Source organism: Pseudomonas sp. L5B5 (assembly GCF_020520285.1).
Lineage (GTDB): Bacteria > Pseudomonadota > Gammaproteobacteria > Pseudomonadales > Pseudomonadaceae > Aquipseudomonas.
In genome coordinates this window covers 1305207-1362877 of the sequence record NZ_CP084742.1, presented here as the reverse complement: position 1 = coordinate 1362877, position 57671 = coordinate 1305207, and the positions used below count along the sequence as shown (strand labels likewise).

At 64.9% G+C, this 57671-nt stretch carries 43 protein-coding genes and 1 tRNA gene (1 of these 44 only partly in view); 27 read left to right on the top strand and 17 right to left on the bottom strand.

Annotated features, from left to right (window positions below):
* Positions 1–62: 62 nt before the first annotated feature.
* The 3 genes from LGQ10_RS06135 to LGQ10_RS06125 are packed head-to-tail and all read left to right on the top strand — an operon-like array spanning position 63 to position 2253.
* Entirely contained in the window at positions 63–722 is a 660-nt protein-coding gene (locus LGQ10_RS06135) for an STN domain-containing protein (protein WP_413247609.1), read from the top strand.
* A complete protein-coding gene (locus LGQ10_RS06130) occupies positions 719–1264 on the top strand; it encodes a sigma-70 family RNA polymerase sigma factor (protein ID WP_058438665.1) in 546 nt (181 codons plus the stop codon). The genes LGQ10_RS06135 and LGQ10_RS06130 overlap by 4 nt, the downstream gene beginning before the upstream one ends.
* Before the next feature lie 38 nt (positions 1265–1302).
* Positions 1303–2253, top strand: a complete 951-nt coding sequence (locus LGQ10_RS06125) for a FecR family protein (protein ID WP_058438663.1) — start codon at positions 1303–1305, stop codon at positions 2251–2253.
* A 203-nt stretch (positions 2254–2456) separates the two neighbouring features.
* Here LGQ10_RS06125 and LGQ10_RS06120 read toward each other — a convergent pair whose 3' ends face one another.
* Together LGQ10_RS06120 and gspH are read right to left on the bottom strand one after the other, a co-directional pair.
* The gene (locus LGQ10_RS06120) at positions 2457–3068 is read right to left on the bottom strand and encodes a type II secretion system protein GspJ (protein WP_226524966.1); all 612 of its coding nucleotides are present in this window, start codon (positions 3066–3068) and stop codon (positions 2457–2459) included.
* Entirely contained in the window at positions 3065–3526 is a 462-nt protein-coding gene (gspH, locus tag LGQ10_RS06115; RefSeq protein ID WP_058437716.1) for a type II secretion system minor pseudopilin GspH, read from the bottom strand. Before gspH ends, LGQ10_RS06120 begins: the two co-directional genes overlap by 4 nt.
* 130 nt (positions 3527–3656) lie before the next feature.
* On the opposite strand from gspH, the gene LGQ10_RS06110 reads away from it, so the two are divergent.
* Positions 3657–4085 (top strand): type II secretion system protein N, encoded by a 429-nt coding sequence (locus tag LGQ10_RS06110; protein ID WP_413247608.1) that lies wholly within the window; start codon positions 3657–3659, stop codon positions 4083–4085.
* A 3-nt stretch (positions 4086–4088) separates the two neighbouring features.
* Here LGQ10_RS06110 and gspI read toward each other — a convergent pair whose 3' ends face one another.
* Entirely contained in the window at positions 4089–4475 is a 387-nt protein-coding gene (gspI, locus tag LGQ10_RS06105) for a type II secretion system minor pseudopilin GspI (protein ID WP_058437714.1), read from the bottom strand.
* Between the two features lie 298 nt (positions 4476–4773).
* Here gspI and gspG point away from each other — a divergent pair, with 298 nt between their 5' ends.
* The 10 genes from gspG to LGQ10_RS06055 all read left to right on the top strand — a co-directional run bounded on the left by gspG (position 4774) and on the right by LGQ10_RS06055 (position 28864).
* Entirely contained in the window at positions 4774–5214 is a 441-nt protein-coding gene (gspG, locus tag LGQ10_RS06100) for a type II secretion system major pseudopilin GspG (protein WP_058437721.1), read from the top strand.
* An 8-nt stretch (positions 5215–5222) separates the two neighbouring features.
* Complete coding sequence (gene gspK, locus LGQ10_RS06095) at positions 5223–6206, top strand: type II secretion system minor pseudopilin GspK (protein WP_226524964.1); 984 nt, start codon at positions 5223–5225, stop codon at positions 6204–6206.
* Positions 6203–7426 carry a type II secretion system protein GspL gene (gene gspL / locus LGQ10_RS06090; protein WP_226524963.1) on the top strand — a complete coding sequence of 408 codons (1224 nt, stop codon included), beginning with the start codon at positions 6203–6205 and terminating at the stop codon, positions 7424–7426. Before gspK ends, gspL begins: the two co-directional genes overlap by 4 nt.
* A complete protein-coding gene (gspM, locus tag LGQ10_RS06085; protein WP_058434284.1) occupies positions 7419–7985 on the top strand; it encodes a type II secretion system protein GspM in 567 nt (188 codons plus the stop codon). The genes gspL and gspM overlap by 8 nt, the downstream gene beginning before the upstream one ends.
* Positions 7982–10372, top strand: a complete 2391-nt coding sequence (gene gspD, locus LGQ10_RS06080; RefSeq protein WP_226524962.1) for a type II secretion system secretin GspD — start codon at positions 7982–7984, stop codon at positions 10370–10372. The genes gspM and gspD overlap by 4 nt, the downstream gene beginning before the upstream one ends.
* Positions 10373–10559: 187 nt before the next feature.
* On the top strand, positions 10560–11981 hold the full coding sequence (gene gspE / locus LGQ10_RS06075) for a type II secretion system ATPase GspE (protein WP_058434283.1): 1422 nt from the start codon (positions 10560–10562) through the stop codon (positions 11979–11981).
* The gene (gspF, locus tag LGQ10_RS06070) at positions 11981–13192 is read left to right on the top strand and encodes a type II secretion system inner membrane protein GspF (protein ID WP_226524961.1); all 1212 of its coding nucleotides are present in this window, start codon (positions 11981–11983) and stop codon (positions 13190–13192) included. Before gspE ends, gspF begins: the two co-directional genes overlap by 1 nt.
* Before the next feature lie 418 nt (positions 13193–13610).
* Entirely contained in the window at positions 13611–14789 is a 1179-nt protein-coding gene (locus LGQ10_RS06065) for a substrate-binding domain-containing protein (protein WP_226524960.1), read from the top strand.
* A 161-nt stretch (positions 14790–14950) separates the two neighbouring features.
* Positions 14951–16129: a substrate-binding domain-containing protein gene (locus LGQ10_RS06060; protein WP_226524959.1), complete on the top strand. Its 1179-nt coding sequence runs from the start codon at positions 14951–14953 to the stop codon at positions 16127–16129.
* 201 nt (positions 16130–16330) lie between these two features.
* Complete coding sequence (locus LGQ10_RS06055; protein ID WP_226524958.1) at positions 16331–28864, top strand: filamentous haemagglutinin family protein; 12534 nt, start codon at positions 16331–16333, stop codon at positions 28862–28864.
* 240 nt (positions 28865–29104) lie between these two features.
* Here the strand turns inward: LGQ10_RS06055 and LGQ10_RS06050 are convergent, their stop codons facing one another.
* Both LGQ10_RS06050 and LGQ10_RS06045 read right to left on the bottom strand, forming a co-directional pair.
* The gene (locus tag LGQ10_RS06050; protein WP_226524957.1) at positions 29105–29563 is read right to left on the bottom strand and encodes a hypothetical protein; all 459 of its coding nucleotides are present in this window, start codon (positions 29561–29563) and stop codon (positions 29105–29107) included.
* A gap of 200 nt (positions 29564–29763) precedes the next feature.
* A complete protein-coding gene (locus LGQ10_RS06045; protein WP_226524956.1) occupies positions 29764–30969 on the bottom strand; it encodes an MFS transporter in 1206 nt (401 codons plus the stop codon).
* A 120-nt stretch (positions 30970–31089) separates the two neighbouring features.
* Here LGQ10_RS06045 and LGQ10_RS06040 point away from each other — a divergent pair, with 120 nt between their 5' ends.
* On the top strand, positions 31090–31998 hold the full coding sequence (locus LGQ10_RS06040; RefSeq protein ID WP_058436749.1) for a LysR family transcriptional regulator: 909 nt from the start codon (positions 31090–31092) through the stop codon (positions 31996–31998).
* Positions 31999–32010: 12 nt separating this feature from the next.
* Here LGQ10_RS06040 and LGQ10_RS06035 read toward each other — a convergent pair.
* Together LGQ10_RS06035 and LGQ10_RS06030 are read right to left on the bottom strand one after the other, a co-directional pair.
* A tRNA-Gln gene (locus tag LGQ10_RS06035) sits at positions 32011–32085 on the bottom strand.
* 169 nt (positions 32086–32254) lie between these two features.
* Positions 32255–32959 carry a hypothetical protein gene (locus LGQ10_RS06030; RefSeq protein ID WP_226524955.1) on the bottom strand — a complete coding sequence of 235 codons (705 nt, stop codon included), beginning with the start codon at positions 32957–32959 and terminating at the stop codon, positions 32255–32257.
* Positions 32960–33150: 191 nt separating this feature from the next.
* Between LGQ10_RS06030 and LGQ10_RS06025 the strand changes: the two genes are divergently transcribed.
* The 5 genes from LGQ10_RS06025 (at position 33151) to LGQ10_RS06005 (ending at position 40685) form a co-directional block, all read left to right on the top strand.
* Positions 33151–34746 (top strand): FAD-binding oxidoreductase, encoded by a 1596-nt coding sequence (locus tag LGQ10_RS06025; protein ID WP_226524954.1) that lies wholly within the window; start codon positions 33151–33153, stop codon positions 34744–34746.
* A 4-nt stretch (positions 34747–34750) separates the two neighbouring features.
* The gene (locus tag LGQ10_RS06020; RefSeq protein ID WP_226524953.1) at positions 34751–36343 is read left to right on the top strand and encodes a glycerol-3-phosphate dehydrogenase/oxidase; all 1593 of its coding nucleotides are present in this window, start codon (positions 34751–34753) and stop codon (positions 36341–36343) included.
* A 20-nt stretch (positions 36344–36363) separates the two neighbouring features.
* Positions 36364–37938, top strand: coding sequence for an FGGY-family carbohydrate kinase (locus tag LGQ10_RS06015; protein ID WP_226524952.1), 1575 nt, complete (start codon positions 36364–36366; stop codon positions 37936–37938).
* 102 nt (positions 37939–38040) lie between these two features.
* Positions 38041–38391, top strand: coding sequence for a VOC family protein (locus tag LGQ10_RS06010; protein WP_058436197.1), 351 nt, complete (start codon positions 38041–38043; stop codon positions 38389–38391).
* A 167-nt stretch (positions 38392–38558) separates the two neighbouring features.
* Positions 38559–40685 (top strand): TonB-dependent receptor family protein, encoded by a 2127-nt coding sequence (locus tag LGQ10_RS06005; RefSeq protein ID WP_226524951.1) that lies wholly within the window; start codon positions 38559–38561, stop codon positions 40683–40685.
* A gap of 36 nt (positions 40686–40721) precedes the next feature.
* Here LGQ10_RS06005 and LGQ10_RS06000 read toward each other — a convergent pair whose 3' ends face one another.
* From LGQ10_RS06000 to LGQ10_RS05990, 3 genes are all read right to left on the bottom strand, one after another.
* A complete protein-coding gene (locus LGQ10_RS06000) occupies positions 40722–41219 on the bottom strand; it encodes a hypothetical protein (RefSeq protein WP_226524950.1) in 498 nt (165 codons plus the stop codon).
* A 238-nt stretch (positions 41220–41457) separates the two neighbouring features.
* Entirely contained in the window at positions 41458–41772 is a 315-nt protein-coding gene (locus LGQ10_RS05995) for a hypothetical protein (RefSeq protein ID WP_226524949.1), read from the bottom strand.
* A gap of 221 nt (positions 41773–41993) precedes the next feature.
* Positions 41994–42956 carry a serine hydrolase domain-containing protein gene (locus tag LGQ10_RS05990; protein WP_226524948.1) on the bottom strand — a complete coding sequence of 321 codons (963 nt, stop codon included), beginning with the start codon at positions 42954–42956 and terminating at the stop codon, positions 41994–41996.
* Between the two features lie 54 nt (positions 42957–43010).
* Here LGQ10_RS05990 and LGQ10_RS05985 point away from each other — a divergent pair, with 54 nt between their 5' ends.
* A complete protein-coding gene (locus LGQ10_RS05985) occupies positions 43011–43559 on the top strand; it encodes a hypothetical protein (protein ID WP_226524947.1) in 549 nt (182 codons plus the stop codon).
* 60 nt (positions 43560–43619) lie between these two features.
* Here LGQ10_RS05985 and LGQ10_RS05980 read toward each other — a convergent pair whose 3' ends face one another.
* The 4 genes from LGQ10_RS05980 to LGQ10_RS05965 form a co-directional block, all read right to left on the bottom strand.
* Complete coding sequence (locus LGQ10_RS05980; RefSeq protein WP_226524946.1) at positions 43620–45329, bottom strand: amidase; 1710 nt, start codon at positions 45327–45329, stop codon at positions 43620–43622.
* 296 nt (positions 45330–45625) lie between these two features.
* Positions 45626–46483, bottom strand: coding sequence for a tetratricopeptide repeat protein (locus tag LGQ10_RS05975; protein ID WP_226524945.1), 858 nt, complete (start codon positions 46481–46483; stop codon positions 45626–45628).
* Entirely contained in the window at positions 46480–46893 is a 414-nt protein-coding gene (locus LGQ10_RS05970) for a hypothetical protein (RefSeq protein WP_226524944.1), read from the bottom strand. The genes LGQ10_RS05975 and LGQ10_RS05970 overlap by 4 nt, the downstream gene beginning before the upstream one ends.
* A gap of 19 nt (positions 46894–46912) precedes the next feature.
* The gene (locus LGQ10_RS05965) at positions 46913–47761 is read right to left on the bottom strand and encodes a suppressor of fused domain protein (RefSeq protein ID WP_226524943.1); all 849 of its coding nucleotides are present in this window, start codon (positions 47759–47761) and stop codon (positions 46913–46915) included.
* A gap of 167 nt (positions 47762–47928) precedes the next feature.
* Here LGQ10_RS05965 and LGQ10_RS05960 point away from each other — a divergent pair, with 167 nt between their 5' ends.
* Positions 47929–48288 (top strand): hypothetical protein, encoded by a 360-nt coding sequence (locus LGQ10_RS05960; protein WP_226524942.1) that lies wholly within the window; start codon positions 47929–47931, stop codon positions 48286–48288.
* Between the two features lie 78 nt (positions 48289–48366).
* Here the strand turns inward: LGQ10_RS05960 and LGQ10_RS05955 are convergent, their stop codons facing one another.
* A complete protein-coding gene (locus LGQ10_RS05955) occupies positions 48367–49158 on the bottom strand; it encodes a LuxR C-terminal-related transcriptional regulator (protein ID WP_226524941.1) in 792 nt (263 codons plus the stop codon).
* 138 nt (positions 49159–49296) lie between these two features.
* On the opposite strand from LGQ10_RS05955, the gene LGQ10_RS05950 reads away from it, so the two are divergent.
* Together LGQ10_RS05950 and LGQ10_RS05945 are read left to right on the top strand one after the other, a co-directional pair.
* On the top strand, positions 49297–50400 hold the full coding sequence (locus LGQ10_RS05950; RefSeq protein ID WP_058438879.1) for a polyamine ABC transporter substrate-binding protein: 1104 nt from the start codon (positions 49297–49299) through the stop codon (positions 50398–50400).
* Between the two features lie 220 nt (positions 50401–50620).
* Positions 50621–51841 (top strand): contractile injection system protein, VgrG/Pvc8 family, encoded by a 1221-nt coding sequence (locus LGQ10_RS05945; protein ID WP_226524940.1) that lies wholly within the window; start codon positions 50621–50623, stop codon positions 51839–51841.
* 118 nt (positions 51842–51959) lie between these two features.
* Here LGQ10_RS05945 and LGQ10_RS05940 read toward each other — a convergent pair whose 3' ends face one another.
* Together LGQ10_RS05940 and LGQ10_RS05935 are read right to left on the bottom strand one after the other, a co-directional pair.
* Positions 51960–53486: an NAD(P)/FAD-dependent oxidoreductase gene (locus LGQ10_RS05940; RefSeq protein WP_226524939.1), complete on the bottom strand. Its 1527-nt coding sequence runs from the start codon at positions 53484–53486 to the stop codon at positions 51960–51962.
* Positions 53483–54511, bottom strand: coding sequence for a LysR family transcriptional regulator (locus tag LGQ10_RS05935; protein ID WP_226524938.1), 1029 nt, complete (start codon positions 54509–54511; stop codon positions 53483–53485). The genes LGQ10_RS05940 and LGQ10_RS05935 overlap by 4 nt, the downstream gene beginning before the upstream one ends.
* Before the next feature lie 483 nt (positions 54512–54994).
* Between LGQ10_RS05935 and LGQ10_RS05930 the strand changes: the two genes are divergently transcribed.
* The 3 genes in view from LGQ10_RS05930 to LGQ10_RS05920 are tightly spaced (at most 39 nt apart) and all read left to right on the top strand, a layout consistent with a single transcriptional unit that may run on beyond the window.
* Positions 54995–55261: a phosphopantetheine-binding protein gene (locus tag LGQ10_RS05930; protein ID WP_058434949.1), complete on the top strand. Its 267-nt coding sequence runs from the start codon at positions 54995–54997 to the stop codon at positions 55259–55261.
* A 13-nt stretch (positions 55262–55274) separates the two neighbouring features.
* Positions 55275–56624 (top strand): NAD(P)/FAD-dependent oxidoreductase, encoded by a 1350-nt coding sequence (locus LGQ10_RS05925; RefSeq protein ID WP_226524937.1) that lies wholly within the window; start codon positions 55275–55277, stop codon positions 56622–56624.
* Between the two features lie 39 nt (positions 56625–56663).
* Positions 56664–57671, top strand: partial view of a type I polyketide synthase gene (locus LGQ10_RS05920; protein ID WP_226524936.1) — the beginning only. The gene runs 6360 nt beyond the window's last position; only the first 1008 of its 7368 coding nucleotides appear in the window; its start codon is at positions 56664–56666; its stop codon lies off the right edge, out of view.

The following is a 57671-nucleotide window of genomic DNA, read 5'->3' as shown; positions in this document are numbered from 1 at the left end:
GGCGATGGACTGCATTGCACGGGGGCTTGGCGACCTGTGTGCTGGGGTTCGCGTTGTGGCTGGTGGCGCCCGAAGGCTGGGGGCAGAACGCTGCGCAGGGTCCGCCACGAGTCGATTCCCAGGCGTTGCTGGAGCTGGATATACCGGCCCAGGACCTGGCCCAGGCGCTGGAGTTGTTCAGTCGGGCGACGGGCATGGCGGTGCTGGTGGACCGGGAGCTGGCCCGGGGCCGGCGCTCGGTGGGGGTCAAGGGCCACTACAGCGCCCGCGAGGGGCTGGGGCGCTTGCTCGCCGGCAGTGGCCTGATGGCCCGATATGCCCGCAGCGACGCCTTTACCTTGCAAGTGCCGCCGGCCAGCCAGCCGGCGCCGGAGCAGGGGGCCGGCGGGCGGCGGGGCGCACGACTCAACAGCAGCTACGCCACGGCCTTGCAGCGGGCAGTGGAGCGCAGTTTGTGCGCCTCGCAGCTGACCCGGCCCGGAAGCTTCCGGGCCCTGTTGCAACTGTGGGTGGGGGCTGACGGCAGGGTACAGCACAGTCGCCTGGTGAGTTCCACCGGTGACTGGCAGCGTGACGAGGCGCTGGTGCAGCGCCTGGCAGACATTCGCGTCGAGCGTCAGGCGCCCAGCTCGCTGAGCCAGCCGCTGACCTTGCTCTTGATACCGGACACAACAGGGAAACGCATGGATTGCAAGGAATGGGAAGGAGTTTCCGGGGTATGAAAGACACCGGGCACAGTACGATGGTCAGGCTGTTCCTGACGTCCTACGAGGACTTCCGGGTGCGCTTGCGCAAGCGCCTGGGCTCGGAGGACCTGGCCAACGATGTCCTGCACGAAACCTACCTGCGGGTCGACCGCATGGAAGAGCCGCCCAACCTTGCCCAGCCCAATGCCTACCTGTATCGCATGGCATTGAACATCGCTGCCGACCGCCGCCAGTCCGACGCCCGCCTGCTCACCGGCGAGGAAGTCGAAGAGTTGCTGCAGGTCGCCGACGAGGCCCTGGACCCGTCCCGGGTGGTGGGCGGCCAGAAGGAAATCCAGACCCTGCTCAAGGCCCTCTATGAATTGCCGGCGCGCCGCCGGCGGATCTTCATTGCCGCGCGCCTGGAAGAGGCGCCGCACCTGGAAATTTCCCAGCGCTTCGGCATTTCCACACGGATGGTGGAGAAGGAAATCAAGGCTGCCCTGGGGCATTGCGCCCTGCGTCTTGAAAGAAAAGTCATTCAGCGGTTCGGTCCCGGGGCCGGAAAACCGTCCTAGACAAAGAGTCCCTGATCAATCCGTGAGTATCTGCGCGCTTGAACATTTTTAGCATTTCCACTCCCCGGGCCTCGGCGGACCAGCAGTTGCTGAGTGAAGCCCGGGACTGGCTGGTCCTCTTGACGTCGGGCCGGGCCACTGCGGCCGACGCCCGGGCGTTGCGCCAGTGGTGCGCGCAAAGCACGCGGCACGCGGCTGCCTTCGAGCAGACCAAGGCCCTGTGGCACTGCCTGCAACCGGCGGCCGAGCGCCTCGAGCAACAGGCACGGCCTCGGACCCTGGGGCGCCGGGCCTTTCTCGGCGGCGCGCTGGCGGCTTCGGCGGCGCTGTTCATGGTGCGGGTCACGGTGCCGGGTGGCTTTGCCGGGCTGACGGCCGATTTCGCCACGCAGGTCGGCGAGCAGCGGCGAGTGGACCTGGCCGATGGGGTGAGCCTGGAACTCAATACCCAGACCCGTATCAGCCGCCGGGACCTGGGAGCGGGGGAGCAGGGCATCGAATTGCTGGAGGGCGAGGTAGAGGTCTTCAGCCAGGGTGTGCTGCCGCTCAAGGTCCAGGCCGGCGAAGGCTGGCTGAGTGCGGGCCAGGCCCGCTTCAACCTGCGCAATACCGAACACCAGGTGTGCGTGACCTGCATCGAGGGCAGCCTGCAGGTGGCAGTGGCCGGGCGCAGCATCCGCCTGGACAGCGGCCGCCAGCTGACCTACGACGCAACCAGCGTGGGCCAGCCGGTGGCAGTGGACCCGCGTGGGGTGATTGCCTGGCGTGAGCAGATCCTGGTGTTCGACAACGCGACGCTCGATACCGTGATCAGCGAGATCAACCGCTACCGTCCCGGGATGCTGGTGCTGCTCAATACCGAGCTGGGCAAGCGCAAGGTCCAGGCGCGCTTCAGCCTCGACCAGCTGGCCGGCGTGGCCCTGCTGATCCGCGACGCCTACGGCGCCAAGTGCACCGAACTGCCCGGCGGGGTGGTGCTGCTCAGTTGATTGTGGCAGCGGCCCTGTGAACCGATCCGCCTGACCCACCATCGCTGCCCGCTGCCCGCTGCCCGCTGCGCGGTCATGCGCAGCCTGCGGCAGCGGCTACACGAAGCCTGCCGCTGCCGAGCGGGCGAGGCTGCGACCGGTTGCGCAGCAGCCGCAAATCCCGATCCGCCTGACCCACCGTCGGTGCCCGCTGCGCGACCGATTCATTCCAGCGGGCCCAGCACCTGGCGGTAGCGTTCTTCGCCCTGGGGCGTCTGGCGCACCAGGCGGATCTCCAGGCCGACGGGGTTGTCCTGGCGGTTGCCACTGAGCTGGCGCCAGCCCTTGTCCGGGTTCCAGACGCGCACTTGCAGGTCGCTGACCCGCTCCAGCACCGCCACGCCGTTGCGCGGCGCCGGCAGCGGATAGCGGTCGCGGGCGTCGGCCACCGCGCGATACAAGGTGTCGCCCTTGAGCCACCAGCGCACCCGTTGCAGGCCCTCGCCGGGAGCGGCGGCGCTGCGGATCACTTCCAGGCGAAAGCCCTTGCTGTCGGAGCTGCGCACGCTCACCGGAGGCGGGGTTTCGGGTTCGGCGGTGTCGCTGTCAGTGAAATTGGGTTCGCGTAACTCGATGACCGCTCGCAGGGCGACGTCGCGTTCCAGCTGGTTGAGGGTCCTGAGCAGTTCCTCGCTCTGCTCGGTGCCGGCCTTCAGATGGCCGTCGGCCCGGGTCACGCTGTCCAGGCCGCGCCAGGCGATCAGGCTGACCACGGCCATGAGCATGATCGCCACCATCACTTCGATCAGGGTGAAGCCTGCCTGGCGACTGTTCATGGTCGTTCCACCACCCGCAACTGGCCGGCCGCCGTGCGCTCCACCTGCAGGCTGTGCTGACCATCGGACAGCACGACGCGCATCGGTGGATTGATCCACTCGGCGTTGAGGACCAGGCGTTGCCTGGGTTCGATGCGCACGTCCATGTCAGGGGTGTCCCAGCGGCGCGGGCGCAGCTGGTTGTCCTGGCGAAAGTCGTCGACGCCCGTGCCAGCGTCGGCGGGGCGCTCGAAGACGAACCCCTTGGCATTGGTCCGCCAGGTGATGGAGCGACCATCGGCACGGGCCTCGGCCTGGGCCACTTGCAGCAGTTGCGCCAGGCGCTCGGCGTCCTTGCGCAGTTGCTGCAGTGGATCGGGCTTGATACTCAAGCCCACGGCTGCGCTGGCAATGCCGATGATCACCAGCACCACCATCAGTTCGATCAAGGTGAAGCCCTGTTGCTTGCCGCTCTGCATCACGTTGCACTCCTTGGCGAGGGTTCCAGACTGCCCGAAGCAGATGATGGTCCAGTGAAATAAAACCGTGAGAATTGACCTGTAGGCTGTGGCGATGGACAAACAGGAGGTCCTGCCCATGCTACGCGCGATGTTGCACGCTCCACGTTCTTCAGCTCCCCAACTGTTGCAGTTCGCGGCGCTGGCGGTGGCCCTGGCCGGTGTCGCCACCTGGTCGTCGCTGTTGCTGACCCCCGCCGAATCGCAGACCCCGACGGCCGCGCCCCAGATGCTCGCCGCGCGCTCCGACAGCCCGGCCTTGCAGTGGTTTGCCAACCAGCCGGCGCAGGTGGATATCAAGGTGTCCGGGGTCATGGCCGGTGCCCATGGCGCGGTGGCGATCCTCAGCCTGAACGACGGGCCGCCACGCAGCTTCCTGGCCGGCGAGCGCTTGACCCAGGGTGTGCACCTGGCTGCCATCGAGGCCGATGGCGTGCTCATCGAGCGCGCTGGCGAGCAGTCGCGGATCAAGGTCAGCAAGTTGCCGGACTCACCGGCCCTGCCACGGCTGACCCGCTGAAACTCACTGGCGCGGCACCTGTGGGCGGCCGACCAGGGTCTCCAGTCGCGCCAGGGGGGGCGCCTCGCGACTGCGGTCGCGCACTTGCACGCTGACCCGCAGCAGGCCGGGTGTCACGCCGGCCACGATCGCCTGCTCGCACCTGAGCTTGAGCCGGCCCTGATCGCACTCGAACTGCTTCACGCCCGGATTCCAGCGCCCTTCAAGACGCAACTCGGCCAGGCGGCTCTGGGCCGCCAGCATGGCCAGGGACTTGTCGCGCAACAGGCCGTTGCCCTGGGTCATCAGGCCGGCCACACGCACGGCCGCCGACATCGCCACGGCAATGATGGCCAACGCCACCAAGACTTCGATCAGGGTGAATCCAGCTTGCTTGGGCACCGCTTGCATGGGCTGCTCGACACCGGAAAACAGCCTCGCACACTAGCGTGCGGGCTTGACCGAATGGCGACCGAAACTCCCGAGGTTTTTCAATACCACTGACATATCTTCTTGCAACACTGCGCGACGAATCGAACTCAAGCCAAGGAATGTCGAGATGGATATCGCACATGTAACCTCCCCACCCGGAGCCTGCCGCCAGGTGCCGGCAGGCCACGATGCCCACTGGCGGTACCCGGAGCAGGAGGCTCCGGACGCGGTGTGCATGGCCGTGGGCCAGGCGTTTGGCAAGACCGGACCGGCGCAGATGGCTCGCTGCTGGCCAGTGATGGGCAAGCGTGCCCAGCGCGGCTTCACCCTGATCGAGATCATGGTGGTGGTGGTGATCCTCGGCGTGCTGGCCGTCATGGTGGTGCCCAAGGTCCTGGATCGTCCCGACCAGGCGCGAGCCACCGCCGCCAAGCAGGACATTGCCGGGCTGATGCAGGCACTCAAGCTGTATCGCCTCGACCATGGGTCCTATCCCAGCATGAACCAGGGCTTGAAGGTCCTGGTGGAACGCCCCGCCAATGCCAAGGACAGCAACTGGCGTTCCTACCTGGAACGCCTGCCCAACGATCCCTGGGGGCACCCTTATCACTACCTCAATCCGGGGGCCAACGGTGAGGTGGACGTATTCTCCCTCGGCGCCGATGGCCAGCCCGAAGGCGAAGGCGTGAATGCCGATATCGGCTCCTGGCAGTTGTAAGGCCGGTCATGAACAGCCGTTCGCCCAGTGTGGCGAAGCAGCATGGCATGGCCATCATCAGCGCCCTGTTGATCGCCGCGGTGGTGGCGGTGATCGCAGGTTCGATGCTCACTCGCCAGACCTCCTTCATGCGTGCGGTGGAAGCCGAGCAGGGTCGGGTCGTCGGTAGTGCAGTGTTGCAGGGCGGGCTGGAGTACAGCCGGCAACTGCTCTGGGATGCCCGCCAGCGCGATGTCCTGACCCGCCTCGACCAGCCCTGGGCGCGACCCATCGGCGACCAGGCCCTGGGCGGCTTTGGTGGCGCCTTCCTGGGGGGGCTGCAAGATCAGCAAGGCAAGTTCAACCTGCGCAACCTGGTGTTCGAGGGGCAGGTGGATACGGTGCAACTGCACAGCTTCGAGCAGCTGTGCCAGTCGCTCGGCATCGACCCGGCCCTGGGCCGGCGTATCAGCCAGCGGGTGATCGCCTCCTACCCGCAGCGCCTGGACACTCCGCAAACCGCCGCCAGTACCCGCGGCACCTTCAACAGCGGGCGTCTGACTTCACCCGACAGCGAAGCGCGGATCGTGCCTGCCCGCCAGCCGATGTTGCGCAGCGTGGAGCAACTGCGCGGCCTGCAGGGCATGAACGAGGCCCTGCTGGCACGCCTGGCGCAGCATGTCAGCATCCTGCCGGGCAACACCTGGGTCAACGGCAATACCGCCTCCGCCGAGGTACTGGCCGCGGTGGTGCCGGGGCTGGCGCTGTCGCGGGCCAAGGCACTGGTGGCCGAACGCGATGGCGGGCACTGGTTCATCAACCGGGGGGATTTCGTCAACCGCCTGCGCATGCCCGAAGTGGCGGTGGAGCAGGTGCGGGTCGGTATCACCAGCGAATGGTTCCTGCTCCAGGGCCAGGCTCGCCACGACCAGCGCCGGGTCAGCCTGCAAGCCTTGCTGCACCGTCCCGAGGATCGCATGCCCCAGGTGATCTGGTCGCGGGTGGGGGCATGAGCCGCTTGCGTATTGCCTTGCCACCCCTGGGCGAACTGTGCCGGGCCGATGTCCCTCGACAGTACCCGGTGGACTTTGCCCGCCTGGATCGCCAAGGCCGGGTCAGCGAACTCGGGCGCTGCCCCCTGAGCCAGCTGGGCGCTACCGGCAAGGGGGCCAAGCCGCTGCCGGTGGAGTGCTTCCTGCATCCCCAGGACAGCCTGTTGACCAGCATCGAGCTGCCGCAACTGGCGGCGGCACGAATCAAGGCCGCGGTGACGTGCGCCGCCCAGGCGCTGATTCTCGGACCCATCGAGCAGATGCACGTGGCCCATGGCCCCCGGGAGGCCGATGGCCAGGTCGTGCTGGGCTGGTTGCCGCTGGAGGATCTGCAGGTCCTGGGCCGCTGCCTGGACCAGGCCGGCCTGAAGCTCCTGGGCCTGTACCCAGCGCCCTACGCGCTGGCGGCGCCGGTGCCCGGGCAACTGAACCTTGCGCTCGTGGACGGTTTGCTGGTGCTGCGCCACAGCCCCGGGCTGGGCAGCGTGCAGCCGTTGTTGCCGGAGCTTGCGGGCAATCCCCTGCAGGACACCCTGGAGCCGTTGCGCGCCACGGGCGCCGAGCTGTGCTGGATCGGCGGCGAGGCGCCGGCGGACATTGCCCAGCAGTTGCCCGCCGAACAGCGCTGGAGCGGGGCGACCCCGGCCTGGAGCCTGCATGCCGGCGCCGGTGCTGGTCGGGTGGCGGCCAAGGGCTGGGGGCGGGCCCTGGGTTGTTGTGCCCTGGCGGTGGCCGTCTGGGTGCTGGGCCTGAACTTGTATGCGGCCCGCGAGGTGGACCAGGGCCAACGGCTCAAGGCTCAGCTGAGCCAACGGGTACGGCAGGCGTTTCCCGAACTGCCGGTGGTGCTCAACCCCTTGCAGCAGGCCCGCCAGCAACTGGCCGCACGCCAGAGCGGCGCGGCAGGCGACTCGCCCCCGGGGTTTGCCAGCCTGTTGCAGCAGGCCGCCAGCGCCATGCCGTTCATGGTGGGCAGCGTCCAGAGCCTGGTGTTCGCCCAGGAGCGCCTGCAGTTGGAACTGGTGCCCGATACGCCGAAGGTCGCCGACGACAGCTGGCAGGGGGCACTGACCCAGGCCGGCTACAGCGTCCAGCGCGAGGCCAATGGCTGGACCCTGGCACCGGGTGCCCAGCCGCCGGCCGCAGCGGTCGACACCCCGGGGGAAGACCAAGATGAATAAAACCCTGCTGACGCAGTACCAGGCTCGCTGGACGCGCCTGCGCACCCAGGCCCTGGCCCACTGGAATGGCCTGGCGCTGCGGGAGAAACGCTTGCTGGCCGGCACCGCAGCGGGCCTTGTGGCCTTGCTGCTGTGGTGGCTGCTGATCCAGCCGGCGCTGCACAAGATCGACTACTGGCAGGCCGAGACGCCCAAGCTGCGGTCCCAGGCCGAGGCCCTGGAAGTGCTGTTGCACGATGTGGCGGCCGGCCCCGGCAAGGTGACGGGGGCCGAGCTTGAACAGGCCCTGCGCCAGACCCTGGACGGGGCCGGGCTCAAGGACCGCTACCAGTTGCAGCAGCCTGATGCAGCCGGCCCCCAGGGCTGGCGATTGACCTTTGAGCAGGCTCCGGCGGATGCCGTGGTCGGCTGGCTGCTGGGGGCACCCGGGCAGCTTTCGCTACAGGTGGTGGAGGCTCGCCTGCAACGTGCAGGCGCGGCCGCCGCCGATGACTCGGCAGGCACACTGTCCGGGACCGTTCGCATGGATCAGGCGCAGGGCGCTAAGGAAGCTTCATGAAGTGGTCAGGTTCCAAATACGTGCGCCAATATCGCAAGGCCGCACCTTTCCTGCTGCTGGCGCTGGGGGCTTGCAGCAACACCCAATCCACCGTGCCGCCGCCGATGCTGGTGGACAGCGAGCTGGGCCAGCCCCTGGCCGATACCCGGCGCAGCGGCGATGCCCTGGCCGATCGCGAGCGTTTGCAAGCGCAGCAGGCCCCGCGGCCCAAGGTGCTGCACCCCGTGACCAGCAGTCGCGCCCAGGCTGCGCCGCGCAGTACCAGCGTGCCGCGCAATCCCCTGGGCGACCAGCCGGTGCAGCTGAACTTCGTCGAGGCCGATATCCAGGCGGTGGTGCGCGCCTTGTCCCGCTCCACTGGCCAGCAGTTTCTCGTCGATCCGCGGGTCAAGGGCAACCTGACCCTGGTCAGCGAAGGCCAGGTACCGGCGCACCAGGCCTATGACATGCTGCTGGCGGCGCTGCGCATGCAGGGCTTCAGCGTGGTCGACGTCGGCGGAGTGGCCCAGGTGGTGCCCGAGGCTGATGCCAAGCTGCTGGGCGGGCCGATCTACAGCGCCGACAAGCCGGCGGGCAACGGCATGCTGACCCGGACTTTTCGCTTGCAGTACGAAAACGCGGTGAACCTGATTCCGGTACTGCGACCGATCGTTTCACCCAACAACCCGATCAACGCCTACCCGGGCAACAACACCATCGTGGTCACCGACTACGCCGAGAACCTGCAGCGGGTGGCGCAGATCATCAATGGCATCGACACCCCCAGCGCCATCGATACCGACGTGGTGGCGGTGCAGAACGGCATTGCCGTGGACATCGCCACCATGGTCGCCGAGCTCCTGGAAACCCAGGGCAGCGACCAGACCCAGAAGATCAGCGTGATCGGCGATCCGCGTTCCAACTCCATCATCATCCGTGCCGGCAGCCCCGAGCGTACCGAGCTGGCGCGCAACCTGATCTACAAGCTGGACAACGCCCAGAGCAACCCGAGCAACCTGCATGTGGTCTACCTGCGCAACGCCCAGGCCGGCAAGCTGGCCCAGGCCCTGCGGGGCTTGCTCACCGGGGAGAGCGACAGCGGCAGCAGCGATGGTGCACGGGCCATGCTCAGCAGCATGGGCGGCGGTAGCGGCAGTGGCCAGGGCGCCAGCCAGGCCGGCAGCAGTACCAGTACCTCCGGCAGCACCGGCCAGGGCACCGGCAGCAGTGGCACCGCCAAGGGCTACGGCCAGGGTGGCAGCACCAGCGGCCTGGGCAGCAATGGCCAGCAGAGCGACCAGAACACGGCCTTCAGCGCCGGTGGCGTGACCATCCAGGCCGATGCCACCACCAACACCCTGCTGATCTCCGCGCCGGACCCCTTGTACCGCAACCTGCGGGAGGTCATCGACCAGCTGGACCAGCGTCGGGCCCAGGTGGTGATCGAAAGCCTGATCGTCGAAGTCAACGAGGATGATGCCAACGAATTCGGTGTGCAGTGGCAGGCCGGCAACCTGGGTGGCAAGGGCGGTTTTGGCGGGGTCAACCTGGGCGGCAGTGGCGTGGGCGGCACCCCTGGCAGCAAGACCAGCATCGACGTATTGCCCAAGGGCCTGAACATCGGCCTGGTCAACGGCACCGTGGACATCCCGGGAGTGGGCAAGGTGCTGGACCTCAAGGTCCTGGCTCGGGCGCTCAAGAGCAAGGGCGGCTCCAACGTGCTGTCCACGCCCAACCTGCTGACCCTGGACAACGAGGCGGCGAGCATTTTCGTCGGCCAGACCATTCCCTTCGTCACCGGCAGCTATGTCACCGGTGGCGGCGGCACCAGCAACAACCCGTTCCAGACGGTGCAGCGCGAGGAAGTGGGGCTCAAGCTCAACGTGCGGCCGCAGATTTCCGAAGGCGGCACGGTCAAGCTGGATATCTACCAGGAGGTCAGCAGCATCGATGCCCGGGCTTCGGTGGACGCGGGCACTGTCACCCAGAAGCGGGCGATCGACACCAGTATCTTGCTCGACGACGGGCAGATCATGGTGCTCGGTGGCCTGTTGCAGGATGGCTACAGCCAGAGCAACGACGCCGTGCCATGGCTGTCGAGCATTCCCGGGCTGGGCGCGCTGTTTCGCAACGAAAAGCGCAGCGTCAACAAGACCAACCTGATGGTGTTCCTACGGCCCTACATCATTCGTGACAGCGGGGCAGGGCGCAGCATCACCCTCAACCGCTATGACTTCATGCGTCGGGCCCAGGGGCAGTTGCAGCCCGAGCACAGCTGGGCGATGCCGGACATGCAAGTACCGCAGCTGCCGCCTGCTGCCAAGGCCATTCCCGGGGCGCAGCCGGTGTCGTTGCAGGATGCGCCGCAAGGCATTCGCGCGACCATCCGCGCGGTGCCGGTGCAATGAACCAGACGACAGGCGCATGCCACCGCTTGCTTCATGTAGCCGCTGCCGCAGGCTGCGCACGGCTGCGCAGCAGTCGCCATCGCGGTGTATCTGACGCCCCGCGGCGCCAGGCGTTGCGGGCGCGGGGCGCCCGGTCGCAGCCTGCGGCAGCGGCTACAGGGATTCTTGGACGGATGGAGGTTTCGCGATGACATCCCAGCTCCCCTATGCCTGGGCCAAATCCAACCGCATCCTGCTGCGCCATGGCGAGGAGGGCGCGGTCCTGCTGGTCTGCCCCTCGACTCCTGGCTGGTCCATCAGCGAGGCCCGTCGCCAGTTCGGCCCGGCGCGCCTGGAACGAATCCGCGATGACGAACTCGACGGTCTTCTGGCCACCGCCTATGCCGACACCGGCAGCGCGGCGGCAGTGGTCGGCGCGGCGGAGAACGAGGTGGACCTGGACCGGCTGATGCAGGACATGCCGGAGGTCACCGACCTGCTGGACACCCAGGACGGCGCCCCGGTGATCCGCATGATCAACGCCTTGCTCACCCAGGCGGCACGGGACGAGGCCAGCGATATCCATATCGAGCCCTATGAAACCCATTCCGTGGTGCGCTACCGGGTCGACGGCACGCTGCGCGACGTGGTGTCGCCGCGCAAGGCGTTGCACGGAGCCCTGGTGTCGCGGATCAAGATCATGGCCCAGCTGGACATCGCCGAGAAACGCCTGCCCCAGGACGGTCGGATTGCCTTGCGAGTCGCCGGGCGACCCATCGATATCCGCGTGTCCACGGTGCCCACCGGCCATGGCGAGCGGGTGGTGATGCGCCTTCTGGACAAGCAGGCCGGGCGCCTGCAGCTGGAGACCCTGGGCATGGACGCGGCGCTGCTGGCCCGGCTCGACGGCCTGATCCGCCAGCCCCACGGCATCGTCCTGGTTACCGGCCCCACCGGCAGCGGCAAGACCACCAGCCTCTATGCGGCCCTGGCCCGGCTGGATGCCAGCACCAGCAATATCCTCACCGTGGAGGACCCGGTGGAGTACGACCTGCCGGGCATCAGCCAGATCCAGGTCAACGCCAAGATCGACATGACCTTCGCCCTGGCCCTGCGGGCGATCCTGCGCCAGGACCCGGACATCATCATGATTGGCGAGATCCGCGACCTGGAGACCGCGCAGATCGCGGTCCAGGCTTCGCTCACCGGGCACCTGGTGCTGGCCACCCTGCATACCAACGATGCGGTGTCGGCGGTCAACCGGCTGATCGACATGGGGGTCGAGCCGTTCCTCCTGGCCTCGTCGATGCTCGGGGTCCTGGCCCAGCGCCTGGTGCGACGCCTGTGCAACCAGTGCAAGGAGCCTGATCCGGCCAACCCCGGCACCTGGCGCCCGGTCGGTTGCCCGGCCTGCAACCAGATCGGCTACAGCGGTCGGACCGGAATTCACGAGCTGTTCTGCATCGACGACGATATCCGCAGCCTGATCCACCAGGGCGCCGATGAGCAGGCCCTGCGTGCCTCGGCGCGACGGGCCGGGATGTTCAGCATGCGCGAGGATGGCGAACGCTGGGTGCGCAGTGGCGCCACCGCACCGGAAGAAATCCTTCGCGTGACACGGGACGCCTGATGAATCGCTATCGCTACGAAGCCGCCGACAGCCTCGGCAAGATCGAGTCCGGGTATCTGGAGGCCGACAGCCAGAGCGCGGCCTTCGCCAGCTTGCGCAGCCGGGGCCTGACCGCCCTGGATGTGCGATTGGACGGCAGCCAGGCTGCGGCCGGGGCAGGGGGGCTGTTCAGTCCCCGGCTCTCGGACAACGACCTGGCCTGGGCCACTCGCCAACTGGCCAGCCTGCTGGGCGCCAGCCTGCCCCTGGAAGCCGCGCTCAGCGCCACGGTGGAGCAGGCCGAGCGCAAGCACATTGCCCAGACCCTGAGCGCGGTGCGTGCCGATGTACGCAGCGGCATGCGCCTGGCCGAGGCCCTGGCGGCCAGGCCCCGGGACTTTCCGGAAATCTACCGGGCGCTGATCGCCGCAGGCGAGGAGTCCGGCGACCTGGCCCAGGTCATGGAGCGGCTGGCGGACTACATCGAGGAACGCAACGGCCTGCGGGGCAAGATCCTCACGGCCTTCATCTACCCCGGGGTGGTGGGCCTGGTGTCCATTGGCATCGTGATCTTTCTCTTGAGCTACGTCGTGCCGCAGGTGGTCAGCGCCTTTTCCCAGGCACGCCAGGATTTGCCGGGGCTGACCCTGGCGATGCTCAACGCCAGCGACTTCATCCGCGCCTGGGGCGGGCTGTGCCTGGCGGCGCTGGTGGCGGGGTTCTGGGGTTGGCGGGTCTACCTGCGCAACCCCCAGGCGCGCTTGAGCTGGCACAGCCGGATCCTGCGCCTGCCCCTGGTCGGCCGTTTTGTGCTGGGCCTGAACACGGCGCGGTTCGCTTCTACCCTGGCGATCCTCGGCGGTGCCGGCGTGCCGCTGCTGCGGGCCCTGGAGGCGGCGCGCCAGACCCTGTCCAATGACCGGCTGAGCCAGAGCGTCAGCGACGCCACCGCCAAGGTTCGCGAAGGCGTCAACCTGGCGGCGGCGCTGCGGGTGGAGAAGGTCTTCCCGCCACTACTGATCCACCTGATCGCCAGCGGCGAGAAAACCGGTGCCTTGCCACCGATGCTCGAGCGGGCGGCGCAGAGTCTGTCCAGTGACCTGGAGCGCCGGGCCATGGGCATGACCGCACTGCTGGAGCCCTTGATGATCGTGCTCATGGGCGGGGTGGTGCTGGTGATCGTCATGGCAATACTGCTGCCGATCATCGAGATCAACCAGTTGGTGACCTGAGGCGTGGCAGGCGGGCTGGCTCGCTCGCAGCTGGGCAAGCCAGGGATTTTTTTCCAGCCGCCACGCGCGCTCCCGACCCTGCTGGCAAGCATCCTCGGGTTCCTCGTTCTGTCATGTTCCTGCCTGGCCTCCAGGGCCCACGGTGCCTGCAGGGCGGTGCCGGCCCCGACCCCGGAAACCTTGCTGTCACCTGGTGTGCAAAACCCCGGGAAACCTGGCCGAACACCCGAGAATCCTTGAACGAAAACAGCCGGCTTCTCCCGAGGTTTTTTCCTTTTACTGTCACCGGAAGCTGCGAACTTCTCCTCCCATGGCCTCACCCAACAAGCCCTCTGGATCAAGGCTTCTGGCCGGAGCGCCATGGCGTCATGCAAGAGCTATTCACCCAACGTACGAACACGACGAAAGGAGATTCTTCATGTTTAAGCGCAATGTTCTCGCGGCATCCCTGACCCTGGCTGCCCTGTGCTCGGCACAGGCTGCAATGGCTGACATCAACGGCGGTGGCGCTACCCTGCCACAACCGCTGTACCAGACCGCTGGCGTACTGACCGCCGGTTTCGCTCCCTACATCGGCGTGGGCAGCGGCAACGGCAAGGCTGCCTTCCTGAACAACGACTACACCAAGTTCGTGGCTGGCACCACCGGCAAGAACGTGCACTGGGCTGGTAGCGACTCCAAACTCAGCACCACCGAGCTGGGCAACTATGTCACCGCCCACCAGGCTGCCTGGGGCAAGCTGATCCAGGTTCCTTCGGTCGCCACTTCGGTTGCCGTTCCGTTCAACAAGGCCGGCACCGCTGCCGTTGACCTGAGCGTCAACGACCTGTGCGGCGTGTTCTCGGGTCGTGTCAACAACTGGAGCCAGATCGCTGGCGCCGGTCGTACGGGTCCGATCACCGTGGTCTACCGCAACGAAAGCAGCGGCACCTCCGAGCTGTTCACCCGCTTCCTGAACGCCAAGTGCGCTGAAACCGGCACCTTCGCCGTGACCACCAACTTCGCTTCCAGCTACTCGGGCGGCCTGCCTGCCGGTGCTGTAGCCGCTGTAACCAGCCAAGGCGTGATGGATGCGCTGAACGCTGCCGATGGTCGCATCACCTACATGAGCCCTGACTACGCCGCGCCAACCCTGGCTGGCCTGGATGACGCCACCAAGGTGGCCAAGGTTGCCGGCGTTTCGCCTGCTCCGGCCAACGTATCGGCGGCCATCGGCGCCGTCCCAGTGCCTGCAGTGGCTGACCGTGGCGATCAGAACCTGTGGGTTCCGGTCTTCACTTCCCAGGCCAACATCGATAACAACCCCACCGATAAGAGCCTGCGCCTGTACCCAACCAGCGGTTACCCAATCCTGGGCTTCACCAACCTGATCTTCAGCCAGTGCTACGCCGATGCCAACCAGACTTCGCAAGTACGGACGTTCTTCAGCCGTCACTACGGTGCTCTGGCGAACAACGACACCGCTATCAACAACAACCGCTTCGTACCACTGCCAGCTGCCTGGAAAACCGCCGTGCGTGACTCGTTCGTCACGGCTTCCAGCGGTCTGAGCATCGGTAACGCCAGCGTTTGCAACACCATCGGCCGTCCGCTGTAACTGACGCCTGCGATACCCGCAACACCCGGATCAGCAACGGTTTCGACCGTTGCTGATTTTTTTCATGCTCGGCCCAACGGTTCAGTCCGAGCGCTCTCTGGTCCTGGTGCACAGTTCGCCGGGTCGATTTGAGCAGAGCCTGAGACGACAGGAGTCATGTCATGTTCAAAACGCATTGGTTAGTCACGTCACTGGTCGGCAGCGCCTTATGTGCCCCGTTGGCCCTGGCGGATATCAACGGTGGCGGGTCGACGCTGCCGCAGCCGTACTACCTGACGCCCGGGGTACTGGCGGCGGGGTTCGCGCCCTATATCGGTTCGGATCTGGGGGACAAGGAAGCCTTTCTGCACAACGACTACAACCGGCTGGTTCCGGGCGCCCCGACCAGGAACGTGCACTGGGTGGCCACTGAATCGAAGTTGAGAGCCAACGAACTCAGCGAGTACTCCTTGGCCCATGGGGCGAGCTGGGGGCCGTTGATCCAGGTACCTGTTGCCGCGACTACGGTGGCGATCCGCTTCAACAAACCGGGTGCAGGCAACGTGAGCCTGAGCGTCAATGAGGTATGCGGGATCTTCTCGGGCCGGCTGGACCGATGGGAGTACCTGTCGAGCAGCGGAGGTCGTTCCGGCCCCCTGACGGTGGTCTACCCGCAAGCACCCAGCGGTATCACCGAGCTGTTCACCCGCTTTCTCAACGTCAAGTGCGCTGAACCCGCCGGGCCTTTTTCGGTCACCCGGTTCTTCCCCTTCGCCTATCCAAATTCGGTACCGAGCACTGCCAAGAGTGCCCAGGGCAGCGCACAGATCATGGAACTGCTGAACGCGACCCCGGGAAGCGTGACTTTCATCGGTCCGAGTCATGCGTCCAGCACCCTTGCCGGGCTGGAAGATGGCAGCAAGGTAGCGCGGGTAGAGGGGGTGGCCCCGACACCGGCGAACATCGCCAACGCCATCAACACGATCAACCCGCCGACGGGGAACCCATCGACCAGTCCGTTCGGCGACCCCATGAGGTGGGTGCCTGTGTTCGCCGCTTCGTTCGATGCCAATGACCCCTCGGTGGTGCCATTTCCCAGCGTCGGTTATCCGATCCTGGGCTTTACCACCGCGATTGTCAGCCAGTGCTACGCCGATGCGGCGCAAACCGCCCAGGTGCGGGCGTTCTTTATCCGCCAGTACGGTGCGCTGGTCACTAACGATGCGGCAATCATCAACAACAACCTGCAACCCTTGCCGGCGATCTGGAAGGCGGCGGTACGCAACGCCTTCGTGACACCAGCCAGCCCGCGCAGCATCGGCAACCCCAATGTCTGCAACGCTATTGGTCGACCGTTCTAGCTGGCCAGCGCCGCTTGCCCCTGTCTGCCGCCGTGGCGCGCAGGGGCAGGGGGCAACACCCTGCACCCCAAAGATGAATTTTCCGTGACATCCGTTCGGTCGCGCCTCGCGCCAACAGCCTATCCCCTAAAGCAGTGACGCGCGCCCTGGGCCCTACAAGCGTCGCGCTCCCGTGGGCGTCATAACAAAGGATGAGTAGTAATGGTTCGCTGCACACCACCGGTTGCAACCCCTGGCCTGGATGCTCAGGCGCCGATCCTGCGGCTCAAGCCCCTGGCCCAGGCCATTGCCCTGTTGCTCATGGCTGGCAGCGCCCAGGCTGCCCCGGCGTTCAGTTCCGGCTGGTTTGCCGACAAGGGCGCTTCCCAGGCAGCCACTGCCGCGCGCACTGGCGGCCAGGTGCCGGGCATGCCGCCACCGCTGTCCCAGCAGGTGCGGGTCAACCAGCAGCTGCAGCGTTCGCTCGGCAACCTCAATTCCACGGTGGCGGCCATTGCCGCCCAGCAGGCGGCCCAGGCCGCCGCTCGCCAGGCCGCGTTCGGCTCGGTCAGCAGCATCCCCGACGGCCTCGGCCAGGGTGGGCTGAAGGTCGACAACAGCCTGGCCCAGGGCTGGATCAACGCCAAGGGGCCGGTGCAGAACCAGTCTGGTGGCAAGACCACGGTGACCATCGAGCAGACCGCCGACAAGGCCATCCTCAACTGGGAGACGTTCAACGTCGGGCGCAATACCACGGTGGATTTCCAGCAGCAGTCCAACTGGGCGCTGATGAACCGGGTCAATGATCCCAACGGCCGGCCCAGCGAGATCCAGGGCCAGATCAAGGGCGCCGGCACGGTGATGATCATCAACCGCAACGGCGTGGTGTTCAGCGGTACCAGCCAGGTCAACGTGCGCAACCTGGTGGCGGCTGCAGCCACCATCAGCGACGAGCAGTTCAGCAAGCGTGGCCTGTATGTCGACGCCAATGGCACCCAGCCGACCTTCACCGATGCCGCAGGCAAGGTCCTGGTCCAGGGCGGTGCGCTGATCCAGACCCATGCTCCGGCCACCTCCACCGACGCCGGTGGCTACGCCTTGCTGCTGGGCAGCGAAGTGGAGAACGCCGGGACCATCGTCACCGCCAAGGGCCAGACCACCCTGGCCGCCGGCGACAGCTTCTACATCCGCCGCGGGGTTGGCACCGAGGGCAACCAGCGCTCCACCACCCGTGGCAATGAAGTGGCCACGGCGCTCAAGCCCGGCAGCAGTGCCGGCACGGTCAGCAACAACGGCCTGATCATGGCCTCCACTGGCGATATCACCCTGACCGGGCACCAGGTGCAGCAGAATGGCGTGGCCCTGGCCAGTACCTCGGTGGATACCCGGGGCACCATCCACTTGCTCAACTCCGCCAGCGACGGCACCGGCAGCGTGACCCTGGGGCAGGGCAGCACCACGGCGATTGTGTTGGACAGCAGTGGTAGCAGCGCCCTGGATAGCCAGCGCAACAATGGCCTGGGCAACCTCGACGGCACCCCGAGCAACCTGATCACCGGCCCGTTCAACAACCTCAGCAGTGTCGCCGATCGCACCGACCAGTCGCGGGTGGAGATCGTCAGTGGCGGCACCGTGGACTTCCAGAAGGGCTCCATCACCCTCGCTACCGGCGGCCAGGTGGCCGTCAGCGCCGGTCAGCGCAGCCTGGTGCGCGATGGCGCGGTGATCGATGTCGCCGGCGCTGTCGGGGTCAAGCTGGCGATGGAAGCCAACAACATCAAGATCAACATCCAGGGCAACGAGCAGCGCGACTCGGCGGGCAACCGTGATGGCGGCAAGCTGATCAACAACGACGTGTGGGTCGACCTGCGCGAGTTGATCTTCGTCCCGGCGGGCACCAACGGGTATGCCAGCGATCGCTGGTACACCGCCGGTGGCTTGCTGGAAGTGGGCGGTTACCTGGGCACCCAGGGCCACAGCATCGGTGAGTGGATGGCCCAGGGCGGAACCCTGACCTTCACCGGCAAGGATGTGGTGACCCAGTCCGGCGCGCAGTTGAACTTGTCCGGCGGCACCGTGGACGTTCAGGGCGGGGTGATCCAGCAGACCTGGCTCAAGGGCGTGGACGGGCGTCTTTACGAATTGTCCCGGGCGCCGGGTGACCTGCTCTACACCGGGATCTACAAGGGGTATGTGGACACCAGCCCGCGCTGGGGTCGTACCGACTATTACTACAACCCGCTGATCGCCCAGCAGCAGCGCTACGAAGCCGGCTACACCGTCGGCCGGGATGCCGGCAAGCTGGTGATCGGCACCGGCAACGCGGTGCTGGAAGGGCAACTGGTCAGCGATGTGTTCAAGGGCGACCGCCAGACCCAGGCACCCAAGCTCAACCTCGACGGCTACCAGCAATCCCACAAGGCCGCCGCCCAGCGCGCGCAGTTGATCATCGGCAACTACACGCCGATCTACAACAAGGCCAGCGGCACCCTGCGTTACGCCCTGAACCCCACCGTGGACCAGGTGCTGATCGACGGCAACCAGCAGAAGATCGCCGACGGCCTGGACCTGGACAGCGCCTTGCCGGCCAACCGCCAGGGGCGGCTGGTACTCGACAGCGACCAGCTCAACGACTATCAGTTGGGGGCGATCAAGGTCGGTGCCCGGCAGCAGATCCAGGTCAATGGCGCGTTGACAGTGGCCGACGGCGGCGATATCACCCTGTTCGGCCCGCAGGTCAAGGTCAACGCCAACCTCACGGCCCATGGCGGCAGCATCAATGCCGGCAACGTGTTGAACCAGGTGGATGTAAACCGCAATTTTGTGGTCAGTGACGTGATCCTCGCACCGGTCGGTGGAGCCCAGGCCCGGGTCGATGTGGCCAGCGCGGTCAAGCTGGATGTGGCGGGGCGCTGGAACAACCTGGCTCTCGATCCGCTGAACAACGGCGGCGTGCCCTTCATCAATGGCGGCAAGGTCTCGCTGCGCAGCAGCGGCGATCTCAACCTGGCCAACGGCAGCCTGGTGGATGCCAGCTCCGGCGCGACCATCGGCATGGAGGGCAAGGTCAGCGGTGGCAAGGGCGGCGACGTGACCCTGGCGGCCGATGGCAAGCTGGATGTGTCCGGGGAGCTACGCGGCTACGGGGTCAATGGCGGTGGAACCCTGGCCCTGCAGGCGCACAAGGTGCTGATCGGCGCCCGGGACGTGGCGCCGCAGGCCGGCACACTGCAGTTGGCGGGGGACTTCTTCGACAAGGGTTTCTCGGCCTACGACATCACCGGCAATGAAGGGCTGAAGGTGGCCGACGGGGCCAAGGTCGATGTCAATGTTCCGGTCTATCGCTTGGGCGCCCAGGCGAGCAACGCAGCCACCGGCAGCGACCCGGCCAGCGTGCTGGAACGCTGGCTGCCGGACCTGTACCAGGAGGATGCGACCAGGAGCGTGCTGACCCAGCGCCGTGGCGCCGGATTGACCCTGACCGCCGGCAACCAGTATTCCACCGGAGCGCAGTTGGCGACCACCGAGCTGAGCGTGGGCCAGGGCGCGGTGGTCAATGTCGACCCGGGGCAGGCCATCAACTTGCGCAGCGTCGGCCAGTTGACCATGAACGGCACCCTCAATGCCTGGGGCGGCAGCGTCAGCCTCGGCGGCCTCACCGTGGCCAGTTCCGAAGCGGCCAATGCTGCCGGTCACGGGCGTTCGATCTGGGTCGGCGAGCACGCGCTGATCGATGTCGCGACGCGGGCGGCGAGCGCCGTGGACAACCGTGGCCGCAGCTATGGCCAGGTGCGCAACGGCGGCAGTATCAGCATCGGTGGCGAGATCGACCTGGCCACCGGCATCGCCAAGGCCAGCGACCTGTTCGTGGTGGTGCGTGACGGTGCGCGGCTGGACGCGTCCGGCTCCCAGGCCGCCCTGGATGTTCCCGGCCAGGGCCGGGTGCAGGTGGCCAGCAATGGCGGCAGCATCAGCTTCGCCTCCAACAACGGCCTGTACCTGGATGGCAGCTTCGTGGCCAGGGCCGGAGGCGCCGGTGCGGCGGGCGGCAGTCTTTCGGTGGCCCTGGAGAGTCCGTACTACACCAAGAACGCGGTGACCGACCGGGTGCTCAAGGCCCGGGAGCTGGTGCTCAGCCAGACTCACCAGAGCGGCACCTTGGCCGACTCGCCAGAGGCAGCGGCTGCGGGCCTGGAATATGGCCATGGCCGGCTTGGGGTGGACCAGGTCAGCGCGGGCGGTTTCGATAACCTGGCGTTGCTGAGCAACGGCTTGCTGAGCTTCGACAATGACGTCGCGCTGCACATGGGCCAGAGCCTGCGCCTGTACAGCGGTGCCCTGAGCCTGACGGAAAAGGCCGCGGCCACGAGCCGGGTCGACCTGTCGGCACCTTACCTGCTGCTGGCGGGCATCCTCGCCCCGCTGGAAGCCAAGGACCAGTATGTCCGTCCGGTGGTGTCCATCGGCAGGCCGTCGGAACGCGCCACCCAGGCACTGTTCAACGCCAGCGGCAACCTGATCGATGTGCGTGGCAATGTGATGTTTGGCAGCAAGGGCGACTTGCGCCTGGCCGACAGCAGCCTGGTGAACATCGAGCGCCGTGGCTTCGATCACGTCCAGCTCGACAGCCAGGGCGACCTGCGCTTCCTCGCCGGTGTCGGCGTCGATGTGATCGCCAAGGGTATCAGCACCCAGTTGCTGACCCAGGGCGACATGACCCTGCGCGCTGCTCAGCTGTATCCGGGCACCGAGGTCGGGGCTCGGGTGATCGCCGGTTACAAGTACGATTTCGCAGGCCTCGCATTCGATCCGACACGGACCCTGACCATCGCGCGCAATGGCAGCGCTGACCTGGCGGTGCCGTACTCGGCCTTCGGCCGCCTGCAACTGGGCGCCGCCAATATCAAGCAGGGTGGAGTGGTGCGCGCGCCCCTGGGCCTGATCGAGATCGGCAACCTGGGCAGCAGCAAGGTCGAACTGTTGCCGGGCAGCCTGACCTCGGTCAGCGGCAAGGGCCTGGTGTTGCCCTATGGCGGCACCGTCGATGGCCAGGTCTACAAGTACAACGGCAAGACCGTGAGCTTCGTGGGCCAGGGTGGTTTGGTCAATGAAAACAGCGAGCTGAGTGTCGGCGTGATCCTGGGTGGCAAGTCGGTGAAGGTACAGCAAGGGGCGACCCTGGACCTGTCCGGCGGTGGCGAGCTGTTGGGCGCGGGATTCATCTCGGGGCGCGGCGGCTCAACTGACGCCCGCTACAGCCCCCTGGTGCAGATCGGCGCCAACGGCGGCCTGGTCCTGCCGGGCCTGGCCAGCAACCCGATCTATGCCATCGTCCCCGGTGCACAGCCAGGCTATGCGCCGGTGGCACCGGAAGGTGGCGCGGTGGACCCGCTGGTCGGCCAGCAGGTGACCATTGGTGCCGGGGTGCCGGGCCTGGCGGCGGGCACCTATACCCTGATGCCATCCACCTATGCCCTGATGCCGGGGGCGTTCCGTGTGGAGATCAACGGCCTGGCCGGCCTGGGCAGCGAGGGCTCGGCCCAGCAGATGCGCAATGGCTCCTGGTCCACCGCCGGGCGCTTGTCCATCGCCAACACCGGGATTGGCAACAGTGTCGCCAGCCAGTTGATCCTGACCTCGGCCGATACCCTGCGCCGTTACTCGCAGTACAACGAGACCAGCTACGCCCAGTTCGCCGTGGCCGATGCCGCCAGGCTCGGAGTGCCACGGCCAACCCTGCCCGTGGATGCCAAGACCTTGAAATTGGCCCTTGAGGCCGGCGCCGGAGCCGAGGCGTTCTCCTTCCAGGGCACCGGCCGCTTCGAAGCCGCCACGGGGGGCTTTGGTGGCACGGTGTCGGTGCTGAACCGCAGCAGCGGGGGTGGCATCGAAGTGGTGAAGTCCGGGCAGCCGGCCACCGACGGTTTCAGCGGGATCACCCTGGATGCCGACAGCCTCAATGCGCTGGGGGCCTCGCGCCTGATGCTCGGCGGCCTGACCCTGGTCAAGTATGGCCAGAGCGGCAACTTCATTACCCTGGCTGAAGGCACCAACACCAGCAATGGTTCGATCATCCTGCGCCAGGGCGCGACCCTGGCGGCGCCGGAGGTGTTCCTGGTCGCCAACTCCGGCGAGATCGTGGTGGAGCAAGGTGCCTCGATCAACACCATCGGTCGTGGCAAGGCCAGCTACGACGCACGGGACGGTTTTACCTATCAAGTGGGCAACATGCTGGCGGTGTCCAACGGCTTGCTCAATGTGATCAGTGCGCCCGCGAGGCAGGGGACGAGCAGCGGCATCAAGGTCGGAAGCTGCAGCTCGACTGCCTGCGCCGGACAGACGGCCCTGTATTCCGAGGGCAGCATCGTGGCCCTGACCGACAAGACCTTCGAGCTGGGCGAGCAGGTGCGTTATGGCACCCGGCACCTGAACCTGGGCTTGAGCAGTATCAACGTCGGCAGCCCCGAAGCCCTGGCCGCCGCGGCCGCAGGCAATCGCCTGCCCGCCGGCATGACCCTGACCCAGCAGGTACTGGACCGCCTGCTGCGTGGTGACACCCAGTTCGGCGCCCCGGCCCTGGAGACCCTGCAACTCTCGGCCCGGGACAGCTTCAACTTCTACGGCAGTGCGGGCCTGGATACCTACGATCCGGCCACCGGCAAGTCACTGCTGAGCAACCTCATGCTCTCGACCCCGGCCATCTACGGTTCTGGTGGCGCCAATGATGTGGCCAGCATCCATACCGCCAACCTGATCTGGCTGGGCGCCCAGGCGCCGGCCGGGGCGGTGGTGGCTGGTGGCGCCGGTACTGGCAGCGGGCGCCTGGATATCAATGCCGAGCGCATCGAGTTCGGTTACGGCGCCTTTGCCCAGCCCAGCAGCACCAAGACCTTCGATCGGCTGGCCCTGGGTTTTGCCAACGTCAATCTCAACGCCAGCCAGCGCATCACCGCCAACCACAAGGGCAGCCTCGCGGTCTACCAGAGCCAGGGTGGCTACGATCCGCTCAAGGGGTTTGCCTACAGCGGCGGCAACCTGAGCATCCGCACTCCATTGATGACCGGCGAAGCCGGTTCGGTAAACCGCATCAGCGCCGGTGGCACCATCGATATCGGCGCAGGCAGTGGCACCCGTGGCCAGGCCAACGGCCAGGGCGCCGAGTTGTCCTTGAGTGGCGACAGCATCCGCCTGGACAGCGCCGTGGTCCTGCCCAGCGGCAAGGTGACCCTGGAGGCTCGTGGCGATGTGCAACTGACCGACGCCGCGCTGATCGACGTGGCCGGGCGCGCCATTGCCTTCAACGACGTGACCCAGTACGGCGCCGGTGGCGAGGTGCTGCTGCAGAGTCGCGCCGGCAACGTGCTGCAGGCGGCGGGTGCGAGCATCGATCTGTCGGCGCAGAACAACCAGGCCGGCAAGTTGCGGGCCGTGGCCCTGGACGGTGGCGCCGGGCTGGTGGACCTTGCAGGCAAGATCCTCGGTGCCAGCAGCGGTTATTACGATGCTGGCGGCACCCGAGTGCCCTACCTGGGCGGCGCGGTGGAAATCCAGGCCCAGCGCCTGGGCGGCAGTGGCACCCTGGACGAGCAGTTCGCCGCCCTCAACCAGCGCCTGAACCAGGGGCAGGTGTATGGCGCCCGCAGTTTCCAGCTCAAGCAGGGTGACCTGACCATCGGCAATGGCCTGAAGGCCAACAGCATCAGCGTCTCCCTGGACAACGGCAGCCTGCGGGTCAACGGCCTGGTGGACGCCAGTGGCGAGCGGGTCGGCAGCATCAACCTGGCAGCCGGCAATGGCCTGGCCCTGGACGCTAATGCCGTGCTCGATGCCCACGGCAGCGCGCTGCGGGTGGACAGCTACGGCAAGATCATCGATTCGCCCAACCGCGCCACGGTGGTCCTGGGCTCTGGCAAGGGCCAGCTGACCCTGGCCGAGGGCGCGCGCATCGACCTGCGCCACGGCACCGACGTGACGGTCGGAGGTGCGGCGGGACAGAACGACGGCCGCAGCCGTGGCACCCTGGAACTCAATGCCCCACGCCTGTTCAAGCTCGACGGCAGCAGCGACGACATCGCCATCGACGCCCGGGGCCGCCTGGACATCCAGGGCGCGCGCTCGATTGCGGTCAACGGCATGGTCAGCTACGATGACGCGCCGCAGAAGAACGACGCTGCCAGCGGTCGTCCCTACCAGGAGATCACCCAGGACTACCTGGACCAAAAGCATGTACTGAGCACGGCCTTCATCAAGGCGGCCCTGCAGAACGACGACCTGATGCACAACAAGCTGGCCGGGTTGAACAATGCCGGTTATGCCGACGCTTTCCACTTGCGTCCCGGCGTCCAGATCGTCAGCAAGACCCCTGGCGGCGACCTGGTGGTGCAGGGCGACCTGGATCTGTCCGGTTATCGTTATGCCAGCGTCAATCCCCACAGCCAGCAGACGTCGGTGTATGGCTCCGGCGAGGTCGGTACCCTGGTACTGCGCGCGGGCGGCGAGTTGAGCATCTACGGCAGTATCAACGACGGTTTTGCTCCACCACCGCAGACCGTGGATGACAAGGGCTGGGTGCTGTTGCCAGGGGTGGATTTCACTGGCGGCAACATCATCGTGCCGGGCACCGGGGTGACCCTGGCCGATGGCACCAGTTTCCCGACCGGTGCCAGCCTCAACTACGACCTGCCGATCAAGGGCCTGACCCTGGCGGCGGGCACTCGCCTGCCGGTTGCCGCGACGCTGGACCAGAGCTTGACCCTGCCGGCCGGCACCATACTGGCGGCGGCCGTGCGCGATGCCGCAGGCAACCTGCTGTTCGCTGCCGGGACCCTGCTCGGCGAGGCCCAGACCCTGGCAGCCGGTACCCAGCTGGAGGCGGGCAGCCTGCTGGCCCAGAACACCCGGGTCAAGGCCATGACCTGGCCCAAGGGCGTGGATCTGCCCACGGCGGTTGGCGGCCTGGTGCTGCTCGACGGCAGCAAGCCGCTGGCCAAGGGCGCGCTGATTCCCTCGGGCACCAACGTCAAGTTGCCGGACGGTGTCAGCTCCATCGCCTTGCGTGCCGAGGAGGCGGGGCGCCAGGGCAAGCTCTGGGCCATTGCACCGATGCTCGCCGAGGGTTCGCAGTCCTGGTCCCTGCGCCTGGTGGCGGGGGGCGATACCACGGCCGCCGACAGTCGCATCCTGCAAGCCAACCCGAGTAACGGCGACCTGCATCTGGCTGACAGTCACTACGGCATGTTCGCCAAGGAGATGCCGGCCAAGGGGGTGCAGACCTGGACTCAACAGGCCGTGGACGATCTTGCCGGGTCCGGGATCGTGGTCAAGGCTGGCGAGCCGATCGATGAGCAGATGCTGATCGATCTTGGCCAGACCTCCATCGACCAGTTCTGCCAGGACACTCCGACTTACTGCGCGATCAAGGCCAGCTATGCCTGGACCCAGCAAGCGGTAACTGACCTGGCGGAATCCGGGATCGTGGTCAAGGTCGGCGACAGAATCGATGAAAAGATGCTGCAGGACCTGGGGCAGTCCTCCGTCGAGGCTTTCTGCCAGGACAACCCGGCATACTGCGTAGCCATGGCCGACAAGGAGTATGCCGCCACACCATCGAGCACGCGCTTCAGCGTGATCCGCACCGGCACCGGCGATCTTGAGTTGCTCAGTGCCGGCAACCTGAGCATGGACTCTCTGTATGGGGTCTACACCGCCGGCAGCTCATCGCAGGCCACTGCACCAGGTTCTCCTTACAACCAGGCCAAGGCTGCGGGCCGGGGCACCACGGTGCTCAACGATGTGAACAGCTACTTCGAGAAGTTCGTCGATGGTGGTAGCGAAAGCCTGTACCGCGCCTGGTATCCCGATGGAGGTGGCAACCTGAGCCTGCGGGTTGGCGGCAACCTGACCGGCAACATCGTGGATACCGCGGCGCAGTCCCAGGCCCGGCCCAATCCCCAGGACAGTGGCCATGACTCGACCCAGGTCGGCAACTGGTTGTGGCGCCAGGGGGGAGGGCAATCCTTGCCGACGGCCTGGTGGATCAACTTTGGCAGCTACACCGCCACCGCCACCGCCGACCAGTTGGTGGGCTTTACCGGTTTCGGCACCTTGGGTGGCGGCAACCTCGATGTACGGGTGGGCGGCGATGCTGGCGTGCTGAAGCCGCTAGTCGGCAGCGTGGTGGAACAATCGGCCAACCCACGCACCCAGGGGCTGGTGCTGGCGGTAGGCAGCACCGGCAGGGTCACCGCCGATGGCGGACTGCAATTGACCGGTGGCGGAGACCTGCGCTTTGAGGTGGGTGGAGGCCTGAACCCGGGCAGCAGCCTCACCAAGCAGAGCCAGACTGACGGCGTACTGCTGGATCTGCGGGGTAATGCCCAGGTGCTCGGGGCTTCGGTGGGTAGCCTGGACCTGCACTATGGCAGCCGTCCGGAAGACCACAGTGCGGGAGAAACCCGGGCCTTCGATCCTGTACGGGCCACCACGGCCCTGGCGGCAGGGGGGATCACCCTGGTACCGGGTGATGCCACATTCAATCTGTCGACCCGCGGTGATCTGGTTCTGCAGGGCGTGATCGATCCGGGACGCACCTCCTTGATGAACGGTTATGCCCTCGATGGTGTCAAGGGCACAGGGCAAAGCTGGTTCTCCCTGTGGACCGAACGCACCGCCATCGACCTGTATTCCGCAGGCGGCAATGCCACGCCGATGATGACGGCGGCAGAAACCGACCTGGCGGTGGTCTATCCGTCGATCCTGCGGGTGACGGCCGCCAGCGGCAGCCTGTACTACGGCAGCGCGAAAGGGGTCGGCACGGTGAACAACAACCGCTCGACCCTGGTGCTGGCGCCTTCGAACAACAGCCAGTTGCAGTTGTTGGCGGGGGATTCGATCTATGGCGGCAACTTGTCCATCAACCAGTCCTTCGCGGCGCCGGCTGCCCTGGCAACGCCTTTCAATCCGGCCTATGAGGCCTGGGATGGGAATGGGGTACTGATCCCCGGGATGGGCAACCTGTCCGCGGATGCGAACCTTGCCAAGGTGGGCAGCTATCCGTTGTTCGCTTTCGGTTCGCCTTCGGCCACCAGTGGTGGGCGTCGCAGTAGCGAGCCCGCGCGTTTCTATGCGCTCAATGGCGACCTGCTGGCGGTCAGCAGTGGTCGTAGCCTGGTATTCACCAACTATGCGGACCCGCGCTTCGGTCAGACGCGTCATGAGGGTGGTGGTCCGGTGTGGATGATGGCCGGGCGCGATATCGTCAGCAGCGGGGTCCCCCCAAGTGGTGCCGAAGGAGCTGGTGACAGCTTCAGCCGCTACACCTTCACCGGCAACCTGTTCATCCACGACAACCCCAGCGATATCTCCATCGTCAGCGCCGGACGCGACATCCTCTACAGCAACTTCAACGTCGCCGGCCCCGGTACCCTGGAGCTGACAGCGGGGCGCAACATCCTGATGGAGGACAAGGTCAGCGTCACCAGCCTTGGCGCCGTGGCACCGGGGGACAGCCGTCCGGGGGCGAGCATCGTGATGCAGGCCGGGGTCGGCGCCCAGGGGCCGGATTACCGGCGCTTCCTCGAGGCTTACCTCGATTCGGCCAACCTGGCAGGCAGCGGCGAGTCGCTGGCCGGCAAACGGGTGGCCAAGACCTACGAGGGCGAGCTGGTGGCCTGGCTGGCCGAGCGTTTCGGTTTCGTCGGCAGCGCGACCGAGGCCCGGGCCTACTATGCGGGGTTGCCGGCAGAGCAGCAGCGGGTGTTCGCCCGGGAAGTGTATTTTGCCGAGCTCAAGGCGGCCGGTCGCGAGTACAACGAGGCCGGCGGGGTCCGCCAGGGCAGCTATGCCCGGGGCCGGGCGGCGATCGCGGCGTTGTTCCCGGTCACCGACGTGGCCGGCAACCCGATCACCTACAAGGGCGACATCACCCTGTTCGGTGGCTCTGGAGTGCACACCAACTTCGGCGGCAATATCCAGATGCTGACCCCCGGTGGCAGCCAGACCTTCGGTATCGAAGGCAATGCACCGCCGGCATCGGCAGGGGTCATCACCCAGGGCACGGGGGATATCCAGCTCTACTCCATGGGCAGCATCCTGTTGGGACAGAGCCGGATCATGACCACCTTCGGCGGAGCGATCATGGGCTGGTCGGCCGAGGGTGACATCAACGCCGGCCGGGGCTCCAAGACCACCGTGGTCTATACCCCGCCCAAGCGGGTCTACGACACCTGGGGCAACGTCAGCCTGTCGCCTTCGGTGCCCAGCACCGGTGCAGGGATCGCCACCCTGGCGCCAATTCCCGAAGTGCCGTCCGGTGACATCGACCTGATCGCGCCGCTGGGCACCATCGACGCCGGCGAGGCCGGAATCCGGGTCTCGGGCAGTGTCAACATCGCCGCCCTGCAGGTGGTCAACGCGGCGAACATCCAGACCCAGGGCAAGACCTCCGGGATACCGATGACGGCGGCCATCAATACCAATGCCATGACCTCGGCCAGTGCCGCCGGCTCGGCGGCGTCCCAGGCCGCCCAGGACGCGCAGCGCAACCAGCAGGCCGCGGCCAGGCAGGGCCGGGCGTCCATCGTCACCGTGGAGGTGCTGGGCTTTGGTTCCGAACAGGTGCAGCGCCCGCGCGAGGAAGCCGGGCATACCCCGGCCTACAATCCGGACAGCCCGGTGCAGGTACTGGGCGCCGGACCGCTCAACGAACAGGCACGGGCGCGCCTGACCGAGGAGGAGCGCAAGCAACTGACGCTTTAAGGTTCTCTCGTGGTAGCAACGCTTGGGGGCGATCATCGATCGCCCCTTTTTTGTCCCTGGATCAGGCCGGTACAACAGCCCGTCGAGAATGGTGTTGGCGAGATCCTGTAGCCGCTGCCGCAGGCTGCGCACGGGCGCGCAGCGGCCGCAAGGTCTGCCTGCCACCGCCGTCGCTTGAAGGCCCTGTGGGCCTTGGCGCAGCCTCGCCGTGGCTCGACAGCGGCTACAGGGCGGGACGTTCTAGGGAACCGTGACGATCATGCAGCCGATGGCTCCGGAGTGCTGGTAGATGGTAGTGGTGTCATGGGTCCTGGCATATTCGGCCAACTCGAGCTTGGCCTCGTTGCTGTAGCCCAGGCCCACCGCCCAACGGGCCTCCACGGTTTGGTTGGTGTACTTTTTCAGCTTCAGGATGTCCTTGTCGATTTCCTCAAGCAGTTTCTTGCCGGCGTTGGTGGCGCTCTCGACCTTCAACTCGATGGCGTATTCATCGACGCCCTGGCGCGCCAGTACATCCAGGCGCAGTTTCTCGTTCGGTGGCGGGTAGGGCAATTCCCGGGCGGCACTCAGGCGGGCCGCGCGCAACAGTATCAGGAACTCCACCTGGAACCATATTTCCCAGGCGGCTCCGGTGGCGATGGCCGCCTCGATGCGGGCGTGGTCGTTGAGGATCAACTGGCTCAATTGAGTGTTTTTCATGGGGCGTCGCTCTTTGCAGGGGAGATGCACAGAGGAACGGGGCGCAGCGGGGGTTGTGAAGGCTTGGCGGCGCGGCGTGGGTCGATTGACAAGTCATGCAGGCGGCGCCCGGCCAGTATTGACCAGAAATGGGCGGCAAGAGAGGCCTGGATGAGCACGCCTGTACCCATCGACGACTGCACATCCGGGCGTTGCGTCGTTCAGTCCGCAGGCCTGGCTTGCGCCTGGCCGAGGTTGGCGGCGCCCAGGCAGTAGAACAGCCCGCCCGCAATGACGAACAGTGCGAGCATCCAGAAGATCGTCTGGGGTGGCTGGCTGGCCAGGACCAGGCCGCAGAGCATCGGCCCCAGGGCGCCACCGAGGCTGGAAAGGTTCTGCGCGCCGTAGTACAGCCCACGCAGGTGTTCGGGGGCGATGCAGTCGATGAACATGTACTCGGCAGGGAAGACGATGATCTCGCCCAGGGTGAACACGGCCATGGCCAGCACCCACAGCGTCAGGTTGCTGGCCACGGCGAAACCGCCAAGACCCAGCAGGAACAGGCCCAGGCCCGTGGCCAGCCACAGGTTCAGGTGCTGGCGCAGGATCCGCCGGCCGATGGCGTACTGCAGGCTGATCACCAGCAGCGCGTTGGTCGCCACCAGGGTGCTGATGGTGGTGTAGGCGGTTTGCGCCGAGGTGGTGATCACCAGGTACTGCGAGAGATAGGCCGAGAACTGGCCGAAGACCACCGCGCTGAGCAAGCCGCCGAGGGTGAAGCAGACCAGGCGATAATCCGCCAGCAACTGCTTGCCCAGGGCCAGGAAGGCCAGGGATGGCTGGGCTGGTTCAGTGACGACCGTGCATCGCTCGCCCCGGGCGAGGTAGAGGCAGAAGAACCCGCCACCCAAGGCTGCGGACAGAACGAAGGGCAGGCTGATATCCAGCTGGGCCAGCCCGGCGCCCAGGAACGGGCCCACGGCATAACCGATGTTGGTCAGGGTGTACTTGATGGAAAACACCGTGCTGCGCTCATCCACCGACAATTGCCGGGCAAAACCGGCCTTGATGGCGATGTCGAACACCGCATAGGCCAGGTTGATCGCCAGCAGGCACAGGTAGAACAACCAGAGGCTGCGGGCGGCGAAGGTGCCGATGAAGCCCAGGGTGAACACTGCGCAGCAGCACAGGATCAACCGATGGTTGGCGAGCCGGTCCACCAGGAAACCGCCATAGAGGCTCAGCATCGACCCCACGATCAGGCTGCTGCCCAGCACCAGGCCGATGTCGGCGACATCCAGCTGGAAGCGTTCCGCCAGGTAGATCACCAGGTAGGGCAGGGTCACCGCCCGGGCCAGGGTCAGCACCAGGGCGCCGGCCAGCAGCAGGTTGAGGCCTGCCGGATAGTGTTTCAGGGTGCGCAGCATCTGTGCCTCTTGCCATCGTGCCGATGAAGTGATGGCCAGCTTACTGGGGAATCTGGTTCTGTTTTATGATGCTTTTTATCAACTGAAGTGAACCCAATTCATTAATGACAAGGACGCCGGATGTTTTCTTCCGAACGCTTGAAGGGGATCGACGTGTTTGTCTGCGTCGCCGACTGCGGCAGCTTCAAGGTGGCGGGCGAACGCCTGAACCTCACGGCGTCGGCCATCAGCAAGGCCATCGCCCGCTTGGAAGCGCGACTGCAGGCGCGATTGTTCCGACGTACCACCCGCAGCCTGGCCCTGACCGATGCAGGCCTGGCTTTCTACCGCACCTGCAGTGGCGTGCTGGCCGAACTGGAAGAGGCCGAGCTGGAGCTGCAGGCACAACAGCGTGAACTGCGCGGCAAGCTGCGCATCGACTTGCCGGGAGCCTTTGGCCGGACCCAGGCCCTGGGGCTGATCCTGGGGTTCACCCGTGAGCACCCGCAATTGCAGCCCCATGTGACCTTCTCCGAGCACCTGGCCAATCCCCTCGAGGCGGGGGTCGATATTGCCGTGCGCCTGGGCGGCCCCGACCTGTGGCCGGCCGAGCTGGGGCATCGGCACCTGGGAACCGAGCAGTACCTGTTCTGTGCGGCTCCCGGCTACCTGGAACGGAACGGCCGACCGGCCGGCATCGCCGATCTGGAGCGGCACCAGTGCATTGCCTACGGCTGGGCGGACGGACGCGTGCATCCCTGGAGCTTTGCCACCAGCCGGCCAGGCGAGATCGAGCGTCGGCTGGTGCCGGCCAGTTGCGTGGTGGGGGGCGGGGAGGGTTTGCTGATGGCGGTTCTGGGCGGTTATGGCATCGCCCACCTGCCGTCGTGGCTGGTCAAGCGCCAACTGGAAGATGGCAGCCTGGTGGAAGTCTTGCCGCATTTGGCGACTCGCGGGCAAACGATCAACCTGCTGTGGATGAAGAGCCGGCAGGGGTTGCCCAAGGTCAGCGCGATGCTGGAGTTCCTGGCGGAAAACCTGATGGGGTAGAGATAGGGAAAATGGCAGGGGCGGCTGGATTCGAACCAACGCATGGCAGGATCAAAACCTGCTGCCTTACCGCTTGGCGACGCCCCTGTAGCTGTTGCGACGTTACTTGCTCGATGTGCCGGTCCTGGGAGGACCGCTGCAAGAACGGGCGCAAATTTAACAACTCGCTGGCGGTTTGGGAAGCCCCCAGCGCAAAAAAAATCGGTTTGAAAACAGCTGCTTAGTTCTGCCGGGGGGCTTTTTCCCCGATTGACACTCAATCGACGAGGTAGGCGTCCTGGGTATCGCGCAGCGGCTGGGCGCGCTCCAGGGCCCGGCGAATGGCCAGGCGTTCCGCGCCCACGAGCACTCGCCGGCCCAATTCGTATGTATTCCCACCAGGGCCAAGATGCACCGATAACAACCCGCTGACCTGGTCATCGATGATCTCCAGGATCATCTCCATCACGCCCTCCATGCCATTGGTGGCGGTGAGGCAGGTCAGTCCGTCGACGTCGACGCGTCCACACCAATGGATTTCATCCCAGCTCAGGCAAGCGCCCTGGGGCCTGCCGATGCCAGGCAGGCTCCAGGCCTGCTGGTCCAGCGGCTGGGCCTTGAGTGCTGTCGACAGTGGCATGCAGGCCAGGATCTGCAAGGGAAAGCGCTGCTTGCCCCGATGCAGGTCATGAAGTGCGTGGGTGGGTGCCTGGTCCGGTCCGCTGACCCTGGCCCGCAGCAAATGGCTGTGGGCGAGTTCCGAAGGTTGTTCGCTCCAGCCGTTGATGTCGCTCACGGGTGGGTGCCAGAGCAACTGCAGGGTTTCACCGACCTTCAGCCGATCCTCGGGGTCGAAGAACGCCGAGATGTCCTGGCCCACCTGCGGCAGCAGATCGCGCAGGCTCAGGGTCGCGGCGCCATAGTCGATGTCCAGGTCCGGGGACCAGAACAACGGGGCGCAGGTTTTCAGCGAGGCGGGCATGGCGGTCACTCAGTCTTGGGTCAGGGGCGCGATTCTTTGACAGTTGGCCCGGCTTGTCACGTGCTTTGCTCCGGGGCCGATGACTCAATCGGCTACACCAACTGGCTCAATGCGACCGTGACAGCCGGCAGCGTCGCACTAGTATAGGGAGCCTCACACAAGACCTATAAGAACAGCAGAAGGACACACGCATGCGACGCTGGAATGGCTGGGGGGATGCATCCACGGTGGTCGAGTTGCCGGCCGAAGGCGCGGGGTTTCTCGCCGAGCGCCTGGGGCCGGGATACCGCTTGCCGGAAGCGTCCCTGGAACAGGCCCTGGCCCGGGTGCCGGCCTCACGGTTGCCGGCCCACCCGCTGTACAGCATCGATCCCCAGGAGCGCCTGCTGCACGCTCGCGGCCAGAGCCTGGCGGATTGGCTGGCCCTGCGCGAAGGCGAGCTTGGGGTCTATCCGGATGCGGTGGCGTTTCCGGACAGCGCCGCGCAGATCCGCCAACTGCTGGCCCTGGCCGAAGAGCGCGACCTGTGCCTGATCCCCTACGGCGGCGGCACCTCGGTGGCCGGTCATATCAACCCGGCGTGGTCCGAGCGGCCGGTGCTGACGGTATCCCTGGCCCGGATGACACGCCTGCTGGACCTGGACGAAGACAGCCTGCTGGCGACTTTCGGCCCCGGGGCCAGCGGCCCCCAGGTGGAAAGCCAGTTGCGGGCCCGGGGCTACACCCTGGGGCATTTCCCACAGTCCTGGGAGCTGTCGACCCTGGGGGGCTGGGTGGCCAGTCGCTCCAGTGGCCAGCAGTCGCTGCGTTATGGGCGCATCGAGCAGCTGTTCGCCGGCGGCACCCTGGAGACCTTCGCCGGGCCGATGTCGATCGCCACCTTCCCGGCCTCGGCGGCCGGCCCCGACCTGCGTGAGGTGGTGCTGGGCAGCGAAGGGCGCTTCGGGGTCATTTCCGAGGTCAAGGTGCGGGTCAGCCGCTTGCCGGACGACGAGCGCTTCTATGGCGTGTTCCTGCCGGACTGGGCGCAGGCCCTGCAGGCAGTGCGAGTCCTGGCCCAGGCCCGGGTGCCGCTGTCGATGCTGCGCCTGTCCAACGCCGTGGAGACCGAGACCCAGCTGGCCCTGGCCGGCCACCCGACGCAGATCGCCTGGCTGGAGAAGTACCTGGCGCTGCGTGGCGCAGGCCAGGGCAAATGCCTGCTGACCTTCGGCGTGACCGGCAACCGTCGGCAGAACGCCTTGTCCCTGCGCCAGGCACGCCAGCACCTGAAGGCCTTCGGCGGGGTGTTCACCGGCACCTTGCTGGGCAAGAAGTGGGCACAGAACCGCTTCCGGTTTCCCTACCTGCGCGAAAGCCTGTGGAACGCCGGCTACCTGGTGGACACCCTGGAAACCGCCACCGACTGGAGCAACGTCGACACCCTGCTGCAACGCATCGAAGACAGCCTGCGCGACGGCCTGGCCGCCGAGGGCGAGCAGGTGCACGTCTTCACCCACCTGTCCCACGTCTATGGCGAGGGTTCGAGCATCTACACCACCTACGTGTTCCGCCCGGACCGCCAGTATCCGGCGACCCTGGCTCGCTGGCAGGCGCTCAAGCACGCGGCCAGCCAGACCATCGTCGAGCACCGGGGCACCATCAGCCACCAGCACGGGGTGGGCAAGGATCATGCGCCCTACCTGCTGCGGGAAAAGGGCGCGCTGGCCATGGACGCCCTGCAGGCCCTGGGCCGGCATTTCGATCCGGCCGGGCGCCTGAACCCCGGCACCCTGCTGGAGCAGTGACGCCATGAGCCAGGACTGGAACGCCCAATGGCGGCAACAGAGCCTGCCTGCGCTGGCGGCGCAGCACTGGGACCTGATCGTGATCGGCGGCGGCATCAGCGGTGCCGGCATCCTGCGCGAGGCGGCCCGGCGCGGTTGGCGCTGCCTGCTGCTGGAGCAGCGGGATTTCGCCTGGGGCACCTCCAGCCGTTCCTCGAAGATGGTCCATGGCGGCTTGCGCTACATCGCCAAGGGCCAGTGGCGCCTCACCCGGGATTCGGTGCGCGAGCGCCAGCGGTTGCTGCAGGAGGCGCCCGGGCTGGTGGAACCCATGAGTTTCCTGATGCCCCATTATCGCGGTCAGTTCCCCGGCCCCCGGGTGTTCGGCAGCCTGCTGAGCCTGTATGACGCCCTGGCCGGGCGGCGCAATCACCGGTTCGACGATGCCGGGCAGTTGCAGTTCCTGGCGCCGGGCTTGAAGGCCTCGGGCCTGCTGGGCGGCACCCGCTTTGTCGACGCCCTGACCGACGATGCCCGGCTGGTGATGCGGGTGCTGGCCGAGGCCCGGGCCGATGGCGCCCTGGCATTCAACGGCCTGCGGGTGACCCGGCTGCTGCGCGAGGAGGGGCGGGTCTGCGGGGTCGAGGTCGACGACAGCGAAGGCGGTTGCCCTCGACAGTTGCGCTGCGCCGCCCTGGCGGTGGCCACCGGGGCCTGGGCCGAGCGCCTGCGCCCAGAGGCGGCGGATCGTCAGTTGCGGCCGCTGCGTGGCAGCCACTTGCTGTTGCCGGGCTGGCGCCTGCCGGTGGCCCATGCCTTCAGTTTCATGCATGCCGAGGATCGTCGGCCGGTGTTCGTCTTTCCCTGGGAAGGCGCCACCGTGGTCGGCACCACAGACCTGGATCACCGCGAAGACCTGGACCTGAGCGCCAGCATTAGCCAGCAGGAGTTGCACTACCTCCTCGCTGCCTGTGCCCAGCAATTTCCCGAGGCGCGGATCGCGGCCGGCGACGTGCTCTCGACCTGGGCCGGCGTCCGTCCGGTGGTGGCGGGGTCCGGCGCTGCACGGCAAGACAAGCCCTCCAACGAAACCCGTGAGCATGTGCTGTGGCAGGAGCCCGGCTGCGTGACACTGGCCGGCGGCAAGCTCACCACCTTCCGGCCCCAGGCCATCGAGGTGCTGGCCGCCTGTGGGGCGATGATCGGGCGCAACGTCAGCGACGACGGTGCACCGGTGTTCGCCCCGGTGCCGGCCCTGGACATTCCCGGGCTCAGCGGCGCCCAGCAGCGGCGCCTGGCCGGGCGCCATGGCCGTGACTTGCCGCGGCTGGCGCGGCTGGTGGCGCAACTGGGTGGCGAGTGCGTCGGCCCCAGCGACACCCTGTGGGCCGAACTGGCCCTTGCCGCCGAGACGGAAATGGTCCTGCACCTGGACGACCTGCTGCTGCGCCGCACCCGCCTGGGCCTGTTGCTGGCCGAGGGCGGCGCCGGCTACCTGCCGGCCATCCGCGACCTGTGCCAGGTGCGGTTGGGCTGGAGCGATGCCCACTGGCAAACCGAAGAACAGCGCTACCGGGCCTTGTGGCAACGCCACCACAGCTTGCCCACCACGCAATGATGCGCAACCAAGAGAGCCCCATGGACAACCACAACAACAAGAAGCAGGACTACCTGCTGGCCATCGACAACGGCACCCAGAGCGTTCGTGCGCTGCTGTTCGACCTCTCGGGCAACCTGATCGGCAAGGGCAAGGTGGAGCTCGAGGCGTACTACTCGACCCAGCCCGGCTGGGCCGAGCAGGACCCGGACTACTACTGGGCCAAGCTCGGCGAAGCCTGCCAGTTGCTCTGGCAGCAGACCGGCATCGACCGCTCGCAGATTCGCGGGGTGTCCCTGACCACCCAGCGCGGCACCCTGATCAACGTCGATGCCCAAGGCCACGCCCTGCGCCCGGCGATTCTCTGGCTCGACCAGCGCCAGGCCGAAGTCGAGGGCAAGCTCAAGGGGCCCTGGAGCTGGCTGTTCAAGCTGATCGGCGCCGAGGCCACGGTGGACTACTTTCGTGCCCAGGCCGAAGCCAACTGGGTGGCGCAGACGCAACCGGACATCTGGGCCGCCACCGACAAGTTCCTGCTGCTCTCCGGGTTCCTGACCCATCGCCTGACTGGCAACTTCGTCGACTCGGTGGGCTGCTGCGTGGCCTATCTGCCATTCGACTACAAGCGCCTGCGCTGGGCCGCCCCCAGCGACTGGAAATGGCAGGCCCTGGCGGTACGCCGGGAGCAGTTGCCGACCCTGCTCAAGCCCGGTGAAACCCTGGGCCGGGTCAGCGCCGAGGCCAGTCGTCATACCGGCATTCCCGAGGGCCTGCCACTGATTGCCGCCGGGGCCGACAAGGCCTGCGAGGTACTGGGCTCCGGGGTCCAGGATTCCACCACCGCCTGCGTGTCCTATGGCACCACGGCCACCGTCACCACCACCCGTTCGAGCTATCTGGAGGTGGTGCCGCTGATTCCGCCGTACCCGGCGGCGGTGCCGGACCACTACAACTGCGAGGTGATGATCTTTCGCGGCTACTGGATGGTCAGCTGGTTCAAGCAGCAGTTCGGCTTGCGTGAGGTGCAGCAGGCGGCGGAGCAGGGGCTGGAGCCGGAGCAGCTGTTCGATGCCCTGGTCCAGGCGGTGCCGCCGGGGTCCATGGGCCTGACGCTGCAACCCTACTGGTCGCCGGGTATCCGCGAGCCGGGGATGGAAGCCAAGGGCGCGATGATCGGTTTCGGCGACGTGCACACCCGGGCGCACATCTACCGGGCGATTCTCGAAGGCCTGGCCTATGCCCTGCGCCAGGGCATGGAGCGCATGGAAAAACGCTCGAAGCTCAAGATCACCCGATTGCGGGTGGCCGGCGGCGGTTCCCAGAGCGATGCGGCGATGCAGCTGACCGCCGATATCTTCGGCCTGCCGGTGGAGCGCCCGCATGTCTACGAGGCTTCGGGGCTGGGGGCGGTGATCGCCTGTGCGGTGGGGTTGGGGCTGTACCCGGACTTTGCCACGGCCATCAGCGCCATGACGCGGGTGGGGGCGGTGTTCGAGCCGCAACCCGAGGCCCGGCAGATGTACCAGCGGTTGTACAGCCAGGTGTACCTGCGCATGTACCGCCAGCTCAAGCCGCTGTACCAGAGCATCCGCGAGATCACCGGTTATCCGGCGTGAGGCGCTACAGCCGCCTGTTGCAAGCTGCTAAGGTTGCGTCCTCACCAAGGCCCGATGATGCATGGCGACCCCCTCGCCATGCCGGCCTCCCTGGAGTTCGGTATGCCGCTGACCTGCCTTCTTCGCTGCAATGATCTGGCCAGTACCCGCGAACATTACCAGCAGACCTTGGGCTTTACCGCCTGCGACTCGGCGGAGTCGACGCTGCTGGTGCAACTGCAAGACGGTTGCCTGACCTTCACCGAGCAGGACCTCTGGGGCAGTGCCCCGGCCTGTACCGGGACCCTGTATTTCGCCCTGGAGGATGTGCAGGCCTATTTCGACTCGATCAAGGATCGGGCCGACATTGCCTGGCCCTTGCAGGACATGCCCTATGGCACCCGCGAGTTCGGTATCCGCGACTGCAATGGCTACTACCTGGCGTTCATGCAGGCCCGGCCAGTTCCGGGCTGATCCGGGCAGGGCAGGCGGGCGCCGATGCCCGCCCGCGATGGCGTCATGCCCCTTCGCGTCAGGTCGCGGCCGCGTCCTGAAAAAAAAAGCAAAATTGTCCTGTGTTTTCTTCGTTCCTTCCGGCGTCGCACCCTTCACTGTCCATTGCCCTCGCCGGAGTCGTAACGATGCCTTTGCCCCGATCCTTGCCCACTGCCCTGTTGGGCCTGGCCCTTGCCTGCCCGGCCGTGGCCCAGTCCGCCGGGCTGGAACTGGCGCCGGCGCAGGTCCTGGGGCAAGGCCAGGAGGGCACCGGGCAGGGAGCTGAAGAGGCTCGGGCGCGGCTGGCCCAGGTCCCCGGCGCGACCAGCGTGGTGGACATGGAGCGGCCATTGCAGGGCCGGGTGGCCAGCAACCAGGATGTGCTGGCCTACCAGCCCGGGGTCTATGCCCAGTCGGCGGGCAATGAAGGGGTGAAGATCTCGATCCGCGGCTCGGGCATCAACCGTGCTCCGGGGGCCCATGCCTCGGGGCTCTACACGATGCTCGACGGCCTGCCCCTGACCGGCCCTGGCGGCACGCCCTACGAGTTGCTGGAGCCCTTGTGGATCGACCATGTGCAGGTGCTGCGCGGGGCCAACGGCTTCGACCGCGGGGCCCTGGCCCTGGGTGGGGCCATCGACTACATCAGCCACACCGGCCATGACGCGCCGCTGTTGCAAGTGCGCTACGTCACTGGCAGCCACGGCTACCAGCAGCGCCAGGTCAGCTCCGGGCAAGTGCTGGGCGACTTCGACTACTACGTCTCGCTGACCGACTCCAACGCCGACGGCTACCAGGATCACACCCGCAGCCAGAGCAGAGGGGTGATCGGCAACTTCGGCTACCGCTTCAACCCGAACCTGGAAACCCGCTTCTACCTGCGCTACCGCGAGACTGACAATGACCTGGCCGGGCGGGTGAGCAAGCATTCCATCGAGCATTCCCCAAGGGCGGCCAACCCGAGCTACGTGTCCCGGGATGACCGGCGCAAGCAGCCGGGCAGCACCTTCGTCGGCAACAAGACCACCTGGTACATCGATGACGATTCGAGCCTGCAGGCCGGCCTGGTCTACCACGACTACCCCATGGACCTGCGCGAAGGACCCAACCGCCTGAAGGTGGCCTACAGCGATGTCAGCGGGACCCTCGACTACAAGCGCCGCGACACCCTCTGGGGCCTGGAGAGTCGCAGCACTTTGGGCCTGCGGGTGACCAAGCACCTGCCCAACGACGGCGCCAGCGAGTTCGTGCGCATTCCCACAGGCAACACCAGCAGTTACTCACCGGGCACGCGAATGCGTGACTTCACCTACCAGGGTTCGGACAGCGTCCTGCATTTCAGCAATGACCTGGAGATCGCCGACGACCTGTGGCTGACCACCGGCCTGGCGGCCATCTACACCCGCCGCGAGAGCGCGGTGACTTACCCGGAGGGCGGCGGCAAGACCAGCCTTGGCGACTGGGACTATGCCCCGCGCCTGGGCCTGCGCTACCAGCTCAATCGCGATGTGCAGCTGTTCGGCAACCTCAGCCGTTCGGTGGAGGCGCCGCATCCCTGGTCGCTGATCTACAGCTCCAACATTCGTTTCCCGAAAGACAGCGGTGCCGCCAAGGAAACCCAGCGCGACCCGATCAAGCTGCAGAACCAGACCGCCACCACCCTGGAGCTGGGTGGCCGTGGCGACAGCGCCCTGGGCCAGTGGAGCCTGGCCTGGTACTACGCCCAGGTCCGCCATGAGCTGCTGTCGGTACTGCCCGATGCCAGCACCACCACGCCTTATGAACTCAACGCCAGCCCCACGGTGCACCAGGGGCTGGAGGCCAGCCTGGAAAGCGAGCTGTGGTCGCGACCCGGGGTGGGGCGCCTGGGCCTGCGCCAGGCCTATACCTTCAGCGACTTCCACTACCGCGACGATCCAAGCTTTGGCGGCAACCGCCTGCCGGGCCTGCCGATGCACTACTACCAGGGCGAGTTGCGCTACGACTGGCCGCAGGGCTTCTTCGCCGCCGTCAACACCCAGCTGGTGTCCAAGGTGGCGGTGGACTACGCCAACAGCTACTACGCCGACCCCTATGCGCTGTTCGGCGCGACCCTGGGCTACAACGCGCCGAAGAACGACTGGCAGGCCTGGGTCGACCTGCGCAACCTGACCGGCCAACGCTATGCCGCCACCGTGACTCCGGGCTACGACGACAAGGGCCAGGATGCCGCGCGCTCGACCCCGGGCGAAGGCATGGGCGTGTATGTCGGGATGTCATGGAGCCTGCGCTAAGGCGGGTGGTTGCCCAGGTTTTGGCCAGGCGCCGCGTCAGTTGCGAAAGTACAGCTCGTCCAGTTGCCGCCGGCGTATCACCAGGTACTCCTCCCAGACCTTGGGGAAATCCTCGTCACGGGTGAGGGGAAAAGTCAGGTAGATAAACCAGCCTATGACCCTGATGTACTCCCGTACCCGTTTGTACGCTGGCTGTTCGGACAGGGAGATGGATTCGTCATAGGCGTAGTGGTAGTGGTAAATCGTCGTCCGGTGCGGCGCGATCATGCAGCGGGAAAAGTCGATGACCCAGCGCTCGTCCATATCGGTGCTCAGGTAACCGTAGACCCCGTCCTCGCTGAGGCTGATGGCTTTGCGCGCCCGTTCGCCATCCTCGTCATTGACCAGCACGATCTGGGTTTTGAAGTAGCCAATGGTCTGCTGCTCGGGGCCGTGCAGCTGCAGGTTCCAGCCCACGGCGCCCATGCGGAATTCGCCTTGCTCGACAAACTCGGCGGTCCAGCCGTTGGCAAGAGAGAGGATGTGTCTGGTCATCGTGGTCCTGATCGTGTCTGTCCCTGAGGGTCGGGGATTGTACGTCAGGCGCTGCACTCGCCGGCAAGGGTCATTGCGTGTGTCGCCCGGCCGGAATGGCCGGGCAGTGGCAAGTTCATGCAGGGGAAACTATCAGCCAAGTTTGAACAAGCGACTCGGCCCTTAACTAAAGAGCCGAGTCTGGTTTAACTATTTGGTTAACTAACAACAGGTGCAAAGCCTCTCAGGGAAGAGCTGTTCAACTGTAGTCCTTGAAGGTTTTATCCTGCCACTCGCCGCTGTTGGGGTTGAACACCTTATCCGGTTTCTGCACCGGCCCGGACGCCCCCGAGCCGGTATAGCCCCTTTGGATCGAAGTGATCTTGGCTATCGGCACTTCATCCACGCGGCCGCTGTAAACCGTTGATTCAAGCCAGGCTTTCCCAGCATCGAGGTCAAGTTTCTTGAGCTTTCCCTGATAGCACTGAGGGCTGATCGCTCCGGGAAACTGTCCCCAGATACGCAGGTATTCGCCCATGGGGATGTCACTGAGTTCTTCTGCGAAAGTAGTCATTCTAGTTCCTTCAGAATAGGCGGCGTTATGGCGTGACTGCCTAGGAAATATAATCAAGCAACAGCCCCGGGTTATATTTTTTCGCGGCTGATCATAGGGCGCTTTGCTATATGACCATTGAGTCGGGCGCGCACGGCGAACTTGGGCGAATGGCAACTAGTGCCGCACAAATTCATGCAGGCATGGGGTGAGGTTCCCGTTGCTCTGGCCGCGCCCTGAGGTTAGTTCGCCAGCGTACGGCGCAGATGCTCCAGGGCCCGGGTTTCGACCTGGCCCTGATCGTTCCCGGGGTTGAATACTGCGCAACAAGCGCTGTTGCCGGCCTCGCTGGCGCGGTAGATCGCCACCGTGCTCCCGGGGCCACTACCGGTGTGCCCGTACAGCTTCGGGCCTGCCTCGACATCGCCCACCATCAGGCCCATGGCGTAGCCGGGCGCGCTCCAGGGCCGGCCGGGCATCGGCCCGCCCAGCACCTGTGCCTGTTGCATGTCCGCCAGCAGCGGCTGGGGCAACAGGGTGTCGCTGAACAGCCGGTCCAGCAGCAGCGCCGCTTCTGCCAGAGGCCCCACCAGCAGGCCGTGATAGACCCAGCCGGGGTCGTAGGCGCGCAGTTGGCCCAGCTCCACGCCGCGCAAATCCTCGCGGGTCACGGCGAGGCGAGCCCGGGACAGGCCCAGGGGCGCCAGCACCCGTTGCTGCAGGGCATCGTGCAGAGGCAGGTGGGTCAGGCGCTGGATCAACTGCGCGACATACAGGTAGCCAACATTGGAGTAGCGCCACTGGCTTGCGGGGGCATAACGCAGGCGGCGGGCATCCAGGCGCTGCAGCATCTCTGCGACGGGCCAGGCTGGCGCGTCATGCAGGACCGCATCGTGGTATTGGCTCAGCTCGCCGTAGTCCGCCAACCCGGCCTGGTGCCGCAGCACCTGGCGCAGGGTGAAGGGGCCCTGGGGCAGCGGGTCGTCCAGCGCCAGGCGGCCATCGCGCACCAGGGACAGGGCCGCCGCGCAGAGCACGGTCTTGGTGAAGCTCCACCAGGGAACCAGGGGCTGGGGTGGGTGTGGGGCGAGGGGTTGGCCGTTGCGGATCAGGGCATGCAGCACGTGGGGAATATCCTGGATGGAAAAGGTTTCAGCACACTGTGTGGCCAATAAGACCGTGAGGGCCGACGCAGGGTACGGCATAATGCGCCGCCGTTTTGGCTCAACCCGAGAATTGATCAGGAGGATCAGGCCGTTATGCACAGATTTGCACACATGATCGATGACCAGTGGGTCGAGCACAGTTACCCGCCGGTTTTCCAGATCATGCCGTTCAACGGTGGTGAGCGGGTCGTGGCCGGTGTGCCGGGGTCCGATCCGGAGGTGTTCCTCAGGCTGGCCCGCTGCCTCACCCAGCCGCTGCTGTTGCTGTTCGTCCTGCACACCAGCCGCGAGGATGTGCCGGTAGGCCGCTACATGAGCCCGATGCTGTCCCTGGACGAGGTCGTGGCCTTCATCGATGAGTTCAAGCCATTTCTATGTGGCGACAGCCGCTTCGATTTCTGGGTGCACTCGCCCGAAGACCAGGCCACGGTGGTCTGGGACCGGCACAACCTGATCTACGCCTACGGTCCGCTGGAAAGTTATGCCAGCGCTTTATACGGCCTGGGGTTCGGCCATGGCGAAGCGCAGATGCCGGTGCCCCATATGCATTACTACCATCCGCAACTGGATGAGCTGTGCAGGCAGCTGATTGCGCGGTTCGACTGGCAGCATTCGCCGTTGCAGCCCGTGGATGAGCAGTGAGGGGTTGAGCGGGCAGGGATGAGGATCGGGGCCATGGAGGCCCCGGTCGCAGTTTCAGCGTTACTGGCTGGCCAGCTTGGGCGTGCGTGGTGGCACCCGGCGCTTGTTGCCGGTGGACTCAAAGGCCGAGGCCAGGCGCAGCAGGTTCGAGTCATCGTAGGCGCGACCGGCGAAGGTCAGGCCCACCGGCATGCCGATGTCCGTCATCACGCCCATGGGCACGGTGACGGTGGGCACCCCCAGGTGACGGATGGCGAGGTTGCCGTTGGCCACCCAGACACCGTTGCTCCAGGCGATGTCGGCCGATTCCGGGTTGATGTCGGCATCCGCCGGGCCGACGTCGGCCACGGTGGGAAACAGCACCGCGTCCAGTCCCTTGGCGTCCATCCAGTCTTCCAGGTCGAGCTTGCGGGTCTGCTCCAGGCCGCGCAGGCCGTCGGCCAGGGTGGGGATCTGGTCCCAGGTCTTGAGGCCGCGCTTGGCCATGTTGACGTACTCGTCCATGCCCGCCGCCAGGTCGTCCTCGCGGTTGGGCAGGGTGCCCGGGTCGTGGGGGAAGATCTGTGGCCCGTCGACATCGGCCAGGCGGTTGAGCCTGGGGTCGTCGTTGGCCCGCAGGAAGTCGTCGAAGGCCCAGCCCGAGAGTTCCCACAGCTCGTCATGGAGAAACTCTTTGCTGACGATGCCGCGATTGAACACGGTGGGCGCGCCAGGGCGGTCGCCTTCGCAGTTGGACACCAGCGGGAAGTCCACTTCCAGCACCTCGGCGCCGGCGGCCTCCAGGGCCTGGCGTGCCTGTTGCCACAGCTCGATCACCGAGGCACGGGTAACGATGCGCTGGCCGGTGGGGCCGCCGATCCCCGGCTTCTCGCTGCTACCCGCCTCGGGGTCGGCATTGATGTACATGCGTGGCACGCCGAAGCGCTTGCCCTTGAGGGCATTGGCGTCGGCTGCCAGTTGCGGATAGGAAGCGGGCCGTACGGAGGTCACGGCCGGGAGCGCCACCCAGGGTTGCAGGCGCCACAGGTCGCCGCGTGTGTCCGGGTCTTCGGCAACCACCACCTCCAGCACTTCCAGCAGGTCGGCCATGGTCCGGGCGTACGGCACCACCACGTCCATGGTCGGGGTCAGCGGCCAGTTGCCGCGCACCGAGATCACCCCCCGCGAGGGGGTATAGGCACACAGGCCGTTGTTGGAGGCCGGGCCGCGGCCGCTGGACCAGGTTTCCTCGGCCAGGCCGAAGGCACTGAAGCTGGCGGCGGTAGCGGTGCCGGCGCCGTTGGACGAGCCGGAGGCGAAGGGCGCGGTCAGGTACTGGGCGTTATAGGGGCTTTCGGCGCGGCCATAGACCCCACGCTGCATCCCGCCGTTGGCCATGGGCGGCATGTTGGTCTTGCCCAGGCAGATGGCGCCGCCAGCGCGCAGGCGCTCGATGGTGAAGGCGTCGCGCTGGGCCACCAGGTCCTTGAAGGCCGGGCTGCCGGACGCGGCAGTCAGGCCCTTGACCAGGTAGCTGTCTTTGGCGGTGTAGGGAATGCCGTCCAGTGGCCCCAGGAGCTGGCCCTTGGCGCGACGGGCATCAGAGGCTTGCGCTTCCTTCAGGGCTTCGGGGTTGCGCACCACCACGGCGTTGAGGGCGGTAGCGGTGGTAGGGCCGTCGTAGGCATCGATCCGCGCCAGGTAGGCCTGGACCAGTTCCACGGCGGTGGTCTGGCCGGATTCGAGGGCGGCACGCAGTTGGGCAATGGAGACTTCGGTGACTTCGATCATGCGGGTTCTCGTGGTACGGCTTGGCGCGGCAAGGGTTGAGTCGGGGCGTTGGGCAATGCCAGTCAGTCAAGCGAGGTGATCCACTCGTAGGAGCGCAGCTTGCTCGCGATGGTCGTGAGCGGTAGCGCCTGTTTACTGGGTAAACCCAGCGCTCTGAAGTCCATCGCGGGCAAGCCTCGCTCCTACCCTTTTCTTGACTGATCGGCATTGGGGCTTGGGAGCCTTTTTAGCACCAAGTGCCCGTCAGCGGAATCTCCGCTCGATCGCAGGTGCGCACTTTGGGCCAAAAGGCCGGGTCATCTGGCATGGGGGTCGATATGGGCCTTTACCCGCCAGTCATCCTGGCCGGCCTGGGGGATTGGCTGGCCGACAAAACGATAGCTGCCCAGGTTCTGGAGGATGGTTTGGTCCAGGGGCGTGTCGCCGGAGCTTTCCAGCAGCTTGAGCCGCGGCTCGGCGGAGCCGGGCACGAACTGCACCTCGACCACCACGGGCTTTACGTCAGGTCCGAGCTTGAGCTTGCCGAGCGTTCGGTGCTGGAGCAGTCGGAGCTTGAGGCTGAGCCGGCTCCTGGCTGAGGCGGTCCAGACCTGGTTGTACCGCGCTTGTAGCTCGGCATTGAGCTCCAGGCCCTGGTCACGCAGCCGGTCGATGCCTTTCCAGGCATCGTCGCCGCTCTGCTTGAGAACGCTGAAATACATCTGCTGCGCGCCTGGAAGGTCCTGCGGGCCGCCTTTGCCTTCTTCCATCAACCTGGCCAGGGCCAGGGTACTTTCCCTGCTCCCCACCGCCGCGGCACGTTGGTAGTGATCCCTGGCCAGGAGGTAGTCGGCCTCTTGTTCGTCCAGGCGCCCGAGATGGTGGTAGGCCCTTGGGTTTGTCTGGGCCTGCGAGAGATACAGGGCTTTGGCCCGGGCAGTATCCTGCGCGACTCCATGACCACGTTCGTACAGGGTGGCGAGCAAGGTCTGGCACATCGAGTTGCCGGCTTCGCCCTGGCGGCGGATATAGTCGAGCATCTCCCGGGAGATGGTCTCCTGGTCGCGGTAGTGCCAGCAGCGCAGGCCGACCATGGAGTCGTTCTGGGCGTTGGGGCCGCTCTGGCAGCCACCAAGCAGGCTGCCGAGCAGCAGTAAGGCAAGGATTTTGTTCATGGCAGGATTGGATTGAATAAGCCCAGGTAGTCCAGGGTCGTGGTGCCCTGTAGGGCAGGTTGCTGATCATCCAGCGCGGCGCTGGCGACGAGGATGAAGTGGCTATGGTCGCTGGAGACCAGCGTACGCAGCTGCTGTTGCTCGGCTTCGCTGCTGATCAGCGACTCCAGGTAGCGCGGGTATTCTTCCCGGGGCAGCAGTTCGATGAAGTCCGAGTCCAGGTGCAGGCCCAGTTCCTGTGCCAGGCGCCAGGAGGGATTGTTGTCCTCCCAGGCCTGGTATTGAGCATCACTGGCCTCGGGGCCGGGTTCGGCTTCCCATTGTTCGAAGGCGAACAGCTCGGCCTCGGCGTGACTGGCGAAGCGTGCGGCAAACAGATGAAAGGTGAAGAACGACGGCTGTTCGGACATCGACGGGCTCCTGGCTGGCTCAGATCACGCTGGCGCGTTGCAGATGGCTGACATGGCCCAGGCCGGCGGCCTCCAGCCGGGCGACCAGATCCTGGCGGGCCTGGGCGCCGCCATTGCGCACGTAGTCCAGTTCCGAGGCGGTGATCAGCACCACCGGCACCAGGATCACGGGCGACAGGGGCATGCCCGCCACGGTGGTGGGGAAACTGGCCGCAGGGCCGCCGATCAGCACGCCGGCGCAGTCATCGGTGCTGACGAAGTGCGCCGGCAACTGTTCACTCATGGCGCGAGAGTCGCTGACGCCGGGCAACTCCAGGGACAGCACGCCGTGACGTTCCAGGCGCGAGCGATAGCCACCGGCATCGGCCACGGTAGCGGCCACGCAGCGCAGCAGCTCGAAGCACCAGCTGTCGGCGAACGGATAGACTTCACCCAGCGGTCCCTGGGCGTTAGCGGGGATATCCGGGGTGTCGATGAACAGCTCCATTTCAAAGCCATTGCCCAGCTCATCGCCTTCGACATCGTCGAACGGATCGGACAGGCCGTCGGTGGCCAGAATGATGCTGTTGGGTCGACGTACGATGCGATAGGCCTGGCGAGTGGAGGGCCAGTGGGAGCCACCCATGAAGCTTGGGCTGATGGCGAAGCCCAGCACATCCTGTTCGCAGGTGCCGATGCCTTGCCAATGGCGGTCGAGGCAGGCAGCGCCGGTATCGAACAAGGCCGTGCGGGCCTGCTCTTCGGCGCTGGACTCAGGCTCGAGGTCGGCCTGGCTGCTGATCTCGGGCGCGCTGGCGGGGGTGGCATCGTGGTGGGATGCGGGAGTGGTTTTCTTGAACGCGTTGAGCAGTTTCTGCAGGAGGTTCAACGGGCGATCCTTGCGAGCATTGGAATAGTTCGGGCCACCGGGAAGGTACTGGCCGCGGGCGGCATTGTGCCGGGTTGGGCAGGGCGTGGGAACCAGTTCGGCCCAGGCTTGTGCTCCTGGCGCCTGGCAAACGAGAATGCGCCCCCGATCAAGCACAGGTGAATCTGATGCGTTATCCGAAGAAACTCAGCCCGGAATTTTCCGGGGCCTTGCGCACGTTCAGTTTCTGGGTGGCCAATGGCACCCTGGGCCATCCGTTGCTGGAGGGCATCGACTATCGCGCCTGCATGGTGGAGGAGCCGGGCATGCTGGAAGCCGCCTATGCGATCTTCGCCAATGTGCTTGAGCTGGACGAGCAGGGCGTACCGGTCAATGCCAAATATGCCGAGTACCGGGCCGCCCAGTACATCCGCCAGTATTGTGATCCGCACTATCAGGCCCGGCCCGGGTTCGAGGAATGGGAGGTGGAGTTGTTCGGTCCACCGGACAGGAACGACGTCAAGCCATGGCCGCCCGGCGTCGCCTAGCGCCAGCCACTTGCACTCCTCCTGCCGAACAGGGCGGCCATGGCGAGCGGAAGGTCATTCGAGGCGTGAGTGCCGGGTTCAATCCGGTGCTGAAATGTCCTGTTTGGGCATGCACAGGCGCGCGAACAGTTCGGACTGCGACTTGATCTTCAGCTTTGCGTAAATATTGCGGCGGTGAACCTTTATCGTCTCTGCCGAGAGGGAGAGTTTCCCCGCGATCTCTTTGCTGGAGAACCCGCTCAGCAACAACCGCAGCACGTCGCTTTCACGCGTGGTGATCTGTGTGCCCAGTTGGGTAATGGTTGCTGACCATGGATGGAGTGCATGGACGCTTTTATCTACGTCGACCTCGAAGTGCATGCGCTGGTGCATGAGTGCCATGACCCATGGCTTGATGATGTCGAGCAGGGTGATCTGGTTCTGGTTGAAATGGGTACGACTGCCAACTGAAATGCACAACGTCCGGTCTGCATCGAGTTGGACGTTGTATTGCACTTCATCTACGGAAATATACTGTGCGAAGTATTCATTGTAGTACTCGGTTTCAAGAAAGTACTCCGGCACGATATCCAGAAGATGAAAGAAACCACTCTGCGGATTCTCTCGATTGGCTATGTAGAATGGGTCCAGCAAGTAAAGCCCTTTGACATAGCGTTGAGTGAAGGCATCGACTTCTTCTGTATCCGCAACTTCAGGGAGGCTGACCACCTGAATGTGTTTATCGCTAAAGATCAATACGACCCAGTTGTCGATTGGCACATGCTCATTCAATGTGCGAACCAGCGAACTCCAGAAGTCCGGGCGATTCAACTGCGTGATCAGTTTTCCGATCGAGCGATGCCAGGCCAGGTTCTGAAGGTCGAGTGACATTTTCTACCCCTTTAGGGTTAGCAAGTCGTAGGTAAAGGGTAAGTATTCGTAGGTATTTACTATTCGTTAACGACCGGTATATTCACTGCCGGGGTTCACGATAGCCATGAAGGCACGTCGTCTTGACAAGGATGTTGCATGAGAAAATCACATTTGCGAATCATTTTTTCGGCCGTGTTTCTCTGTGCAGGAATAAACACATCAGTGGCGGCTGCGGAGCCCGGAGTGTACCTGTACAACTGGTTCGGGCTCATTGCACCCCAGACTCCCAAGGAGTTCGAGCGCGAAGCAGGCATCAGGATTCACATGGATGCATTTGACAGTGCCGACATCATGCAAAGCAAGGTCATGGCCGGGCGCACGGGATATGACGTGGTCGTGGCAACGTCCAATGTGCTGCCGAGCCTGATCCAGGCGGGGGTACTGCAACCACTGGATCGCAGTCAACTGGGCAACTTGTCGCATATCGACCCTGATCTCTTGGCCCAACTCGCTGTCAACGATCCTGGTAATCGTTATGCCGTACCCTATTTATGGGGCACTACCGGCATTGGTTATGATGTGGATAAAGTCAAAGCGGCATTGGGCGATGATGCTCCAGTCAATAGCTGGGACTTGATCTTCAAGGAAGAGAACATCAGCAAACTCCAGTCCTGCGGCGTGGCAATGCTTGATTCTCCCAGCGAAATAATTTCGATTGCCTTGCATTACCTGGGGCTGCCCAGCAACAGTCGCAATCCGGATGATTATCAAAAAGCTCAAGAGTTGCTGTTGAAGATTCGCCCTTACATTGTCTATTTCGATTCATCCAAAATCGATACCGATCTGGCGGACGGCAATATCTGTGCAGTAGTGGGTTGGGCCAATGGTGCACTTGCAGCGCAGGCGGTCAATGAAAAGAGCAATACCGGGCGCAGGATTACCTACAGTCTGCCTCGCGAAGGTGCACTGGTCTGGTCGGAAAACCTGGTAGTGCTGAAAGATGCCCCGCATCCCAGGGAAGCAATGGCATTTATCAACTACATGATGCAGCCGGAAGTTATCGCCAAGACTTCAAACCACACGTTGTATCCGAATGCCAATAAAGATGCCGCCGAGTTTGTCGAACAAAAGTTGCGAGACAATCCGTGGATCTATCCAGATAAAACCACAGTGGCCACCCTGGTTCCCCTCGAACCGTTGCCATTGAAGCTGGAGCGAATTCGCACGCGAGTCTGGACCAAGGTCAAGAGCAGTATTTAAGCGGACCTGGCGATGCTGAATGGGTGGGGCGCAGGTGTCCCCCCACGTGTTCTGCAATGAACCGTTACTGCGAGCCCCAAGAGTGAAGTTTCATCACCTCTCATTTTGATGTCTGGACACGCAGGCTCCTCGTAGCGGTCCCGGGCCGGATGTGCCCGGTCTCTGACATTGCTGTCTGTGACAGTGTCAATCAATGCTTCATGCAGGAAGAGAACAGCGGATGTTCATCCCAGCCAATCAGACCCATTTCAGTTTGACGATCGACGGCTTCGAGCATGATTTTCAAGTGCTTGCCTTCTCTGGGGAGGAGGCGATCAGCAAGCCTTATTTCTTTACGGTGGAGCTTGTTGGCGGGCAGCCTGGAATGGATTTCCAGCGCCTTGTCGATATCGAGGCTTTCCTGGCCTTCGACACCCGGGGCAACGGTGTTCATGGGCGGATCTATCACATTCAGCAAAACGCGGATCGCTACAACCTGGTGCTCGTACCGCATTTGTCCTACTTGCGCCACGGCGTCAACCGCAGGATCTATCAGCGGTTCCCGGTGCCGAAGATTGTCGCCTTGATCCTGGAAGAGCACGGGATCCTGGGCGATGCCTATCGGCTTGAGTTGAAGGCGAACTATCGCGCGCGCGATTACTGCACCCAGTACGACGAAACGGATTTGCACTTCATCCAGCGCTTGTGCGAGGAGGAGGGCATTCACTTCCACTTCCAGCACAGCCCCAAGGGCCATGTACTGGTGTTTGGGGATGACCAGGCGGTGTTTCCCCGCATTGGCTCGCCTGCGTCCTTTGGACAAGCGCGTGGCAGGGGGGCCGGTGGGTCGGCCGGGCAGGGCGTGATGCCTGCCGCGGAGCGCCGCTACTGGATCGATCGCCATGAAGGGCAAGGCGAGCAACCGGGCCTGGCCAGTGGGCATGTCGTGGGCCTTTCCGGCTATCCGGGCCTGGAGTGCAACGATCCGTGGCTGCTGACCGAGATCATCCATGAAGGCAAGCAGCCGCGAATACCAGGAGGCAACGCTGGCAGCGCCGCTGACGAGGGTGGCTTCCTTCACGGATACCGTAGCCGTTTCACGGTTCTTGCAGGGAGCACGACCTACCGCCCTGTCCTGATCCACAAGAAACCCCAGGTGCCGGATCAGCGAGCTGTCGTGGTCGCCCTGGATGAGCAGGTGGGGTTGTTGGGGCGACCCCAGGCAAGCGTCAAGGTCATGTTCCCCTGGGACCGCGAAGGTCGATTCGACGACAAGAGCCGTTGCTGGTTGTCAGGGGTGTCCAGTTGGGGCTGTGAACGGACGCCGTTGCGAGCGGGGGCGGAGGTCACGGTCACCTTTCCCGACGGCGACCCGGATCACCCGCTGATCAGCGGGTGCCTGTGTTGCCGAGAGGAGCTCGCGCCGCTCGTCGGTACCTGGGCAAACCCCAGGCGGCGATGAGCCTGAGCATGCGGCGGGGGTATCTGTCGCTGACCCGGGGTGTTGCTGGCAGGCCGGGCAGTACGTGAGGGCTCCTGCCGCTCGTTGGCAGTACGCGCCCTGGCCTGGCGCTGATTGATCAGTCGGGCGCCACCGGGGCCTTGACGATGAACCGATTGGAAATCTTCGAGTAGCCAAAGGGCAGCAACTGGGGCTCGTGCTCCTTGAGCAGGTCATGCAGGGCCCGGGCTGTGTCGGCGGCTGGCCAACCCTGGTCCTTGGCCTGGCGCACGACCTGGCACGATTGCGCGAACAGATGCTCGTAGGTGGGCGAATCCAGGGAGACGCAGCCCGGAAAGCGTGCAGCCTGGAGCGCCAGGTCGAACCGCGGGCCGTCGCCGTGCTGTTCCAGCTCGTCCAGCAGGCCCTTGAGGAACACGCAGCAGAGGTTGGAGCCGCTGAGCCACACCCGATGCCAGACGTTCCACAGGTGGAAGTCCTTGAATGCCTCGTACGAACAGGACACCAGTTGATCGTTGGTGCTCACGGCATTCAGGCAATGCTGCTCGACGTCGATGAAGTGCGCTCTTTGCCAGTCATGGGTACGGGCCGCTTCCAGGACCTTGGGCGCCATCCGCAGGATCGACTCGAATGTGGTGATCAGGCCCCGGGAAAACAGCGGGTCGATGAACCCGGCCGCTTGCGGGAGCAGGCAGAAACGATCGCCGACACACTGGGTACTGCGATAGTTGATGCGTGGCGCATAGATCCACTCCCTGGCGTTGACCGCCTCCTTGAAGTGCTCGGCAATGGCCGGGTACTTTTTCAGCAGTTTGCGAAACTCGACCTCGGGCGCCTCGGTCGGGCGATATTTGGCGTGGTTGAACTGAAACCCGACGCTGCACAGCTGGTTGGTGCTCTGTGGGTGGTTGTTGAAGGGAATCACCCACAGCCAGCCCTCTTCGAAAATATGGTGCAGGGTGCTCTGGAACAGCTCGATGGGAGAGCGGCTGCGGGACAGCGGGGCGAGCGCGTCTTCGTAGCTCCTGACGTTGAGCATATGGGTGAAGAACGAGCAGGTATCGGTCTCCAGCCCCTCGGTGGTGCGTACGCCCAGCTGGCGGGCGAGCGGGGCGCCCTGGGCGGCGGCATCGATGACGAATGCAGCCTGCAGCACTTCGTCATTGGGCAGTCGGACCTCGACCCCGTTGGTGTCCAGGCTGATGTTCTCGATCCGGATATTCTGCTTCAGCTCGGCTCCGTACTTCAGGGCTATCAGCAGGGCGAAGGCATCGACGTCCTGTCGGAACAGGTGCGCTTCCGGCGCATCCAGCAGTGGGGCCACCAGGTGTTCAGAGGACGAGGGCGCGCCTTCCTGGTGCCAGGCGAAGCTGAACCCCAGCTTGATCCCGCAGGCGCTGGAGCCAACGTGCTGGATGATTTTCTCGGGGCTTGCGAGGTACTCGATTTCCGGGATGCCGAAGCGCCGCGAGAGCAGGCGCAGCAACAAGCCACTCTCGGGTGTCATGGCTTCGCCGATGGAAAACCTGGGATGCTGGGCTGCGTCGAGTACCAGTACGCTCAGGCCGGCCTTGGCAAGGATCGCGGCCATGAGTGCGCCGCTGATGCCACTGCCGATGATAATCACGTCGTACTTGTTCATCATGCTTGGCTCTTGTTCTGCAGGGTGGAAATGCGGGAAAGCGATGCCTGTATCACGCTGTCGAAATGCAGGGGCGGCATGGACAGCGGGGCCGCCTTGGTAAATGGAAGTTCCCAGTACGGCGGGTTGCCGATCGAGCGCTTCAACTCGTTGATGAACAGGCTGGTCTTGGCCGGAACCACGCTGCTGCGAGCCCTCAGTGCGTAGATCGCGCCGTGCTGGGGAGCGCTCACGCAATATTCATCGAGAAAGGACACGAGCTGGCCGCTGGCGATCTGTTCGTGTACCAGCCAGGTCGGCGCATGAATGATCCCGATGCCCTGAAGGGCGCCGTCCACCAGCAGCTCTGCGCTGTTGACCGAGAGCCGGCTGTCGGGGATGAGCTTTCTGAACAGGCCCCCGACCTTGAACTGCCAGCTCAGGGACAGGTTGCTGCAGGTGCTGTGGATCAGGCACGCGTGCTGGGCCAGGTCGTCCAGGGTCTGGGGGCAACCGTGCTGCCTGATGTAGGCGGGGCTTGCACAGAGGATGCGGCGCATGTCCGCGAGTTTCGAGGGGATCAGGTCGCTGTCCGGCAAGATGCCCAGCCTGATGCAGACGTCGACATTGTCGGTACTCGGATCGGCCACTCGATCGTCGAGGGAGAAATCGATCTTCAGTCCTGGATGGTGATTCAGGATGCGACTCAGCAAGGGCGCGACATGGCGTCGACCGAAGGCCAGTGGAGCTGAAACCTTCAGCACGCCCATCGTCGAAGCCGTGTGCTCTTTTATGTCGGTGCGGGCATGCACAATGCTTCTGGAAATGTTTTTCGCATGTTCGAGGAATATCAACCCCATGTCGGTAAGTACCAGGCACTTAGTCGAACGGTTGAACAGACAGGTTTCCAGCTCTTTTTCCAGGCTGTTGATTCTGCGCATGACGGACGAAGGTGGAATTCCGAGTCGTCTGCCGGTCTCGGAAAAGCTGCCCGTCTTGGTCACGGATATATAAAGGTCTATGTCATTGACAACGCCAAGCGCCTTCATTTCTAAATCCTTTTAGAATCTGCAGTGTCTTATTTTTGTATGGAGCGGTTACAGATAAATTACGTCCGCCTCTTTAGTACGGCTAGACTTTTTGTTTGTCAAGTCGCACGGATTGCTGTGTTTAGTTCAGTTGATGAAAATCAATTCATAAGGTTTCAAAGAGGTACTGTTGTTCCATTTGGAATCGTAACAGGGCTTAAGTTCATGCCCGAGGTTGCGCTATCCGAGGCTGAATAGTTCAAGTGGCTAATTGCGCAACATGGCAAAACTGTGCTGGGCAACCCCTCGGGGCCTTGAACGGAGGCAGGCTGTCATTTTTGTGAAATATCGTTAGTTCCCGCATCCATTGCCTCCGAGAGGCCTTTCACCTTTGCGAATGTGCAAAGGCGTTTTGCAAAACAGACTATTCCCAAGTGCCTTCTTATTGCCGATTGTGGAGGGGTTCTTCCAACCCACGATTGTCGACTTCAGGAGTGTACGTCTATGGACGGAGCGGAAATAAAAGAACGAATTCGTCGTTACATCATGGCGGACCTGATCGGGCCAAGTGCAAAAGATGATGAACTGGATGATCAGACTCCACTACTTGAGTGGGGCATTCTCAATTCAATGAATATCGTCAAGCTGATGGTCTACATCAGGGATGAAATGGGCGTTTCCATACCAAGTACGCACATTACCGGCAGGTACTTCAAAGACCTGAATGCAATATCAAAGACTGTCGAGCAACTAAAGGCCGAGTGCGCATAACAGGGAGTGTGCAATGAACGATCATGATTATGATGTAGTTATTATCGGAGGCGGGCCGGCGGGCGCGACCATGGCCTCCTATCTGGCAAAAGAGGGTGTCAAGTGCGCGGTGTTCGAAAAGGACCTGTTCGAGCGCGAGCATGTCGGCGAATCGCTGGTGCCGGCTACCACTCCGGTATTGCTGGACATCGGGGTGATGGAAAAGATCGAAAAGGCCAACTTCCCCAAGAAGTTCGGTGCCGCCTGGACCTCGGCTGATTCGGGCCCCGAGGACAAGATGGGGTTCCAGGGGCTGGACCATGATTTCCGTTCGGCGGAAATCCTGTTCAACGAGCGCAAGCAGGAAGGCGTCGATCGCGATTTCACCTACCACGTCGACCGCGGCAAATTCGACCGTATCCTGCTGGAACACGCCGGTTCGCTGGGCGCCAAGGTGTTCCAGGGCGTGGAGGTGGCTGACGTCGAGTTCATCAGCCCGGGCAATGTCATCGTCAATGCCAAGCTGGGCAAGCGCAGTGTCGAGATCAAGGCCAAGATGGTGGTCGATGCCAGTGGTCGCAACGTGCTGCTGGGCCGACGCCTGGGCCTGCGGGAAAAGGACCCGGTCTTCAACCAGTTTGCCATCCACTCCTGGTTCGACAATTTTGACCGCAAGTCGGCGACCCAGAACCCGGAGAAGGTGGACTACATCTTCATCCACTTCCTGCCGTTGACCAACACCTGGGTCTGGCAGATTCCGATCACCGAGACCATCACCAGCGTCGGTGTGGTCACGCAAAAGCAGAACTACACCAACTCCAACCTTTCGTACGAAGAGTTCTTCTGGGAAGCGGTCAAGACCCGGGAAAATCTCCACGATGCCCTCAAGGCATCGGAGCGGTTGCGCCCATTCAAGAAAGAGGCGGACTACAGCTACGGCATGAAGGAAGTGTGCGGCGACAGTTTCGTGCTGATTGGCGATGCCGCGCGGTTCGTCGACCCGATTTTCTCCAGTGGTGTCAGCGTTGCCCTCAACAGTGCACGCATCGCCAGCGGCGACATCATCGAGGCGGTCAAGAACAACGACTTCCGCAAGCCGAGCTTCACTCGCTACGAAGGCATGATCAGGAACGGCATCAAGAACTGGTACGAGTTCATCACGCTCTACTACCGCTTGAACATCCTGTTCACCGCCTTTGTCCAGGACCCGCGTTATCGCCTGGACATCCTCCAGCTGCTCCAGGGGGACGTCTACAGCGGCAAGCGTCTGGAAGTACTGGACAAGATGCGCGAGATCATCGCGGCCGTCGAAAGCGACCCTGAACACCTCTGGCACAAGTACCTGGGCGACATGCAAGTACCCACCGCCAAACCAACGTTCTAAGACAACACACACACATACCCAGTCGAAGGAGATGACTGAATGGATGCCCGCGCGCCCATGAATTTCGAGCCCATTGCAATCATCGGGAGTGGCTGTCGCTTTGCCAAAGGCGCATCGACCCCCGAGGCATTTTGGGAACTCCTTCGTACTGGGACCGATTTTGTCGGACCGGTGCCCACTCAACGCTGGGACTCGGAGGCGATCTACGACGAACACGCCGCCAAGACCGGTACGACCTACTGCAAGGTGGGGGCGTTCCTGCCGCAAATCGATCAGTTCGATGCGCATTACTTCGGCATCTCGGCATCCGAGGCCAGGGAAATGGACCCCCAGCAGCGCTTGTTGCTCGAGGTCGCTTGCGAAAGCGTGGCCCGTGCCGGCATGACCCGCGAGCAGCTCAAGGGCAGCCGCACGGCGGTCTACGTCGGGATGCTGGGCATGGACTACCTAGCCTTGCATTCACGCGAGGCCGGCGTCGAGCAGATCAACCCCTATTACGCCGCGGGCAAGGAGTTCAGCTTTGGCGCTGGACGAATCGCCTACCACCTCGGCGTGCACGGCCCGGCCATGACCGTGACCACGGCCTGTTCTTCCTCCCTGGTGGCCATGCACCTGGCCTGTCGCGCCTTGCAGGCCGGCGAAGCGGACCTGGCACTGGCAGGCGGGGTGAACCTGATGCTGGCACCGGACCTGACGATCTACATGAGCCAGATCAGGGCGATTTCCCCCAGCGGGCGTTGCCGGGTGTTCGATGCCGCAGCCGACGGCATCGTCCGGGGCGAGGGCTGCGGGGTGGTGGTGCTCAAGCGCCTGGTGGATGCCCAGCGCGACGGTGATCCGATCCAGGCCGTGATCAGGGGTTCGGCCATCAATCAGGACGGCGCCAGTGCCGGCCAGACCGTGCCCAACGCCAACGCCCAGGCTGCGGTGATCGCCGAGGCCCTGCAAGTGGCCGGGCTGGGGGTGGACGACATCGACTACGTCGAGGCCCATGGCACGGGAACCCCCCTGGGCGACCCTATCGAGCTGTCCTCGCTGGACCGGGTG

Bases quoted from the DNA above. Each gene is read 5' to 3' on its own strand.
- LGQ10_RS06130 (WP_058438665.1), top strand. From the start codon at position 719: ATGAAAGACACCGGGCACAGTACGATGGTCAGGCTGTTCCTGACGTCC.
- LGQ10_RS06120 (WP_226524966.1), bottom strand. From the start codon at position 3,068: ATGAACAGTCGCCAGGCAGGCTTCACCCTGATCGAAGTGATGGTGGCG.
- gspH (WP_058437716.1), bottom strand. From the start codon at position 3,526: ATGCAGAGCGGCAAGCAACAGGGCTTCACCTTGATCGAACTGATGGTG.
- LGQ10_RS06110 (WP_413247608.1), top strand. From the start codon at position 3,657: ATGTTGCACGCTCCACGTTCTTCAGCTCCCCAACTGTTGCAGTTCGCG.
- gspI (WP_058437714.1), bottom strand. From the start codon at position 4,475: ATGCAAGCGGTGCCCAAGCAAGCTGGATTCACCCTGATCGAAGTCTTG.
- gspG (WP_058437721.1), top strand. From the start codon at position 4,774: ATGGCTCGCTGCTGGCCAGTGATGGGCAAGCGTGCCCAGCGCGGCTTC.
- gspK (WP_226524964.1), top strand. From the start codon at position 5,223: ATGAACAGCCGTTCGCCCAGTGTGGCGAAGCAGCATGGCATGGCCATC.
- gspL (WP_226524963.1), top strand. From the start codon at position 6,203: ATGAGCCGCTTGCGTATTGCCTTGCCACCCCTGGGCGAACTGTGCCGG.
- gspM (WP_058434284.1), top strand. From the start codon at position 7,419: ATGAATAAAACCCTGCTGACGCAGTACCAGGCTCGCTGGACGCGCCTG.
- gspD (WP_226524962.1), top strand. From the start codon at position 7,982: ATGAAGTGGTCAGGTTCCAAATACGTGCGCCAATATCGCAAGGCCGCA.
- gspE (WP_058434283.1), top strand. From the start codon at position 10,560: ATGACATCCCAGCTCCCCTATGCCTGGGCCAAATCCAACCGCATCCTG.
- gspF (WP_226524961.1), top strand. From the start codon at position 11,981: ATGAATCGCTATCGCTACGAAGCCGCCGACAGCCTCGGCAAGATCGAG.
- LGQ10_RS06065 (WP_226524960.1), top strand. From the start codon at position 13,611: ATGTTTAAGCGCAATGTTCTCGCGGCATCCCTGACCCTGGCTGCCCTG.
- LGQ10_RS06060 (WP_226524959.1), top strand. From the start codon at position 14,951: ATGTTCAAAACGCATTGGTTAGTCACGTCACTGGTCGGCAGCGCCTTA.
- LGQ10_RS06055 (WP_226524958.1), top strand. From the start codon at position 16,331: ATGGTTCGCTGCACACCACCGGTTGCAACCCCTGGCCTGGATGCTCAG.
- LGQ10_RS06050 (WP_226524957.1), bottom strand. From the start codon at position 29,563: ATGAAAAACACTCAATTGAGCCAGTTGATCCTCAACGACCACGCCCGC.
- LGQ10_RS06045 (WP_226524956.1), bottom strand. From the start codon at position 30,969: ATGCTGCGCACCCTGAAACACTATCCGGCAGGCCTCAACCTGCTGCTG.
- LGQ10_RS06040 (WP_058436749.1), top strand. From the start codon at position 31,090: ATGTTTTCTTCCGAACGCTTGAAGGGGATCGACGTGTTTGTCTGCGTC.
- LGQ10_RS06030 (WP_226524955.1), bottom strand. From the start codon at position 32,959: ATGCCCGCCTCGCTGAAAACCTGCGCCCCGTTGTTCTGGTCCCCGGAC.
- LGQ10_RS06025 (WP_226524954.1), top strand. From the start codon at position 33,151: ATGCGACGCTGGAATGGCTGGGGGGATGCATCCACGGTGGTCGAGTTG.
- LGQ10_RS06020 (WP_226524953.1), top strand. From the start codon at position 34,751: ATGAGCCAGGACTGGAACGCCCAATGGCGGCAACAGAGCCTGCCTGCG.
- LGQ10_RS06015 (WP_226524952.1), top strand. From the start codon at position 36,364: ATGGACAACCACAACAACAAGAAGCAGGACTACCTGCTGGCCATCGAC.
- LGQ10_RS06010 (WP_058436197.1), top strand. From the start codon at position 38,041: ATGCCGCTGACCTGCCTTCTTCGCTGCAATGATCTGGCCAGTACCCGC.
- LGQ10_RS06005 (WP_226524951.1), top strand. From the start codon at position 38,559: ATGCCTTTGCCCCGATCCTTGCCCACTGCCCTGTTGGGCCTGGCCCTT.
- LGQ10_RS06000 (WP_226524950.1), bottom strand. From the start codon at position 41,219: ATGACCAGACACATCCTCTCTCTTGCCAACGGCTGGACCGCCGAGTTT.
- LGQ10_RS05995 (WP_226524949.1), bottom strand. From the start codon at position 41,772: ATGACTACTTTCGCAGAAGAACTCAGTGACATCCCCATGGGCGAATAC.
- LGQ10_RS05990 (WP_226524948.1), bottom strand. From the start codon at position 42,956: ATGCCGTACCCTGCGTCGGCCCTCACGGTCTTATTGGCCACACAGTGT.
- LGQ10_RS05985 (WP_226524947.1), top strand. From the start codon at position 43,011: ATGCACAGATTTGCACACATGATCGATGACCAGTGGGTCGAGCACAGT.
- LGQ10_RS05980 (WP_226524946.1), bottom strand. From the start codon at position 45,329: ATGATCGAAGTCACCGAAGTCTCCATTGCCCAACTGCGTGCCGCCCTC.
- LGQ10_RS05975 (WP_226524945.1), bottom strand. From the start codon at position 46,483: ATGAACAAAATCCTTGCCTTACTGCTGCTCGGCAGCCTGCTTGGTGGC.
- LGQ10_RS05970 (WP_226524944.1), bottom strand. From the start codon at position 46,893: ATGTCCGAACAGCCGTCGTTCTTCACCTTTCATCTGTTTGCCGCACGC.
- LGQ10_RS05960 (WP_226524942.1), top strand. From the start codon at position 47,929: ATGCGTTATCCGAAGAAACTCAGCCCGGAATTTTCCGGGGCCTTGCGC.
- LGQ10_RS05955 (WP_226524941.1), bottom strand. From the start codon at position 49,158: ATGTCACTCGACCTTCAGAACCTGGCCTGGCATCGCTCGATCGGAAAA.
- LGQ10_RS05950 (WP_058438879.1), top strand. From the start codon at position 49,297: ATGAGAAAATCACATTTGCGAATCATTTTTTCGGCCGTGTTTCTCTGT.
- LGQ10_RS05945 (WP_226524940.1), top strand. From the start codon at position 50,621: ATGTTCATCCCAGCCAATCAGACCCATTTCAGTTTGACGATCGACGGC.
- LGQ10_RS05940 (WP_226524939.1), bottom strand. From the start codon at position 53,486: ATGATGAACAAGTACGACGTGATTATCATCGGCAGTGGCATCAGCGGC.
- LGQ10_RS05935 (WP_226524938.1), bottom strand. From the start codon at position 54,511: ATGAAGGCGCTTGGCGTTGTCAATGACATAGACCTTTATATATCCGTG.
- LGQ10_RS05930 (WP_058434949.1), top strand. From the start codon at position 54,995: ATGGACGGAGCGGAAATAAAAGAACGAATTCGTCGTTACATCATGGCG.
- LGQ10_RS05925 (WP_226524937.1), top strand. From the start codon at position 55,275: ATGAACGATCATGATTATGATGTAGTTATTATCGGAGGCGGGCCGGCG.